Below are 54,399 nucleotides of genomic sequence, written 5' to 3' on the forward strand. Positions count from 1 at the left end.
AAGACTTCCTTCCCCCAAGATTGCTCTTCGGGTGATCGAATTATCGATCAGGAAGCTCGGTAGCAGCCGGTAGAACCGCGCCGCCGCCGTCGGTGGAGCGGCTTCTATGGGCGACCCGGTTTCCGGTCAACAACAAAATTACAATTTTTATACAGGGGCAAATCAAGCCTTATTTTCCGGGGTTTCGGCTTCGCTCTTCGGCGCATGACGATCGAATCACTCTCCCGAATCGGCCCTCGAGCGATTCGGGAAAGATCGTCGGCCGGGCACCTTCCGCAGCGGCAAGCAACGGAAACTGCCCGGTTTTTCTATTCAGGCGGTCTGGATATATTCGCGCATGGCAGCAGCCTCGCTCTCGATCTTCTCGATCCGGGCCTTCACCAGGTCGCCGATCGAGACGAACCCCACGAGGACCCCATCGTCGACCACCGGCAGGTGGCGGATCCGCCGCCGGGTCATCATCCCCAGCGCGTGCAGCGGATCGGTCACGCTGGGGACCGTGATCACCGGCGTGGTCATCACATCGCCCACTCGCCGCTCCAGGAAGGCCGCACCCTCGGCGCGTATTCCGTAGATCATGTCCCGTTCGGACATGATGCCGACGACCTGCTCCTGGCCTATCACCGGCACCGCGCCGATACGGCGGTCCGACAGCAGGGCGAGAACGTCCTTCACCTGCATGTCTGCCGTGGCGTGGATGATGCTGTGGTCGCCGTGCCCCTTCAATATGGACGCAATCGTCATATCGGCCTCCTTCCCCTACGCCCGCGACCGACCCATTCGGTCGGGGCCGCATGTGCGGGGCGCGGGTCTCTTGATCCGGGCGCATCTATCCGGAAGCCGCCGGGTCCCTGCAGGCTTGATGATCACATTTTTCAGGACCAAAGAAAAGCCATGTCAGCCCCCCGCAAAGACCCGACCGCCCCCCTTTCCAACCGCCATGCCTGGGCCCGCTTTCGCTGGATCATGCGCTGGGTGAGCGTGACGGCGATCGCTGCCGTTGGCGCGGCCCTCTTCTACCTCTGGGCCGACGGATCGCCCCTGACCGTCGCGGTGATCATCGCTACCTGCGCGGGCGTGTCCTTGTCGGTGCTGGTCGGCGGCGGGCTGATGGCGCTGATCTTCCTGAGCGCGGGCAGCGGCCACGACGCCGAGGTCGGCAAGATCGATGGGCCGACCGAAGACCCGAGCGCGCGCTGGGATCGCCGGGACCGCTGAGCCGGCGGCTGTAGCCAAAACGAAAAAGGGCGGCCCGAAGACCGCCCTTTCCTGTTCGACACGGAACCGAAAGCTCAGACCGCGGCGGCCTCGCCGCGCGGCTTGCGCGTACGGGTAACCCGCGGCTTCGGCGCATCTTCACCGTCGTCGCTCGAGGCGACCGACTGCGACAGCGACGGCGGCAGACGATCGGCGTCCAGCTGCTCGCTCGGCTGCACCTTGGGCGGACGGCCGCGACGGCGCACGGGGCGCTCCTCGCCTTCCTCGGAGGCAAGCGGCGCAGGCGTGGCCTCGGCAACCGGTGCGGCCTCGACTTCATCCTGGCGGCGGGCCTGCTGCTCGCCGTCATAACGGCGCTCGCCGCGCGGCGGACGGCCACGACGCGGACGCCGCTCCCCACCCTCGCCGGCTTCGCCTTCCTCAGCCGAACGCTGCTGCTGGCGCTCGCCATCCTGGTCGTACCGGTTCTGGTCGTAGCGATTCTGCTCGTATCGCTGGCCACCGTCCCGGCGGCGCTGATCGCCTTGCTCGTCGCCGCGCGGCGCCTGGACCTCGTCGCTGCTGACGCGCTCGCCCTCGTCGCCATAGTCCTCGTCGGACTGCATCGAGAAATCGTCGCGGCGCGGACGCGGCTGCTGATCCTCGAAGCGCGAGCGGCTTTCGCTCAGCACCCGGAAATAATGGTCAGCGAACTGGAGATAATATTCGGTGTTGACCCGGTCGCCCTGCATCTGCGCGTCGCGGGCGAGCGCCTTGTACTTTTCGAGCAGCTGGGCGGCATTGCCCCGCGCCCGATTGTCGATGCGATTACCGCGATCCTGGCCCCCATTGCCACCGTTCGGCCGGGGTGCACCCGAACCACCGCCACGACCGCGACGGCGGCCGTTCTGCCGATTGTTTATCAACTTACCGATGTCCTCGTCACTGGTGGTATAGGTTCACCACTCCCACACCGGGACCATCCCGGATTACGTCAGGGGCCATCGTCCCCAAGCTGCATGATGCACGCCGCCCTACGGCGCGGGCCTTTTGGGCACCGCATCCACCGCACGTCATGGTCGCCTGTTGGGGCGCCCCTGCCATTGGGGGTCGTGGCATCGGGCGGGTGCACGCGAACGGACCCTGCCCTTACCGTGGCTTTCGATGTAGGGGCAGGCGCAGCGGATTCCAAGCGGATAATGTGCGCTCTACGACAAAAGGTCAGTGCCGGACGAGGATAGCCCGGTCGCGCCCGCCCAGATCCTGCCGTACCGACGTGCCGAGCCCCTGTACGGCGAAGAGTCCGCACACCGCTGCCGCCTGCGTCCAGCCGATCTCGACCACCGCCCGCCCTTCGGGCGCCAGCAGGCGAGCAATATCGGGGGCCAGCCGGCGATAATCATCGAGTCCGTCAGGACCCGCGAACAGTGCGTCGGCGGGTTCATGCTCGCGAACCTCGGGGGCGAGCGGGGCATCCGACTCTATATAAGGCGGGTTGCACAGAATCAGGTCGAACGGACCGTCGATCCCCCGCCCCCAGTCACCGACACACAGCACCGCCCGCGACGCCAGACCGAGCCTTTCGGCATTGCTTGCGGCGATCGCGAGCGCCTCGTTCGACCGATCGACTCCCACACCGCTGGCATTGGGCCATTCCGCCAGCGCCGCGAGCAGCAGCGCGCCCGAACCGGTACCCAGATCGAGGATCGTCGCGGGCCCTGCCGATCCGAAATGGTCGACCGCCGCTTCGATCAGCGTCTCGCTATCCGGACGGGGAATCAGGACGCCGGGGCCGACCGCCAGCGTGATCGTCCAGAAATCGCGTTCGCCAAGGATATAGGCGACCGGCTCCTGTCCGCGACGGCGATCGAGCAGGGTCTCGAACGCGTCCGGGGAAGGATCGTCGAGCCGGCCGAGCAGCATCGCATCGCGCGCCACGCCCAGCGCCGCCGCCATCAGCAGTTCGGCATCGAGCCGCGCCGAGGCGCTCCAGCCGGACAGTTCGGCCGCAGCGCGCACGAGCGCCGCACGGACCGTCTCAGCCATCGAGCTGGGCCAGCCGCTCGGCCTCGTCCTCGGCGATCAGCGCGCCGACCAGCTCCTCGAGACCGGGTCCTTCCAATATCTCGTCGAGACGGTGGAGCGTCAGGTTGATGCGGTGATCGGTCACGCGCCCCTGCGGGAAATTATAGGTGCGGATCCGCTCGGACCGATCACCCGACCCCACCATCGACTTGCGCGCGCCCGCACGCTCGCTGGCGAGGCGCTCGCGCTCCATCTCGTAGAGACGGGTCCGCAGCACCTTCAGCGCCTTGGCCTTGTTCTTGTGCTGCGACTTCTCGTCCTGCTGAATCACCACCAGCCCGCTCGGCAGATGGGTGATCCGCACCGCGCTGTCAGTGGTGTTGACCGACTGGCCGCCGGGACCCGACGAGCGATAGACGTCGATCCGCAGATCCTTGTCGTCGATCTGCACGTCGACGTCCTCCGCCTCGGGCAGCACCGCAACGGTTGCCGCCGACGTATGGATGCGCCCACCGGACTCGGTGACGGGCACGCGCTGGACGCGGTGGACGCCGCTCTCGAACTTGAGCCGGGCGAACACGCCTGCCCCGGTCACGCTGGCCACGACTTCCTTATAGCCGCCGAGGTCGGCCGCGCTGGCGGAGATCAGCTCGACCCGCCACCCGCGATTCTCGGCATAGCGCTGGTACATGCGGAACAGGTCGCCCGCGAACAGCGCCGCCTCGTCGCCGCCGGTCCCTGCCCGGATTTCGAGCATCGCCGATCGCTCGTCGGCGGCATCGCGCGGGAGCAGCCTGAGCGCGAGCGCACGTTCCGCCTCGGGCAGCCGGGCGCGGAGATCCTCGACCTCCTCGATCGCCATCGCCTTGAGTTCGGCGTCGCCGCTCTCGTCCTCGGCCATGCCGCGCAGCACCTCGAGCTCGGCGCGCAAGCGCCGCACCTCGCCGGCCGCGACCGCCACCGGTTCGATCTCGGCATAATCCTTCGACAGCTGGACGAACTGGTCCGACGGCAGGTCGCCGCGCGACATGAGCGCCTGGAGCTCGTCGCGCCGGGCCTCGATCTGCGCGATCCGCGCCGAACTGATCGCTCCTGCCATATGCGATCAGCCCTTCAGCGCCGCCACCAGCGCGTCGACCGCGATCGGCCGCTGGCTCTGCGCGCCCATATCCTTGAGCGACACCTCGCCGCGCGCGACCTCGTCCTCGCCGATGATCACGGCATAGCGCGCGCCGGCGGCATCGGCCTTCTGCATCCGCCGCTTCATATTGCCCTTATAGGCCATGTCGGCCGACAGCCCGGCCCGGCGCAGATCGGCGAGCACCTGGCCCGCCAGCGCCTGCGCCGCCTCACCCATCGGCACGACCGCGACGTCGATGCGTTCCGCCGCCGGCTCGTCGATCAGCATCGCCAGCCGCTCGATCCCCGCCGCCCAGCCGACCGCCGGGGTCGGCGAACCGCCCAGAGCCTCGATCAACCCGTCATAGCGCCCGCCGCCGAGCACGGTGCCCTGCGCGCCGAGCCGATCGGTGACGAACTCGAACGCCGTGTGGCGATAATAATCGAGCCCGCGCACGAGCCGCGCATTGCGCGTCCAGGCGACACCCGCCGCCTCGAGACCGCGCGTGACCGCCTCGAAGAAGCTGCCCGCCTCGGCCGACAGATAGGCGTCGATCTCGGGCGCGGCGTCGGCGATCGGGCGGTCGCGCGGATCCTTGCTGTCGAGGATGCGCAGCGGATTCTTGGCCAGCCGGTCGAGGCTGTCCTCGCTCAACTCGCCCCGATGCTTTTCGAAATGGGCGATCAGCGCCGCGCGCCAGGCATCGCGCGTCTCGCCATCGCCCAGCGTGTTGAGCGTCAGCGTGACCCCGTCCGAGACCCCGAGTTCGCGCAGCAGCTGGTCGGCGAGGCAGAGCAGCTCGACATCGGCCTGGGGCTCGCCCGCGCCGATGATCTCGGCGTCGAGCTGGTGGAACTGGCGGTAGCGTCCCTTTTGCGGCCGCTCATAGCGGAACAGCGGACCATGGGTGGCGACCTTGAGCGGTGCATATTGCTGCCAGCCCTCGGTCAGATAGGCGCGACAGATACCGGCGGTGAACTCGGGCCGCAGCGTGACCGAATCGCCGCCACGATCCTCGAAGCTGTACATTTCCTTGGAGACGACGTCGGTTGTTTCGCCGAGCGAGCGGGCGAAGACGGCGGTGGGCTCGAACACCGGCACCTCGACGCGGCCGAAGCCGTAGAGGCGGCGGACCCGGTCGAACGTCTCGACCACATGGCCGAAGCGCCGCGCCTGTTCGCCCAGCATGTCCTGCGTGCCCCGGATCGGGCGCGGTGTTTCGATCCTGCTCATGTCGCGCCCTTATCGCCACATCGCCCGGCGTGAAAGCGCTTTGCGTGAGCGCGCGCGCCCGCCGACAGGCGTCCGGGCTTCGTCGATGCGCCAAAAACCGCGACCGCAGCGGTGAATCGGCTTGGAATCCGATGCGGTGCAGCATAAAGCCGCGCCATGAACATCGACCTCATCCCCGTGGGCGACGATCCGCCCAACAGCCTCAACGTCATCATCGAAGTGCCGGTGGGTGGCGAGCCCGTGAAGTACGAGTTCGACAAGAAGTCGGGCGCGCTCTTCGTGGACCGCATCCTGCACACGCCGATGCGGTATCCCGCCAATTACGGCTTCGTGCCGCACACGCTGTCGCCCGACGGCGATCCGCTCGACGCCCTCGTCGTCGCGCGCTCGCCCTTCGTGCCGGGCTGCGTCGTCCGCGTCCGCCCGATCGCCGTGCTGAAGCTCGAGGATGAGGCCGGCGGCGACGAGAAGCTGCTGACCGTCCCGGTCGACGGCACCTTCCCTTATTATTCGAAGGTCGACGAGCGCGACGATCTGCCCGAGATCGTGATGCAGCAGATCGAGCATTTCTTCACCCACTATAAGGACCTCGAAGCCAAGAAGTGGGTGCGCATCGGCACCTGGGGCGACGCCGACGAGGCACGCCGCATCGTGCTCGAGGCGATCGAGGCCGCGAAGAAGGCCAAGGCCGCCTGACGGTCCAGGCTCCGCGCCGAAACATAGGACGGGCCGGTCGGGTCGGCGTCGAGGAAGCGGGCACAGCGCCCCTCCCGACGCCGGCCCGGCCGGCCTTTTCCTTTCGAGCGAAGCGGATAGGGGTATAGGCGCGCCGACCCCGCACCTCCGGATCGCGCGCGAAAACGACAATCTGAAAAAGTCGCGATTACCCGCTTGCATGGAATCGGACCGCCCCCTATAGGCGCCCCACTTGGCTCAATCCGGTCGGCTCCCGAGGCCTAAAAACGACCGGATCTCCGTCGGGGAGTAGCTCAGCCTGGTAGAGCACTGTCTTCGGGAGGCAGGGGCCGGAGGTTCGAATCCTCTCTCCCCGACCACTTTCGTCATTGACGAAACTGAGGCGATACACGCCGGTACGCCCGCAATGCCCCTAGGGCATACCCCCTCACAGGTTGGCGATCTTCACGCCTTCCGACGTATGAAGCGTGCTTCCAGCAACGCACCAGCAGCCGACCGATCGACAGCCTCGACCTCGACCACCGACCCGATCATGGCATCGCCCGACAGCATGAAGTCGAAGCGCTGCCGATCGGTGAAACCTTCACACACCCTGACCAGCCGCCCTTCGATCTCTACGACCATCGTCGCGAGCACGTCGCCATTGTCCTGGCGGCTGATCAGTTCTCGGATGTAGCCGTCATAGGTCTCCGCTCGCTTGATCCGCTGCCAGTTGGTCGAGCGGCCCGCCTTGTAGGTCGAATTGGCATGCTTGAGGATGACGCCTTCGCCACCGGCTGCAATCACCTCCTGAGCGACGCGGCGCGCGTCCTCCACCGTGTCCACCCAACCCCACGGAATCGGCCGGACCGGGCTGCGCTCCCCCAGCGGCTGGCAGAGCTTCTCCAGCGCCCGCTTGCGGGCCAGCAAGGCATGGCCCACGTCCTGGCCCCGCCATTGACGCATGTCCATGACGTCGAATGCGTGAAGGATGCCGGCGTTGCCCTGGGAGCCCTTCGCCGAGAAATGTCGCCTGGTAGCGCCATAAGAGGCATCGACCTGCCATTCTCCGTCCACAAACAGCGGGCGACAGGCTGCGCGCTCCATGCGACGGATATCGTCCGCGATGTGCTCTGCGCCCAGGATGGGCACGCCCTCGCGGGTGACGAGCTCGCCATCGATCCACAGCATTCGGATGCCGTCGATCTTCGGCTCTTCGACGCAGCCACCAGCCGGGATCTTTCCGTTGAAGTCGGTGACGAGCTGGCAGAGCCCCTGCAGGCGATCGCCACGGGCCAGAGCCGGATGCGCGTTCACTGCTCCCCTCCCCGGCTGGCGCGGTCGCGCTGGAAGGCATCGCGGTCGAACCATCGCAGGATTGACAGCAGCGGCACCTTGACCGGCGTTCCGTTCTTGAGCGCGGCGCGCGTCGTCGACTCGCCGATCCCGAAATCCTCCTGCACCAAGCGCGGCCAGGTCTTCGGATCCGCATCCGGATAGAGCCAGGCCAGTGCGTCGGCATCGAGCTTGGGAAGAGCGAAGGACCGGGGGAGTCCGGTCACCTCGTCCCGACCGTTCTCCCGCAGCCAGTCGCGCGCCTGCTCGATCGCTACGCGCGCCGGCGACGTGTCGGCGAACAGGCGAACAACCTTCTCGAACGAGCCGCCGCTGATCCGCTGCACCTTGTCGACCTGCCCCGGGACCGTGCTCTTCCCGATCAGCTCGGACAGGAAGGGCCGCCGGCGCCACCGTTCATCGGTCAGGAAATAGACCGCGATCTCGGTCCAGTTCGCCTTGCCAGCCTCGTAGGTGGAGAAGAAGCCGATGCGTGCCGCCGGGTTGGTGTCGATGTCGTTCGGATTCATATCGCCTCAGCGTCGCCGACAACTCCGCCACCCTGCCTGACGGAGCATGGCAATCCTCGGACCATAACAGCTAGCCGGAACTGAGCAAGAAGCCCTAAGAATGGACGAGCCCGCAAGGGCCCGCCCGTCCTCGTCTCAGAAACTCTCGCCCACCAGCGCCTCGCTCTTGTCCCAGAGCAGCTTCGCGCGCGCGGCGTCGAGGGCGTAGGGGCGGACGCCGAAGCCCACGCTCTGCGCTTCCACCGTCTCGGCGACGTGGCAGTCCTCGAGATAGCGGCCGCCGATCTCGGCGGGGTCGGCGACGGTCGCGGCCCAGACCGAGGTCGCGGCGCCCTGGGGCACCGACTTGAATGCAAAGCCCTGCCCGCTCGCCTGCATCTGCGTAATCGCTGCGGTCAGCGTCGCCTGCGCTTCCTCGCTCATATAGCGGCCGAGTTCGGTGTTGATGCCGCCCGGATGGACCGAGGCCGCACGGATGCCGCGATCGCGATGGCGCCGGTCGAACTCGACCGCGAACAGCGCGTTCGCCGTCTTGGCCGCGCCATAAGCCTGCCACGGATCATAAGGCGTGGACTCGAAATTGGGATCGTCGAGGTCGATGTCCGAGAAATGATGCGCGCCCGAGGACAGGCTGACGAAGCGGCCGCCATCGACGATCAGCGGCGCGATCCGGTTCACGAACAGGAAATGGCCGAGATGGTTGGTGCCGAACTGAAGCTCGAATCCGTCGGCGGTGCGTCCCTCCGGGGTCGCCATGATGCCGGCATTGGCGATCACCGCGTCGAAGCGGCGGCCGTCGGCCAGCAGCCGATCGGCGGCGGCGCGGACACTGGCAAGCGAGGCGAGGTCGAGTTGGAGCAGGTCGAAGCTGCCGGCGCCTCTATCCGCTGCAGCGCGCACGTCGGCGGTCGCGGCTTCGGCCTTGGCAAGATCACGCGCCGCGCCGACCACGGCTGCGCCATGCGCGACAAGCGCGCGGGCGGTTTCGACCCCGAGCCCGGCCGAAACGCCGGTCACCAGATAGCGCTTGCCGGTGAGGTCGATGCCATCGAGCACCTCGTCCGTGGTCGTCGCCGCGCCAAAACCGTCCGCCATTCTCCATCTCCTCTCATGTCCGTCGGCGGGACTGCCGCCCGCCTGTCGCCGCTATGCCCCGCCAGGAACGCCAGGGAAAGCGCCTTGGGGGCTCAGGCCGCGTCGGGCTGCAAGGAGGGGTGTGCGCGTTGGAAGGCGTCGATCGCCCCGCAGCGGGCATCGATCGTCATCAGCATGTCTAGGCCATCGAGATCGCAGTTGAAGCGCCGGGCGTTGAACAGCTGGGGCACGAGGCAGCAATCGGCCAGGCCCGGCGTATCGCCGCACAGGAAGCGCCCGGCGCGACCGCTGGCGCGGACGAATTCTTCGAGCCGTTCGAGCCCGTCGCGCACCCAATGGCGGTACCAGGCGTCGATCTGCTCCTGATTCTGTCCCAGTTCATTCTTGAGATGGCGCAGGACGCGGAGATTGGCGAGCGGGTGGATGTCGCACGCGATCAGCTGCGCGGCCGCGCGGACATAGGCACGTGCCGCCGGATCGAAGGGCAACAGAGGCGGCTCCGGATGCACCTCCTCCAGATATTCGATGATCGCCAGCGACTGGACGAGCATGCCGTCTTCGTCGGTCACGAGCGCAGGCAGCAAGCCCTGCGGATTGATTTCCGCGCGATAGGTTGGCAGCGCCTCGCTGGCGAGCAGATTGACCGGTGACTGGTCGAACCCAATCTCCTTCAGATTGAGCGCGATCCGCACCCGATAGGCGGCGGACGACCTGAAATACCCGAACAGCCTCACCGACAGCCTCCGTCCCGGATCCCAGCCCCATAGCCGGATCGCAAGCCCTCAACGCCCGTGGTAAGAAGATGCGAAACATTTGCAATCCGGTAGTGTAACGGAATCGGATCAAGCTGGGACAGGATGAGGCTGGCCGAGACGATGTGGCGCGCCCCGTTCGTCCCCGGCGCGGGGAAGGGGACCGTCCGAAGGATGGTGGAGGGGTCGCCGCCCTCCGTTCCAGCGCTGCCCACGCGAATGCGCCACCACCCCTCCACCGGCTGCGCCGGTCCCCCTCCCCGTGCCGGGGAGGATCTTTCGGGTAGGGCTTGCGACATCCCCTCCGAAAATGATCTGGTGACGGGATGCGCCATGTTCTCCCTCTGCTCGCCGCCCTGATGCTCGCCCCGCCCGCCGCTTCGGCCGCCGAGCAGCCCACAGCGATGGCTACCGCCCAGCCGGTGACGGCGATCATCTCGGCCTTTGCGCCGGAAATGGAGCTGCTCGAGGCCCAGCTGGCCGATCCACGCGAAAGGCGGATCGGCGGGGTCCGCTTCGTCGAGGGGCGGCTCGACGGAAAGCCGGTGCTGCTGTTCCTGTCCGGCATGAGCATGGTCAATGCAGCGATGACGACGCAGCTGGCCCTCGACCATTTCGCGGTCCGGCGGATCGTCTTTTCGGGGATCGCGGGCGGGCTCGATCCGGCGCTCGACGTCGGCGACGTCGTCGTTCCCGACGCCTGGGCCAATTATCTGGAGTCGGTGTTCGCCCGCGCCGACGGGCGGGGCGGCTATGCGCTGCCCAAGGACATGGAGGGCCGGGTTCCGCTGGAGAATTGGGCGATGATCTTTCCCCGCGCGGCGCTGCTCCAGACCGCCGGATCGGGCGCGATAGACCCAAAACTCTGGTTCAAGGCCGATTCCGCGCTGCTGGCCCTGGCACGGCGGGCGGCGGAAAAGGTGCGGCTGCAGCGCTGCGTCGAGGCGCTATGCCTGACCGCGCAGCCGCGCATCGTCGTCGGCGGCAAGGGGGTCTCCGCCTCTGTGTTCATGGATAATGCCGAGTTCCGCGCCTATCTGCACCGCGTGTTCGGCGCGCAGGCGACCGACATGGAAAGCGCGGCGGTGGCGCATGTCGCTTATGTCCACGCCATCCCGTTCATCGCCTTCCGCTCATTGTCGGATCTGGCCGGGGCCGATCCCGACCATAATCAGGCCGGCACCTTCTTCCGTCTCGCATCTGCCAATGCCGCGACCGTGGTCCGCGCCTTTGTCGACGAGCTGCCCGACTGAACGATAGAGGCGGCGGATCGCTGGTGGATCCGCCGCCCGCAAGGGATCAGAATTTGTAGCCGACGGTCAGCTGCCAGGTCCGCGGCATGTTGTAGAAGGCGAAGCCCGGCGGGAAGTTGCTCGCGACGAACAGATTGTTGAAGCAGTTCGCGCATTCGATCGAGGCCTTCCACGGCCCGTCCTGCGGCTTGAGCGTCAGGCTCGCGCCGACCAGCCATTCGCCGTCGACATAGTCGAGCGGTACGCCCGCCGTGCCGACCGTGTTGCGCGACTGATAGGAGGCATTGGCCGCCGGGGTCAGGTAGAAGTCGCCGACCGGCATGTCATAGGCGCCACCGAAGGCCGTGGTGAACTTCGGTGTCCGCTGCGGCGGCGCCAGATTGCCGTTCGGATCGACGATGCCCTGGCCGCAGCTGGCGGCGACGCCGGCACGGCACGAGGCCTGCTGGGCGGTGATCGTCGGGTCCGGGTTCAGATATTTGGCGCGCTGCAGGCCGATATTGGCGAACAGCGACAGGCCGCGGACCGGCGCCCAGACCAGTTCGGATTCGAGGCCATAGTTGCGGAAGTCCGACCCGTTCTGCGTGACGAAGTTGATCGCCCCGGTGCTGTCGACGAAGCCCAGCGGAACCTGGAAACCCTTCACATCGGTATAGAAGACAGTGGTGTTGAAGCGCAGCGTGCGGTCGAGCAGCTCGGTGCGGAAGCCGCCTTCATAGGACCAGACCTTTTCCGGACCGAATTGCAGGAAATTCTCCGCCGAGAGCGAGCGGGCGTTCCAGCCGCCCGAGCGGAAGCCGCGCGTCGCCGAAGCGAACAGCATGACATCCTGCATCGGCCGGTATTCGACCGCGAAGCGCGGGGTGAACTGCTTGGTGCGATCGCGCAGCGGAATACCTGCGGCGGCGATGTCGGCCGAGCCATAAGGCACGCCGGCCAGCGCCGGATTGGCATTGGCGACGACACCGACCGTCTTCTTCTCGCTCGTATAGCGCCCGCCCACCGTAAGGGTCAGGTTGTCGACCGGCTTCCAGTCGAACTGGAGATAGGCGGCCGGCGCCGAGGTCTTGTTGTTGAGCACCCGGTCGGCGAGGACCAGCGGCAGGCCGATGGTTCCGAGGTCGAGCGTGAAGACGTCGGCGAAGTCGGTGCTGTTGTCCTCATGGATGTAGAAGAGGCCGGCCGTATATTGCAGGCCCTCGGCGATCTTGCCGTTGATCTTCACTTCCTGCGAGAACTGCTTGAAGCGGCCGGCATTGGCGAGAGCGAAGCCGCCGGTCGAATATTTGCCGTCGAAGATGTCGGACAGATAATCCTGCTTCAGATCGCGATAGCCGGTGATCAGCGCCAGCGTCGCCCCGCCCAGGTCGATCTGCACGTTGGAGGAGAGCGAAAGGCTCTTGGTCACGTTCTTGAGGTGGAAATTGGCCTTGCGACCGGCGACGAGGCCGGCGAGCCCGGCCGACTTCGTGCTGAGCCCCGTATTGCTGAACAGGTCGCCGCCGACCTTGACCGACGGCAGGTTGAGCGTGTTGTCGCGGACATAATCGGCCGACAGGTCCCACGTCACCGTGTCGGTCGGCAGCAGGCGGACCGCGCCGCGCAGGCCGAAGCTCTTGGTGCCGTTGTTCTTCTCGCCGGTCGTCAGATTCTTGACATAGCCATCGGCCTCGGTCGCGAAGCCCGAGATCTTGGTCAGCACCTTGTCGCTGATCGGCGCATCGACCGACCCCCGGACGATCCACTTGTCATAGGCGCCATAGCCCGCCTCGACATAGCCGCCGAAGCTGTCCGCGGGCTTCTTCAGGACGACGTTGATCGCGCCGCCCGTGGTGTTGCGGCCGAACAGCGTGCCCTGCGGGCCGCGCAACACTTCGATCCGGTCGACGTCGAAGAAGGCGAAGTTGTTGGCGTTCTGCCGGCTGACATAGATGTCGTCGACATAGGTGCCGACCGGCGGATCGAAGGTCGCGATCGATTCGGTGTTGCCGAGGCCGCGGATGAAATAGCTGTTGGCCGAACCGATTCCGACATTGGTTGCGCCGACCATGTTGGGCACCAGGCGCGGAATGTCGATCGTGGTGCGGATCTGCTTGGCGGCGAGTTCCTGGCCCGAGAAGGCCGAAACCGCGATCGGCACGTCCTGAAGGCTCTGCTGGCGGCGCTGCGCGGTGACGACGATCTCGCCGAGCGTGCCACTGTCGGCCATATCCTCGGCGGCGCCCGCCTGCTGGGCTATCGAGGGCGAGACCGTCAGGGCCAGCGAAGCGACCGCGACAGAAGCATGCAACCACATTCCCAAACGACGCATGTGCGTTTCCCCTTGGCAGGCGGCTCATGCCGCTTTTGTGGATTACAAGCTGTCAAAGTCTTTTACGGCCGTCCTACACTTTTTTGTTGTTTTGATACCGATCAACGCCATGTGGTCAGGGCCTGATCTCGATCCACTCGCCCGCGCCACCGACAAGGCGTTCGGTCTGACCTGTATCTGCGCCGTGGAAATGCGCGATGGCGATCCCGCTCGGCAGGCCGATCGAAGAGGCCGGACGATCGATCGCGGCGGCCGGAAATTCGTCGATCTCGATCAGGCTCGCCTCGTCGAACGCGACCGTCGCCAGCCGGTGGCGATGTGCGCGGTCGATCCCATGCGCTTCGGACAACACCTCGATTCGCGCCTCGAAGATCGGGCTGAGCGCCCGCCCGCGCTCGACATAGGACTGCGCGGCGGCCTCGATCCCGCGCGAGCCCATCACCAGGATGAAGGGCTGGCCGACGAAGCTCTTTGCTTCGGGCAGGTCGAACCCCGGCACCGGTTCCGCCACCTCGGTCAGATAGAGCACCTCGCCGCCTGGGCCCGAGACCTGCATCGCCTTGATCTTGTCGGTGAAATCGAAGTCCAGGACGGCGGGCGCGCCGATGATCGCGAACGGCGAGCCGGGCCCCGCCAGCCGGACGGCGAGCGCCTCGACGTCCTGGACGATGATCTCGACCGCCGCCCAGCCGAGCGCCGCCATCGGCCGATAGGCGGGATCGGGTGCCGCTTCGACCAGCCGGAGAAAGCGGGCTTCGCCGCTTTCGGGCGTCAGCGTCGACGTCCGGGCGCCCGCCGCCTTCGGCGCATTCCACGCCTGCGCCTCGGCGGCATCGAAGGACGCTACCGGCGAGGGCCGGTAGCCCAACCAGTCGCGATAGGCGGCGATGGCGGCGTCGAGATCGGGCACGACGATGGTGGCACCGGCAAGCGACTTGATCATTGCAGAACCTCATGGAGCGGCCGGACCCGGCCGGGGCGATCAGGGAAAGGCGGGGGTGCCGAGTTCGGCGGGACTGCCATAGGCGCGCTCCGCCTCGAAGGTGATTTCCTCGGTCAGCCGCGCGGCAGCCGGGCTGAGCTTCACGTCGCGCCGCGTGATCAGGCAGGCATGGCGCAATATGGTGGTTTCGGTGAGGTCGAGCGTCACCAGCGCGCCGAACTCGATCAGCGTGCCGACCATGTCGGGCGACACGGTGATGATATAGTCGTCGTCGATGCACAGCCAGGAGCCGATCGTCACCGCATCGCTGCGGATGATGCGCTTCGGCGACGGCAGCTTGGCGCGCATATGCGCCACCTGGATCGCTTCGTAGATGTCGCCGCGAAAGGCCGGCATCATCCAGGTGAAATCCTGCAGGTCGCGCAGCGCCAGTTCGCGCGCGCCGGCCAGCGGGTGGTTCTTGCGCACGGCGAGCACGTCGCGAATCTCGAAGAGGTGCCGGAAGTCCAGCAGGTCGGCATGGGCGGGATCGTGGCTGGGACCACCACAGACGAAATCGACCTCGCCCAGCATGAGCTTCTCGATCATCATCTCGGTGTAACCTTCAACAAGCCGGATTTGTACGTCCGGCTGTTGACGGTGATAGCGGCGAATCGCGGTGGCGACGTGACGACCCGTCATCGTCTCGCCGATGCCGATGGTCACCGATCCGCCGCGCGCATCGCGCAGCAGCTCGATCTCGCTCGCCATGCGCTCGGCCAGCGCCAGCTGCGTCCGGGCGCGGGCCAGCAACAGCCGCCCGAACACCGTCAGGGTCGGGCGACCGCCACGCTTCCGGTCGAGGAAGCGGACCCCGGCCGATTCCTCCATCCGCGCGATCGAACTGCTCAACGCCTGCTGCGTGACGTTCAGCTTCTGCGCAGCGTCAATGAACGTCCCTTCCTCGACCAGCGTGACGAAACGCCGCAGCTGGATGAGCTCGATGTCGTGCATTAGATATCCAACATATTTGTTATTTCGGCTAATTAGCCATTGTTAGTCTGTTTTTGATGTTTCCGGTCGGTCCGTCAAGCCCAGCACGCTGGGCCCATCGCCGCCCACCTTCGAACCGCTCAGGGGAGAGATCGATGGTATTGCAACTCAAGCATGCGATGCGCCCGCAGCAGTCGGCCGAGGACGTCGCTCGTGGGCGTTTCGTCTCGGGCCTGCGCTCCTTCATTCTCAACGACCTCGCCCAGGACATGCGCCAGGCCTATGACGAGCGCGTCGCCCCGGCGTTCGAGAAGGCGCATGGCCGCCCGCCCGAGAGCAGCGCCGAAGTCCACAAAGCGATGCGTACCGACCCGGCCTTCAAGGTGTACAGCGCCTGCCGCGTGCGCGCCCAGTCCATGGTTTGGGACGCGGTGACGCCGGTGGTGCAGCGCGAGCGCGCGAAGCTTGAGGCCGCGGCCAGCGAAAGCGGGGCGGCCGCAGCGGTGACCATCGCGCCCGACATGGAATTGCCGCGCAACGTCACAGGGCTCGACGTCCACCTGATGCCCGGCGGCTATGCGGGCGATGCCGATTTCCGCATGGCGGCCGGCGCCGTCTATGATCAGGGGCTGGCCATCTTCTCCATGGGCCTGATGGGGCAGAATCTCGACGATATCGGCCTGTCGATGGCGACCTATGTCCGCAACGCCTTCCCCGATTTCGCGCCGGCCCGCATCCTCGACGTCGGCTGCACCATCGGCCACAACAGCCTGCCCTGGAAGCAAGCCTATCCCGAAGCCGAGGTTCATGCCGTCGACGTCGCCGCACCGGGCCTTCTCTATGGCGCCACGCGGGCGAAGCTGCAGGGCCTCGATGTCGCCTTCCACCAGATGAATGCCGAGGCGCTCGACTTCCCCGACGAGAGTTTCGACCTTGTCTTCTCGTCGATGTTCCTCCACGAGCTGTCGGCCAAGACCCGTCGCGCCTTCTTCCGCGAGGCCCGCCGCCTGCTGCGCCCCGGCGGGCTGCTGCTCAACATGGAGCTGCCGCCGAACAGCCAGATGGGCGCCTTCGAGGGATTCTATCTCGACTGGGACTGCTATTATAATGAGGAACCCTTCTACAAAGGCTTCCGCGACGAGGACCCGCGCGCGCTGTGTCGCGACGGCGGCTTCGCTGACGAGGATTATGTCCAGTTCGTCACCCCCAGCCTGGGGATCTACGGCGCCGACGCGATCGCGACGGCGGCGGCCAGCGATCCGCTGGCGGTGAACAGCGAGACCACCGGCCGTCTGGCCGAGGGCGTCAACTGGTTCGGCTTCGGAGCATGGAAGCGATAATGAGCGAAGCCCTGCGCCCCGAAGACGCCCCGCCGTCGATCTACGGCCCCGACGGCCGCCCGCAATTTTTCGCCGACCCGGCGATGGACCGCTTCGTGCCCGTCGTCCTGAACCTCGCTTCCGAGCTGTGGGTCCAGGCCGAAACGATCGCCAATCTCCGCGCCCTGCTGGAGGAGAAAGGCATCGCGACGACCGAGCAGATCGACGCCATCGCCGAGGCGAGCGCTTCCGATGCCGATCGCGAGGCGGCGCTGCGCGCCTTCATCGACCGCATCTTCATGCCCTTGCGCGAAGCCCCCGGCGTCGCGGCCTGATCCCCGGAAAGGAAGCATCATGCGCCTGATCGTGCTCGTCACGCTGAAGGACGGCGTCAGCCACGACGATTATCAGGCCTGGGCTAAGAGCACCGACCTGCCCACCGTGCGCGCGCTGCCCTCGATCGCCGGCTTCGACCTGTTCCGCGCCACCGGCCTGCTCGGCGGCGGCACGGCGCCCTGCGACTATATCGAGATCATCGACATAGGCGACATGGAGGCGTTCGGCAGCGATGTCGCCCGGCCCGAGATGCAGGCGATCGCCGCCCAGTTCGCGGCCTTCGCCGATACCGTCTTCATCACCACCGAGCCGGTCGCATGAGCGGTCCGCTGCAGGGCCGCACCGCCGTCGTCACCGGCGCGGGTCGGCTTGGCGGTCTCGGTGCGGCGATCGCCCGCCGGCTCGCGGCAGACGGCGCTGCCGTGGTGATCTCCGACCTCGGTCGGCCGGTGGATGCGGCGACGCCCGGATCGATGATCGGCGCCAGTGACGAGATGGAAGCGGTTGCGGAAGCAATCCGCGCCGATGGCGGCACGGCCTCGACCTGCGTCTGCGACGTCCGCCGCTGGGCCGATGTCGCCGCGCTCGCCGACCATGCGGTGGCGAGCCATGGGTCGCTCGACATCTGGGTCAACAATGCGGGAATCGGCTATATCATGAAGCCGCTGCTGGAGGTCGAACCCGACGACTGGCAGGCGGTGATCGACGTCAACCTGACCGGCAGTTTCTAGGGCATCAAGGCCGCCGCGCAGAAGATGGTCGCAGCCGGCAGGGGCGGGCGAATCGTCAACATCGCCAGCCAGGCCGCCAAATCGGGCTTTCCCTTTGCCCAGGCCTATTGCTCGTCCAAGCACGGGCTGGTCGGCCTCGTCCGGTCCGCAGCGATCGAGCTGGGCAAGCACGGCATCACCGTCAACAATGTCTGCCCCAATCATGTGACGACCGGTCTCGGCGCCTGGCAGAACAGCTATTTCGCCGAAAAGTCGGGCCTGTCGGTCGAGGACTATCTGGCGCAGATGGCCGCCCGCATCCCGATGGGACGCCCCGGTCTGGCTGAAGATACGGCCAATGCGGTCGCCTTCCTAGCCTCGAACCAGGCGCAATATATCACGGCCGAAAGCCTCAATGTCTCGGGCGGCGAAGAACCGCATTGATCGCCGCCCCGGCATCGGCCTCACCGGCCAGCCGGTCGAACAGCGCCGCGAGATCCTCGTGCACAGCCTCCATCCCGGCAAAGGCGAGGCAGCCGCGCGCCTTGGCGAGATGCTGATCGCGGCTGAGCGGCCATCCGGGCGAGCCGAACTGCTGCTCTACGCCGACCGTCAGGACGCGACCATCGCGCAGCCAGGCGGTCGCCGTCGCGGGGGCGAAGGCGGCGGGATCGGGATTGTCGTCGGTCTCGACCGAGATTCGCCTCGCCAATGCCAGCAGCTCCGGATCGCCGAGACGATCGGCGCCGAAATCCTCGAGCTCCACCGTGCCGCGTTCGAGCACCACGGCACCCAGCCAGGCGAAGCAGAGCCGTGCATAGGCCGGGCTCATGCCCTCGACCGGCGGCCGGCCGACCAGCCGGCCGATCAGCGGCGGCGCGCGATAGACGAGGCGGTCGAGCAGGTCGGCGGTGAGGCCCTGCTCGCGCATCAGCGCCTGCGTGGCGACGATCGCGCCATGCGCGGCACGGCCGGTGGGAAAAGGCTTCCAGCTGACCTCGACGATGCGATGCCCCTCGGCAAGCGCGCGATGCAGGCGCGAGACGTCATGCCCCGCTTCGAACAGCGTCAGATAGCCGAACGGCCCCTCGATCGAGTCCATCGGGCCGGGCAGCCCCGCGACGGCGAGATCGATTGCCATGATCGCCGAACGGGCGGCCTGCGCAATCTGCAGCGGCAGGGTAGGCTTGCCCTCGACATGCGCCTGCATCGTGCCGGCGGCGAAGGCCAGCGCATAGCCGATGGCGTTGCGAGTAACCGTCTCATCCTCGCCTCGCAGGCGGGCGAGCGCTGCGACCGATCCGAAGATGCCCGCCGTCGCGGGACGGAAGAAGCGCAGCGGGGTCGTGGCGGCAAGGCCGAGCCCTGCCGCCACGTCGACGCCCGCGACCAGTGCGGTCAGCAATTGCTCGCCGCTGCGGGCCGGCCCCCGGTCGAGTTCGGCGAGAAGCGCGGCGACCATCGTCGCCAGCGGATGGACCACCGCCGGCTCGTGGACGCAGTCATATTCCTGGGCGTGGATCTGGAAGGCGTTGACGAAGGCCGCGTCGGCCGGGGGGAGCGCCTCGCTTCGCCCCAATATGCCGCAGGGGCCCAGCGCACTGCCATTGCCGGCGCGCGCCGCCCGCAAGACCGCATCGGCATAGGGGGCCCGCACGCCCGCCAGCCCGACGCACAGCGTATCGTGGAGAAAGGTTGCCGCTGCGGCCTGCGCGGCGCTATCGATCCCCGACCAGCGGAGCTTCGTTGCGTGATGGGCGATAAGCGACGATGCATCCATGAAAAGCCTCCTGGGTCGAACCGGGACTATCCGTTTCACCCCCGCCGCGCCCAACAGATAAAAATTGCAAAGGACCTGACCGCATGACGTTGCTCGCCGCCGCCCAGGCCGATTTCCCGCTCCATATGCCCGTGATCGTCGCGGGTGGCGGTGCCTGCGGGCTGGTCGCTGCGCTGGCCGCGCATGATGGAGGTGCCGAGGTTGTCGTGATCGAGCGCGACCCGGTCCCCCGCGGCAGCACCAGCATGTCGCTGGGCGCTGTCTGCGCGTCGGGGACCGCCGACCAGCGGCGGCTGGGGGTCGAGGACGATGCCGACCGCTTTGCCGCCGACGTCATGGAGAAGACGCGCGGCACCGCCGATCCCGCGCTCGCCCGCACGGTCGGCCAGTTGTCGGGCGAGGCGATCGACTGGCTGCGCGAGGCGCATGGCGTCGAACTGTCGCTCGATCCCAACTGGCCCCCGGCCTTCGGGCACAGCCGGATGCGGATGCATGTCTCGCCGGGCCGCAGCGGCACCGACCTGATGGACCGGCTGCTCGCCGCCTGTGATCGCGCCGGCATCCCGATCGTCACCAGCGCGACGCTCGAATCGCTGTTCGTCGACGGCAAGCGCGTGACCGGCGTGCGCTATGCGCGGCCCGATGGCAGCCGCGAGGATATCGGCTGCGGGGCCCTGATCCTCGCCACCTGCGGTTTCGGCGGCAACCATGCGATGATCACAAAGCACATCCCGGCGATGCGCGAGGCGCGCTATTTCGGCTGGGAAGGCAATCAGGGCGACGGCATCCTGCTGGGCGAAGCGATGGGCGCGGCGCTTGCCGACATGGACGCCTATCAGGGACTGGGCCTGCTCGCCGAACCCGCCGGGATCGACCTCAACCCGCGCTTCCTGATCGAGGGCGGGGTGCAGGTGAACCGGCTCGGCCAGCGTTTCTCGAACGAACTGGACGACGTGTCGGGTCAGGGGGCACGCGTGATCGCCCAGCCGGGTGGCACCGCCTGGGTGATCTATGACGAGCGCATCCACCGCTCCTGCTTCGACCTGCCCCAATATGTCGCGCTGCGCGAAGTGGGCGGGGTGCAGAGCGCCGACACGCTCGATGCCCTTGCTGCACGCGCCGGCATCGACCCAGCCGGGCTGGCCGAGACGCTCGCTGCTATTCCGCACGGCGGGGCCGATGCCTGGGGCCGCCGCTTCGACACGCCGCCGCTCGCGCCGCCCTTCCACGCGGTCCGCGTCTCGGGCGCGCTGTTCCACACCCAGGGCGGCCTCGCCATCGACACCGACGGCCGCGTCCTGGACGCCGAGGGCAATCCCTTCCCCAACCTGCTCGCGGGCGGCGGGGCGGCGCGCGGAATCAGCGGCCGGGGCCCGTCAGGCTATCTGCCCGGCGCCGGCCTGAGCAGCGCGATCGCCCTCGGCCTCGCCTGCGGCCGCACCGCCGCGACGCTCGCCTGAGCCGATCGCCGCTTGCGACCGGCGGGTCCACCGACTAAGGCGGGGCCCGTCGGGGAGTAGCGCAGTCTGGTAGCGCATCTGCTTTGGGAGCAGAGGGTCGCAGGTTCGAATCCTGTCTCCCCGACCACGTTCGTAAAATCTCTTGAAACCAAATGCTTGTGCGATTTGCAACGTAGCAAAACGTAGCAGTCGCCCTTGTCCTCTCGCCCGAAGATTGATCCGATCAGGATCGATTCGGAAGCGGCTTGTCTTTGCGCCCCAATTCAGAATGAGCAATTTGGGCCTGCCGTAACGCCGCCGCGCCGGATCGTGGAACAGCTGAGCCACAGGTCGGTGATGGAGGCTGATAACTACATTTTTGGCCAAGACACTGGCAGCCTTCGCTTCATCTCGAACCGTTGCAGCCGATCGGGGATTGCCTAAATCGGAGTAGCCAAGCCCTTGATTTGAAACTTCATGCCCGATTTCTCGACGGTAGCTTCCCGATAAGGCTCTTCGATCAGCCCGGTATGATGGTTGAGATACGGCTGGATATGTAGCCCGTGCAGATCAGGAAAATACTGCAACTTGCCCTTGGATTTGTACCATTTATTGGCCTTTCGGCGCGAATAGAACGCGTAAAGGTCGGCTATCTGAATAGCACGACACGCATCTTTCTCTACAAATTCTATGGAGGATGCGGCGCTTATAGTGCCCGCCTGCAACCTTGAATTGATAATAGATTCCAATTCCGGGTTATTTTTATGGCCAGACTCGACCTTATAGGCCACGCCTTCGCCTTTAACTCGCGCGGCTAACGGAGTTTCATTGCCGTTGCAAAGCTCATCCACAATCGTGCTGAAAGTGTAGCCATAGACGCCAGATTGGTGGTCTAGCTGCAACTGGGCTTTTTGAGCCTTGTAGCGGTCCTTAGGCACTGATCGACTGATACCGAAGTGGATGTTTCCAAACATCGCTTGCCGGATACCAATAACGAAACCTGCCTTGCGCGGAACGCTCCACCCTTTAAAGTCGCCTTTGTTGGCGTCGAACTCGCGGCAGTGGAGAACATTGACGCCGTAATTTTGGCAGAGCTGTGCAGCCGCAACTTCAAAACGTGCCCAGCCATCTTCATCGGCAATGTAGCCCGCGATGGTGGACACGGCCCCCGTGTCGGCATCGCTGTCGTCCAGATAGATCGTGAGCAAGCCATACTCCCTTCGAGGGACAGGGTTGCACGTCCAGCGCGACTTCGCCACCACACATGGCTGGAGCGATCAATCCCAAGCCGTGGCTAAAAATAAGTAGCAACTGCGAGAGGGCCATTTTCCGACTCACTTAGCGAGTTAGAACCTTGACCGCTATCGACTTAAAGTTACCCAAACTTTTCAAGTGCTCGGTACACGCTTCCCCGCCCAATGCCCAATTTCCAAGGCGACCGATTCAAGTTCGACGAGGCTGGGGTGAACAGGCGTTCTAGCCGTCGATCCCGGCAACATGGCCCTATCGATTGCGCTCGCCAATCGGCAAGCAGCCCTATCGCCAACCGCTCGGCTTTCCGCCTTTCACAGGCGGGCGCGCACATCATGCCGCTCGCAACAATGTCCAAACTTAAGGATCACCGCTTCTGGCATTGGCGATCGCAGGAACATCGTCCCGCGCTGGCGTGATTCGCTTCATGTGCGCTATAAGCGCATAGACACACAAACATTCCAATGCGTGGGTGGGATATGGGTGAACTTGCTCGCTGGAGCCTGAAAGTCTCGCGCGAGACCGATCTCGCGCTCAGGACATTGCTTGCCACACGGGGCGGCAAGAAGGGCGACCTGTCAAAATTCGTCGAGGAGGCGGTCAACAACGCTGTGCTGCGCGAGACTGTGCGCGACGTGCGCGCCCGAAATGCGGACTGCAGCATCGACGATATTGAGCGGCTGGTAGAGGCTGAACTCGCCGAGCTTGGTGACGCCTTCCGGATGGAGCATCGCCGCTAAGGATGCGGGTCGTTCTCGACACCAACATCTTGCTGAGCGGGTTGATATCTCCCGCCGGCCGCCCAGCGCTGATCATTGACGCCTGGCTGGAGCGACGCTTCACGCTGGTCAGCCATGAGGCTCAGCTTTCTGAATTGCGTGAGGTGAGCCGCCGGGAGAAGATCCGCGCGCTTGTGAAGCCGTCCGAAGTAGGCCGGATGATCAACCAGATCCGGTTGCTTGCCGAATTGCCCGAATCGCTGCCGCCCGTAGAGCGATCTCGCGATCCCAAGGACGATTTTTTGCTCGCATTGTGCGAGGCGGGAGCGGTCGACCTGCTGGTGACGGGTGACAAAAATGACCTGCTCGCGCTCCGATGCCACGGCAGCAGCCGTATCGTGACCGCCGCCGACGTTACTCAGGCGTTGGGGATTGGCGGATAGGCCGAAGCAACGGCGCCATGCTTCTCGTCGACGATCCGAGCCCCCTCACCCCCGCGCCGCCTGCGCAAACAACCGGTCGGCGTTGGTCCAGTCGGTGGCGGCCATGAAGGCGTCGACATAGGCGCCGGCCTTGGCGCCATAGTCGATCGCATAGGCATGTTCGTACATGTCGAGCGCCAGCAGCGGCGTGCCGCCCGCCAGCGTCATGCTGTGGTCGGCGGCCCATTGGTTGACGAGGCGTCCGTCGCGGCTGCTCCATGTCAGCAGCACCCAGCCCGATCCGCCACCCAGGGCCTTGCCCATGGCCGCGAACTCGGCCGACCAGCGCGCATAACTGCCGAAGTCGCGCTCGATCGCGGCGGACAGCGCGGCGCCGGGGCGGTTGCCCCGACCGAGCCCTGCGAAATAGAGTTCGTGGAGGATCATCGAGTTCCACGCGATCAGTTCCTCGCGCTTCAACCCGTTGAGCAGGAAGCCCGGTGCGGTCGCCATGTCGAGCGCGGCAAGATCCTGTCGGATCGCACCGAGCCGCTTCACGGCGCCGACATAATTATTGTCGCGATGGCTGGTCAGCAGCTTGGCCGAGAGCCCGGCGATGGTGCCCGGATCGAAGGGTAAGGGGCGCGGGGCAAAGCCGGGAGCCGGGGCCTCGGCGGCCAGCGGCATCGTTGCAGCGGCACCGGCAACCAGACCGGCGGCCATCAGAGTCCTGCGATCGATCGACATGGCATGTCTCCTCCAGGGGAACAGGCAGAGAATAGCCCGATACGCAGGGCGCACCAGCCGCACGATCGGCCAGCGCGGGGATGACGCCGGACGGCTCGCCGCCGCCGGAGGAACATTCCGGCGGCGGTTCGGAGACGCTGTGGCCTCAGTTGGTCAGCGCCGTCATCCGGTCGATTTCGGCCAGCAGGACCGGACGATCGGCCTCCATCGCAGCCGCAAGATGCTGCTCATGCCGCTCGGCCAGCATCGCGACCTCCTTGGCGATGGCGCGTTTGCCGGTCTGGCACGAACCCGCACGGCTGCCCGACGCTACCGGCTCGGTCGAAAAGCTGCGCGAGGCCATCAGGCCGGACCCGTGCTGGGCCTGGCGATCGACCGACAGGCTGGCGGTCCAGGTGCAGCGCTGGGTTGAGGGGCGCCCGCCGGGGCCGGCCATGCCGATCTCCTTGTGCCGGACCTGGATGTGCCCGCGATAATCGGCGGTGACGGGTCCGGCTGCGTGGTCGACCGTCCGGGTCGCGGCATGGGCCGGGGTGGCGGTGGCGACGGCGAGTGAAAGAGCGAAAAGGGAAAGCATGGTCTGTTCCTCGATGTGTGAACGTCCGGTCCGGCGCCCGCGATCATCTGCGCGGTGCGCCGGTTTCGGCTCTGTTGTAGGGGTACCGGGTGTGTGGGGGTGGCCCGCCTCTAGCGGGGCGCTCCAAAATGGAGCCGGTCTTTCACCCGCAACCGCGCGCGCTTGAGTCGCGCAATTCGGTCATCATCAGGGAAGCGTCGCTTCGTCTCGCGGCGGATATGCTCGTCCAGCAGCCGGTGGTGGTGATGAAGACGGTCGGACATCGTCATTGCCTCTCTCCAATCGAAGATTGAAAGATCGGGCTGCAGCGACGGTAGGAGGTCGAAACCAGGCCTGCATCGAGACAACCCGATGCGGTCCGACATCACGCTTCCGAGGAAGCGCCAGAGGGGCCCGGCCCGCATGACCAACATAGGACGGGCTCGGGGAGCGTCAAGAGGAAGAGCGCCGACGAAGCATCGGCAGCGCAAGCGCGATTGCGGTCGAAAGCGGTTCAGGAGTGAATGTCGCCAACTCCGGTCAAATGCAGAACGCCTTTGCCGGGCAGTTCCACTCGAAGTTCCAGCGTACCGCCAGCTGCCTCGACATATCGCCGCAAGGTCGAGAGATAGAGATCCGTCTGCTTTTCGATCTTGTGCACCGAAGGCTGCTTGATGTTGAGCGTGGCAGCCATTTCTTCCTGACTGAGCGCAGCCAGCTGCCGCAAAGCCTTGAGCCCTTCCACCTCGGCAACCAATTCCGCGGAGCGGGCATCCACCTTGTCACGACGCGCTTCCGGCAAGGCAGCGATCATGTCGTCGAGCGTGCGCGCCATATCTATTTCTCCTTTGCAGCCAGAGCCGCCAGATGGTGTCCAAATCGCAGGTCAGCAGTAGCAATCAGGCGCTTGTAGAAGCGTTGCTGCGCCACCCCAGACTTGTCGCCTGCAACCAGGACGATGGCCCTGCGCTCTGGATCAAATGCAAATGCTACGCGCCAGACCCCACCATAGGCCCGAAACCGCAGTTCCTTCATATTGGCATATCGTGAGCCAGCGAGCGTATCGACATGAGGTCGCCCAAGGCGAGGACCATAGAGCGAGAGCAGCCGCAGGATCGCCAGAAGTTCATCCTGAACGATCTCCGGCAGTGCGTCATATTCCGGATCGAACGCATCATGGGTGATCACCGACCACGACATCGATCCGATATATCCCAAAAGCTATATTATGTCCATAGCCTCTAAGCTATATACATGCAGACCGTGCCGGCCCCCGCTCAAGCCGGATCGGCGATCCCCGGCGTCTCGATCTCGTCGGCCACAACATAAAAACGTGTCGCCGAGCGGTCGAAGATCCGTTCCTCGTCCTCGGCGATCTCCCGGGCTACCGCGTCGCTGGTCAGCCAGGCCATCGCCGCCTCGCAAGCCGCCTTGTCGGCATACCAGACTTCGAGCAGGACATGATGGTCTGCGGCCCCCGCCTCGTCGGGGAGGAAAGGCTCGATATAGCGCCGCTCATAGCGGATCGCCCGCCCCTGCAGCACGCGCCGCCCGAGCAGCGCATGGCGCCCCTCATAGTCGCGCCGGAACTGCTCCAGACTGAGGTCATCGCGCTTTCGCAGCAGGGTCACCATCTTATAGGCCATTGGCCACCTCTCCCGTCCTTTTTGGATCGGGCGATGATGGCGCGAAGCGGACGCGCCGCAACCCGGCTTTGCGCTAGGTCAGCGGATCGGGGGGAGGTCGGCGCTGGGCAATGCGCCACCCATCAGCTTCGCCAGCGTCGGCGCGATCGCACGCATGTCGACCTCGCCAAGATCGCCCTTCCACGGCAACGCCTTGCCCCACAGGATCAGGGTCGAACGCATCTCGGGATAGGCCGGATCATAGCCGTGCATCCCCTTGGTCACCGATGGCGCGGTCAGCGGGGCGGCGGGATCGCGCCCGGTTTCGAAGCCGGGACGGAAGCTGATCCAGAAATCGGCCTCCTGCGCCCCGCCGCGCCGGACGATTTCCGCGCGGTCGAGGATAGCGGCGATGCCGAGGCGGGCGTCCGCCTTTAGTCCGGCCAGCAGCTTCGCCACCTTGTCACGCAACGCCGCATCGTCGCGGTCGGCGAGCACCACGCCCGCGCCGCCACCGGCAAGCCAGGGCATTGCCTGCCAGTCCTTAACCTTGCCGCCTTCGAGCGTGACCAGCCCGGCCTGCAGGAAGGGCGCGAACAGGTTGACGTCGGTCGAGACCGGCAGGAAGCCATGGTCGGAGACGAGCGCGACGATCGTATCGGGGTTGGCCGCGACCGCCGCCGCCGTCAGCCGCGCGATCATCGAGTCGATCCGTTCGAGCGCGGCGCGCGCCTCGGGGCTGTCGGGGCCATGTTCATGTTCGACATGGTCGAGGCCGGCGAGATAGACTGTGGTGAAACCCGGCTTGATCCGTTCGATCAGGCTCGCCGCCGCTTCGCTACGGGCAGCATCGGCATCGACGCTTTCGTCGATTCCCTGGGGGAAAGCCGCAATCGCGCCGGGCGACCCATCGATCAGGCCGGGTGTGGCGAGCGCCCGCAGCAGCTTGCGGTCGTCGTCATGGCCAGTCCGCCAGATCTGCGGGATATTGGCGTCGACCGGCGCCCCGACGCTGACCGGCCAGTGGACGTTCAGCGTCTTGAGACCAGCCTTGTGCGCCGCCTCCCACAGCGTCGGCACATGGATGTCCTCGGCATACCAGTACCAGCCGGTCTGGTTGATGCCCCTGGGGTCGAAGGTCAGGTTGTTGGAGATGCCGTGCCGCGCGGGGCTCGCCCCGGTGATCAGCGTGGTATGGCTGGGATAGGTCAGGCTCGGCAGGACCCCGACAACCCCGCTCGCCCGCGCGCCTTCGGCGGCGAGCTTGCGGAGCGCCGGGATCTTCAGTCCCCGCGCATCGGCCTGGGCGACGTCGCCGGGCCGCAGCCCGTCGACCGAGATCAGGAGAAGCGGGGCGGCCCCTGCCCCGGCGGGCAGGACGGCCGCCGCGATCAGGCCCAGCCAGGGCAGGAACCGCCGCATGATCAGAACAGCTTCTTCACGGTGAAGAAGAAGCTCTGCGGCGCACCGGCCAGCAGCGTCTGATTGTCGCCGGCATCGCCGAAGCCGTTCGAGCCGATCGTGGCGATGTACTTCTTGTCGAGCAGGTTGGTCGCGCTCGCGCGCAGCTCGAGCCCGTCGAGGAAACCGTCGCGGAAGGTGTAGCCGACCGAGGCGTCGAACAGCACCCGGCCGCCGACCGACTGATCGTTGGTGTAGGTGAAGTAGCGGCGGCTCATATAATCGGCACCGATGCGGGCCGAGATGGCGCCGTCGTCATAGACGATCTCGCCCTTCGCCAGATGTTCGGGCGTGTCGACCAGGGTCTTGCCCTTGATCGTCGAGCGGATGGAGCCGTTGGCGTTGAGGACATTATCCTCATAGGTCGAGTGATTGTAGCTGTAGGTCGCGAGCAGGCTGACCGCACCCATCAGGCGATATTGCAGCGCGCTTTCGAAGCCATAGGACTCGACCCCGCCGACATTCTGCAGCGTCGGCGGATTGCCGATGATGCCCGCACCGTTCGAGAAGGACAGCAGGCGGTTGCGGAACTTGGCATAATAGCCACCGGCCGTTCCCGACAGCGCGCCATGACGGAAGCGGACGCCCGCTTCATAGGTGTCGGACGTCTCCGGCTTCACGTCGAGCGAGTCGAAGCCGTCCTGGGTCGTCGCGAACGGACCCGAGGTCGAGGCGCCGGTGAAGGCGCGGGTCACCTGGCTGAACCCGGCATAGAGTTCGGCCTCGCCGATCTTGTAGACCGCACCCGCCGACGGCTGCAGCCAGTCGCGCGACACGATCCGGCCCTGCGCCAATATGCCCGCCTTGATCGGGTTGGCGTCGATCGAGACGCGGAAGCCCTTGGCGCCGGCGGTCAGCGTCAGATCGCCCAGTTCGACCCGGTCCTCGACGAAATATTGATAGGTGTGGGTGACGAAGCGGAAGTCCCAGTCGGTCCGGAACGGGCTGCTCGGGAACTTCAGATGATCGGTCACGTCGGCCGTGGCCGGGTTCACCGCATAAAAGCGCCGCGCCTGATGGAAATGGTTGTTCTCCCACCAGCCGCCGACGGTCAGCGTGTTGGGCCCGCGGGTCCAGCTGAGCTTGCCGAAGAGGCCGCCGCGACGAATGTCATATTCGGTCGTGCGCTGCGAGATCGGGCTGCCGCTCGGGCTTGCCACATAGGGCGTCCACCACAGGCCCATGCCATGGTTGCTGTGGAAATAGGTCGACAGGCTGCCGTTCACCGATTCGCTGAACGGCGCGTCGATCGTCAGACCCGCAAGATAGTCCTGCCGCAGGCCCGCCGCGTCATAATAGACGTCATCCTGGGTCAAATAGGGGGCCGGATAGACGGTGCCGGCGGCGGGGTTGGTCGGCGTAACGGGAGTATCGCCGCGATTGGCGGCGACCTGTGCGATCTGCAGCGCCAGCGGGAAGTTGTTGCCGATATTGTCGTTGCGCAGGCCCAGACGGCGGATCATGGCGAGCGACAGATCCTGATAGTCGGTCTCGCGGCGGTCGGAGAAGCTGAAGGTGCCGCTGATGATCGGGCCGCCCATGTCGGCGACGATCTTGGCGTTGACCATATGCTGGTTCTGCTCGCCGACGCCCTTCCACTTGTTCAGGCCGAGATAGCCATAGCTCAGATAGCCGCGCACCTTGTCGCCGCCGGTGTCGAAGCGGACGAAGCCGCGCTTGGTCTCGTCGCTGCCATAGGTGGCCTCGACGTCGACGGCGGTGTTCTCGGACGGGGCACGCGAGACGAACTCGATCGTGCCGCCGAGATTGTTGGTCGCGTTGGTGCCGAGCGAACCGGCGCCCTGCGTCACGCGAGTCGTGCCGATATTCTCGGGGCTGATCGCGCGGCTGATGTGCAGGCCGTTGACATTGCCATAGCTGAAGTCGCCCAGCGGGATGCCGTCGAGGGTGTAGCCGAGCTGGTTCTGGTTGAAGCCGCGGATCGAGATGCGCTGCGACCATTCATAATTGCCGAACGGATCGGCCGACTGGAAATTGACGCTGGGCAGCTTGGCGATCGCCTTGAGCGGGCTCGAACCCGGCGCCTGGACGCGCAGATCTGCCTGGCTGATCTCCTGAACCTGGCGCGCCTGGCCGCGGCCGAACACGACGATCTCGCCCGGCTCGGCATCGGCATCCGCACCGGCTTCGGCGGGAACGACGTCGGCGGAGGCAGGCGCGGCGTCTGCCGCATAAGCGGTGCCCGAGAGAAGCGCGAAGCTGGCGCTGGCAAGCAGCAGCTGGGTACGAATGGTCATCAGAATCCCCTTTGGCGATCGGCGCGCGGTGCGCGTCCCGTTCGCCGGCCAATTAGGAGCCGCGTGCGACAGCTTCGTGCTGGTGCGATGACGCTATGGTTGCAGATGCGAAACGCATTTGCTGCAGCGCAATGCGGGCGGGCATGAAGCACCGCCGGACCTGTCCTTTGTGACGATTTCGCGGTCCCGGCCACTCGGTCACAGTCTCGTCCTGCCGGCATGCGACCGGCGACCGAGAGGAACAGCCATGGCCACCAATTTCCCGCTCTGCATGGCGTCGGGCATCATGCCCGAGGCAACCCCGCTCCAGCTGGTCGAGGCGGCGGCGCGGGCTGGCTTCGATTATGGCGGCATGTGGATGGAGCCGGCTGACTGGACCGATCGGACCACCGCCGAGGTCAAGCGCGCGCTCGGTGATAGCGGGCTGCGTCTGCTCGATATCGAGGTGGTCTGGATCAAGCCTGGCCCGCCCGATCCCGACCATCTGCGCATCGTCGAGGTGGGGGCCGCGCTGGGCGCGCAAAATGTTCTGTGCGTGAGCAGCGATCCCGATCGGGGGGCGACCCGCGACAAGCTGGCGCTGCTCGCCGAAGCAGGGGGGCGGCACGGCATCCGCATCAATCTGGAATTCGGCCTGTTCACCGAAGTGAAGACCATCCACGAAGCGAGCGCTATCCTGCGCGAGATCGACGACCCGGCCTGTGCGCTGCTGGTCGACAGCCTCCACTGGTCTCGCTCGGGCGGCACGCTGGACGAAATCGCGGCGCTGCCCGCCGCCTGGACCAGCTATATCCAGCTGTGCGACGCGCCTGCGGTGGGCCCGGCCCGCGACGATGCAGAGGGCATATTGGTCGAAGCGCTCGACGGGCGGATGGCGATGGGCACGGGGGGGCTGCCCCTGCGCGAGATCGTGGCGCTGCTGCCCGAAGGACTGCCGATCGCGATCGAGGAGCGGTCCAAGGCGCTGCGCGATGGCTGGCCCGATCTCAACCAGCGCGCGGCGCGGCTCCTGGAAACCTCGCGCGCCTTCTTCGACCGGCTGGCCGCCTGCTGAACCACGGGCTGCAAAAGGAAAGGCCCCCGCTCCGGGGGCGGGGAGCGAGGGCCAACCTGGCGTTCGTCACGCAGGCGGGGCGCGATGGTCTGTCTCGAGCAACAGGGGGGAATCTCGAGAAGGTCGCGTCCGCTGAAAGGCGTTCTAGGACAGCTTAGCTGTCGCCCAAATGAACGAACCCATTAATTGCGTGGCCCCTTCGGCCGTGGGTCGTCCCATTTGAACGTCTTGTCGGAAATCGGCACCCCATAGGCCTGATTCGACAGGCGCACGGTCGAGCGTCCGTTCTGCGCATCGACCACCGTCCAGCCCATCAGCTTGAGCCCGCCGGGCCCATTGCCGCGCGCGAAGGCGATGGTGATCGTGCCGAATTCCGGATGTTTCGGATCGCGCGCCTCGACCAGGGTCGTGCCGGGCGCGGCACCATCGATGACCTTGGCAAAGCGGCTGATATCCTTGCTCGGATCGATCAGCACTGACAGGGGCGAATTGCCGACCGGCCAGCGCGACACCTGCCGCACCGAATAGTCGATCATCGTCAGCGCCTTGCCGTCGCCGACGATCAGCAGCGGCACGCCCTTCTGATAGGCGAAGCGCACCCGGCCCGGCTGGCGCAGACTGAGCGTGCCAGACAGCGCCTTGCCGTTGCGGTCGGTCTGCACGAAATCGGCGGTCATCGTCGTGATTCCGCGCAGATGCGACGACACCTCCGCGAGCGCACCGGACGGCGCCGCCACAGCGGGGGCGGCTGCGACCAGCGCCACCGGCATCAGGGACAGGGCCGAGAATCGGGAAAGCGAACGCATGATTATCCTTCTCGTCATTTCGCCGCCGCTTATGGAGGAGCCGCGCTGAATTGGGAATGAAGCGGGGCAACGTCCCGAAACGCGCTCGGGTTTCCTATATGCGATCCATGACCGCCCGTGCCCTGACCCCGGAAGAACGCCGACTCGTCGGAGAGGTGTTCGGCTCCGCTCTCGATCCCGAACCGGTGCGCATCCACCGGGCGCGCTGGTGGCGCCTGCAGCCGCGCAATGTTCTGATGGCCCCCGACGGCCATCTCTGGTGCCACCCCGAAGGCACGCTCCATCGCGACTGTTATGCATCCGCAACGATCGCCATGCAGGCGCTGTTCGTCCATGAGATGACGCATGTCTGGCAAGCCCAACGCGGCGGCCGCTGGTATCTGCCGCTGATGCGGCATCCCTTTTGCCGATATGTCTATACATTGAAGCCGGGAAAGCCCTTCGCCCGCTATGGCATCGAACAACAGGCTGAGATCGTCGCCGACGCCTTTCTCCTCTCGCGCGGCGTCGCGCGACCCGGCAAGCCGCCGTTCGACGCCTATCGGGCGGTGCTGCCGCCCGCATTTTTCTCTGATATGGCGGCAGGCGGTGGGCGCTAGGCGTTAAAGTCCGGCCTTCCCCTCCACCATCCTCCGGATGGTCCCCCTCCCCGTGCCGGGGAGGACCTTGGGTCGCGCAGGACAGATCCGCCCCGGAACGGGGAGGGGGACCGGCGAAGCCGGTGGAGGGGAAGCGGCGATCTCCGCGCGAGCGACGGTGGAGATGCAGAAGCGCCCTCCCCGTACTGCACGGAATATCCAATATCCCGACTCCGCTGGCGTGATTCGGGACTCGGCGCTAAACGCTCCCGATGATTCCCACCGGCCTGCTCGGCGGCAGCTTCAATCCCGCGCATTACAGCCACCGCCATATCAGCCTGTTCGCCTTGCGCGCGCTGGGGCTGCGCGAGATGTGGTGGCTGGTCTCGCCGGGCAACCCGCTGAAGTCCGGCGCGCGCGACATGGCGCCGCTATCGGCACGGCTGTCGTCGGCGGAACGACTGGCCCGGCGGGCGCCGATCCGGCCCACCGCGATCGAGGCACGGCTCGGCACCCGCTACACCGCCGACACGATCCGTGCGCTGGTGCGCCGCTACCCCAGGCGGCGCTTCGTCTGGGTCATGGGCGCGGATAATCTGGAGCAGTTCGACCGCTGGCGCGACTGGCGCGGCATAGCCCGCAGCGTCACCATTGCCGTGATCGCCCGTCCGGGTTATGATGCCGCTGCCCGCACCTCCAAGGCGATGGGCTGGCTACGGCGCTTCGTCCGGCCCGCGGCCAAGGCGAAAGACTGGACGAGATGGAGAACGCCGGCCCTCGTGCTGCTGCACTATTATCCTGATCGCGGTTCCGCTACGCGGCTCCGGGCCAAGGACCCAGGCTGGCACCTTTCACATGACAAAAAAGGCTTGCGAGACCGCGTGACCCGCCGGCCGCTTCCCAAGGAGGTACATTGACCGCCCCAGATAGCATCGGGCCCGCCGGAACGGCTGGCGCCAAGGATGCAGACCCTTCGGACCGGCTGCATCAGCTGATCCTGAAGTCCCTCGACGACGATCAGGCGATCGAGACCGTCTCGATCCCGCTCGCCGGCAAATCGTCGATCGCCGATTACATGGTGATCGCCTCCGGTCGCTCGACCCGCCAGGTGGCCTCGATGGCCATGAAGCTGGCCGACAAGGTCAAGAGCGAGACCGGCAAGGCGGTCCGCATCGAAGGCCTGCCGACGGCGGACTGGGTGCTGATCGACGCCGGCGACGTGATCGTCCACCTGTTCCGCCCCGAAGTCCGCAGCTTCTACAATCTCGAGCGGATGTGGAATTTCGGAGACGCGCCCGCGCCCGTCGCGGTCCAGGGCTGATCGCGGCGTAACGCGGCCGGGCGGGGAACGAAGGTGCTGCTGCACATCGTCGCGCGCGGACGCATCGGTCGCGGCTCCGAAGCCGACCTCGTCGATCGCTACATGAAGCGCGTCGCCTGGCCGACGAAGATCACCGAATTGCCAGATACCGGCGGCCGCGTGCCGCTGCGCGAACCCGGCACCATGCTGGTCCTGCTCGACGAGAAGGGCCAGCAAATGGGCTCGATGGCCTTTGCCGAGACACTCGGTCGCTGGCGCGACGATGGCCGGCGCGAGGCGCGCTTCATGATCGGCGCGGCGGACGGCTTCGAGGAGGCCGAGCGCCAGGACGCCGACCTGTTGATCGCCTTCGGCAAGGCGACCTGGCCCCACCTCCTCGCCCGCGCGATGCTGGCCGAGCAACTGTGGCGCGCCACCAGCATATTGGCGGGGCACCCTTATCATCGCGAGGGCAGCCGTGGCGCCTGACCGGGCGCGCGGCATTCGCCTGACCCTCTGTGCTGCGGCCCTGCTGGGGATCGCCACGCCCGGCGCAACCCCGGCTGCGCAGCCGGACCCCGCCATCGTCGAACAACGGCGCGCCATGGGCATCGCGCGGGGCGAGGCGCGAGCGGCCGAACGCCGCGCCGCGCAACTCGAACGCGAGGCCCGTGCCATGCGCCGCGCCGCGGACCGGTCTCGCGCCGAACAGGCCGCCGCCGCGGCCGCCATCCAGGCCGCCGAGGCGCGGATCGCCGCCGCGCAGGCGCGCATCCTGCTCATCGACCGGCTCCGCACGCAGCAACGCGCCAGGCTCGCCGAGCGGCAGGGACCGATCGTGCGGCTCACCGCCGCGCTGCAGACGATGGCGCGCCGACCGGCGGCACTGGCTCTGGTTCAGCCCGGCTCGATCGACGACATGATTCACGTCCGTTCGCTGCTCGGCACCGCGCTGCCCGAGATACGTCGCCGTACCGCCGGCCTGCGCGCCGAGGTCGAGCGCGCCGACGCGCTTCGCCGGCAGGCCGATGCGGCGGTGGCCGATCTCCGCCATGAGCAGGAACAGTTGCGCATCGAACAGCGCGCGCTGGCGCGGCTCGAAGCCGACCAGCGCCGCCAGTCGCAGGGGCTGGTGGACGACGCGATGAGCCAGCAGGACCGGATGATCGCGATGGGCGAGAAAGCCCGTGACATCGCCGGGCTGATCGAGGAGCTCGGCGAACAGTCCGACGTTCGCAGCCGGCTCGCCAGTCTCGACGGGCCGCGCCTGCGCCCGGCCCTGCCCGGCCGCGCCGGCCTGCCCGCGCCATCGGCGCTCAGCGACATGCTCCAGGCTGTGCCGAAGCCGCCGCGCTATCGGCTGCCGGTGCTGGGCCGGATCGTCAGCGGCATGGGCGAAGTGTCCGAGTCCGGCGTCCGCGCGCGCGGCATCACCCTTGCCACAGCGCGCAACGCCCAGGTCGTGGCGCCAGCGGCGGGGCGGGTCTCCTATGCCGGTCCCTTCCGCAGCTATGGCGGGATCGTGATCATCGACCATGAGGATGGCTGGGCGACGCTGGTCACCGGCCTCGGTCGCCTGCATGTCCGCACAGGTGCCGAGCTGATCGAAGGCAGCCCGCTCGGCACCGTCGGCGGCGCCGCCCCGCGCGTGACCGTCGAGCTGCGACACCGGGGCGTGCCGGTCGACCTGCTGCCTGTCGTCGGCGGGCGGTAAGCCGCCCTTCGGCCGTCGGGACCCGACGCCTTCCCCTCCACCATCCTGCGGATGGTCCCCCTCCCCGTGCCGGGGAGGAACCAACATGCAGCCCCAACCACCCGCCAAGTTCCTCCCCGGAACGGGGAGGGGGACCGGCGCAGCCGGTGGAGGGGAATCCACCCACCCCACATCACCGCACCCGCGACCAGCACCCACCTCCACCAATCTCCGGATAGTCCGCCTCCCCATAGCGGGGAGGACCCGACCACATCTGCAGCCCGACACATTCGTCACCCGCTGTTCAGCTTCACCTATCCACGTTAGTCTGCTCTCGGCACACACTGATCGACAGGCCTGCGACATGACGAAGCTGAACAGACGTGGCCTGCTTGCGGCCCTGCCCGCCCTCTACCTCGCGACGCGCGCTGGCGCCGCCCGGGCCGGCAAGGCCGGGATCGCGGGACAGGCGGATTTTCAGAAAGAACTGGCCCCCTTCTGGGACCAGCTGGCGATGCTCCCCAGCATCCGACAGCCCGCGACGAAGGCGCCCAGCGACGGGGTTTGCTACATGTTCACCAACAAGGACTGCGCGGTGTGCCAGGTGGTGCACCAGCAATTCCCCAAAGGCTTCCGCTCGCTGGAGATGCGCTACATCGTCTATCCCTGGCCGGGCGAACCATATCGCGAGCTCAACTATCTGTACCGCCCGGAAACGACCCTGGCCGAGTACGAGACCTATATGGCGAAGAAGCTGACCGCGACCTCCCCCTCCGATGGCAGCGCGCAGGTCGATCTCGTCATGGCCGTAGCCGCCGACATGGCCGCAGCGCTGGTCGAAGGCGGCAGCTTCGGTACCCCCTTCTTCTTCCACGGCGTCGAAGGCGACACCCCCGGCCAGATGGTCTTCAGCGCGGGGGATATCGTGGCGATGGGGCCGCTGCTGGATCGGGCGGCCTGAGGTCCGGAACCAGCCGCGCCTACACCCGCGTCATAGGGGTCGCGACCGTTCAGGCGGTCGAGCGAGCGCATGACGGGCGTGACGGTCAGTCCGTGCAGGACGATCGTTGCGCCGATGGCGATGCAGATGATCGGCAATGACAGCGGAAGCCGCTTCAGGGCAAGCGGCAACCAGGCAGCCAGCGCGATGAGCGGCCCCACCCCCGTCGACCAGAGAATTTAGGGCTCCGGGGAAGAGAAGCCGGACATCTCACGCCACAGCCCCGCCCTGAGTTCATGGCCGCCGGCCGGCTGGCCGCGCTACGGCCAATAGGGCGAACGTCAACAGCCTCGCCCTGCACCCCGGTCCGAAGGCGCCAGCGGGCCATTTGCCCTTTCAGGGCGGGGCGGAGGACGTGTTGTGCTGCGCGTCTGGGATTGCGCGGAGAAGCAATGCGTGACACCGGCCGCAACCAAGATGCATGATGATTATTTCCTGTGCGGCTGGCGCGTTCACAGCGCACTGCCCATCCCGGAACTGGTCCGCTGGCCCGCTGGCGACGACCGTCCGCCGGACATATTCGTTGAGGAAGGGGTCGTGCCGGAATGGCTCGGCGGAGCGCAGCGACTTAGCCGCTACGTCATGGTCGATCCTGCGGGCACCATTCTTCTGAACATTGCCGATCGCCAGCGCTTCCTCATCGAGGATGGATCTCGTGTAACGGTTGACCTTATGAAGCGTGAAGAGCCGGGCAGCTGGCACCTGTTCTTCCTCGGCATCGTCCTGGGGTATCTGTGTCATCAGCGAGGCGTGTTCCCGCTGCGCGCCGCAACTTTACGCGTTGGCGGTCAGGCCATCGTCATCGCTGGAGCATCGGGGGCCGGAAAGTCGACCCTCGCCCATGCTCTCAATCAACGCGGGCATCCCGTGCTGTCCGACGAGATAACAGCCATCCGTGACCGGCATCGCCATCTGGAAATCGTGCCGGCGTTCCCTCGTCTCAATCTGTGGCGAAGCGCGCTGGACGCTGCCACGATCAGCATATCAGGGTTGCCGCAGCTACGCGGCCAGATCGAGAAATACGCCGTCGAGCCGCAGGGAGGCTTCGACCTGAGACCGCTGCCACCCGACACCATCGTCATATTGGGGGAAGCCACGCAGGCCAGCTTGACGAAGCTGACGCCAGCCTTCGCCTTCCCCGCAATCCAGGCGTACATCCCCCAACAGAAGGTCGCCGCCGCCCTCGGCCAACATAAGCGGCTTTTCGCAACGACGGCGCGGATCGTGTCAAAGGCGCCCATTTACCGTCTGCTGCACCCCAAGCGCTTCGAAGCATTGCAAGAGGTCGTCTCGCTCGTGGAAAGCGTAGCCGGCTGATGGAGGCGCGCGGCGTTCACTGGCTGGCTTCCTATCCCAAGTCCGGGAACACATGGGTGCGCATCGCGCTTGCCTGCCTGGTAAACGGAGGTCGCCTGCCCGATCTTTCCCGGGCCGCCGGACTGTGCCCGAATTCCGCCGCCCTGGGCTGGATGGAAGATATGCTGGACCTCCCGCTCGGCCACATGACGCCGACGGAACAGTCGCTGATGCGTACGGAGGCCTGCAGACTATATGCCGAGACTACTCCAGGCCCAGCTTTCCTCAAGGTCCATGACGCCTATTCCGCCTCCTTGTTCGCCCCTGTGTCGTGCGCGGGAACGGTCCTGATCGTCCGTGACCCACGCGACGTGGCCCCCTCCTGGGCCGACCATATGGGCGTCGAACTCGATGACGCGATCAAGGCAATGGGCGGCGCCCATTTCGCCATGGGCCTGGCTGGCATGCATCAAAGCAGCCACAGCCTTCAGCGTCTGGAAAGCTGGTCCGCCAATGTCCAATCCTGGCTGGACGCCCCCGGTGCAAAGTTGCTCTTGCGGTATGAAGATATGTTGGCGGAACCAGCTGCCTCCTTGACCGCTCTGGCCCGCTTCACTGGGCTTCCTGTTAATGCCGCCCTGGTGGAAGACGCTGTCACCGCCACATCCTTTCAAAGTCTGCGTGCTGCTGAAGCCCAACAGGGATTCAGAGAACGTGTACGCGACCAGAAGAAGTTCTTTCGCCAAGGGCGGTCGGGTGCTTGGAAGCAGAGCCTCAGCCCGATGCAGATCGATCGTCTTTGGAGCGACCATCATAAAATGATGGCGCGCCTTGGCTATGGCGAGGATGGCACCCTGTCCACACCATCACCGTAGCGCTTCACGCTGAAACAAGGCGCTTTTAAAGGTGTTTTGGCACGCTACCCCACCCACTGCGAGAATGTCGCGCCGCCATCCAAATGCGGGTGACGTCCGTGAATCGGATCGCATCGGACGTACCTTTCCCAAAAAAAGGCTTTTTGCTGGATGTTCGACATGAACCGGCGCAAAGTGCTTTGCCTGGAAGGAGAAACCTGATGGATCACACCAGTGAAACCGAAAACCCCATGAACGAGGCTAAAGTTCGGGAGCCTTGGAATAAGCCGGAAATCAAGGTCTTGCCGGTTGAGCAAACCCATACCGCCTCTTCCACGGGCAACGACGGAAATGGCACATTTACGCAATCCTGATCTTTAAGGTGCACCGACCCGTTCGTGAGTGATTTTGCAGGCCTGTGGCGTTTTGACGATCGGTCGGTGGCGCAATCCGATCTGAAGCGGATGGCAGCCGGCCTTGACGGTCACAATGTGGGACCCTCGCGTTTCTGGCATGATGGAGCGATCGGCCTCGTCCATCGCCAGCATGTCTTCACCCCGGAAGATCTTGCCGAACGCATGCCTCTGGTCGGCCTCTCCGGGAATAGGCTGGTCGCCGATTGCCGGTTGAATAATCGCCGTGAACTTGCCAGGCAATTGGGCTTGGAAAATGGCTCCTCGCCAGATGGCGCCCTGATTCTGGCGGCGTTCGACCGATGGGGCCCGGACTGTGTTTCCCGGCTGCTCGGCGACTTCGCAGCCGCCATCTGGGAACCTGCCGGGCGCAGGCTGGTTCTGCTCCGCGACCATTGCGGTAGCCGCACACTATACCTGCATCGCAATGAGAGATTCGTCGCTTTTTCAACCCGCCTGTGTGCCCTGTTGGCGCTGCCGGATATCCCCCGCGATCTCGACGACGCTGCGATTGCCGATCACCTCATCCTGAATCTCGGGCCGCCGACGCGGACGCTGTATCGGGCGATTACCCGTGTCCCTATTGCACATCTCGCTATAGTGACACGCGAAACTGTGCGACTTTCGCGGCACTGGCAATCGCCGGAACCTGGCAGCCTGACCCGTCCGTCCGACAAGGCCTATGAGGAAGAAGGCCGGTACATCCTCGACCAGGCGGTGGGAGACGCGCTGCGGGCACGAGGGCCGGTCACGCAACTTCTGACCGCCGGACTCGACAGTGCCGCCATCGTGGAAAGCGCAGCCCGCCAACTAGCGCCGGGCCGACATCTGGCGATGACGAAAATCCCCTCTGGCGCCATCGCGGAAGCAACTGCGGATCGGTACCATGACGAATCGCCCCGCGCTCGCCTCTTGGCCGGGCATTTGCCCTCGCTGGACTGGCACGGCGTGGCAAGCGACGAACGAGAGCAAGACGATCTCGATCCGTTCCGCGCATATGTGATGGGCGGAAAGCCAAGCCGCGCCCCTCAGAATGTCGCCTGGTTCTATCCCATCTATCGCCACATGGCCCGCCTCGGCAGCAACGTCAGCCTTGGCGGAGAATTAGGGAATACCTATTTCAGCGAGAACGGTCTGGCGTTTCTGCCGATGATGCTGACCGGCCTGCGCTGGGCGAGTCTGGCCAGAGAAATCCGGGCGTTGTCGCAAGTCGAGGGTCGTTCTGCCTGGCAGGTAACCAAGCGGGCATTGCGTCCGCTGGAACCTCTGGCTTGGCGCATGCGCCGTGTTCAGTCCTCGTCCGAACCCTGGGCCAGCCATTCGGCCATCAACCCGCAATTTGCGGCGGATTTGCGTTTGGGAGAAGCGCTCGACGTCGGACGCTATCGGATGCGCACGGGCGGCGGCCACCGCTCCATCACAGCGCTCCGCGCCTGGGTCTGGGAGGATGAGGTTGCTCGGGACGATGAGACGATCCGACGCGCCGTAACCGGGATCGACCACCGCCTACCGCTGGCCGACCGCCGTGTGGTGGACTTCTTCGGAGCGCTGCCGCCGGACCAGTTTCTGAGAAATGGAGAAACGCGGTCGATTGCCCGTCGCCTGCTTCGAGGCCGGCTCCCTCCTGAAATCGTCGAAAGCAGGGCTCGGGGCGTGCAGAACGGCGACTGGTTCCGTATCCTGAAGGCGCATCGACCGGCCATGCTGGCGGACCTCGCCCAGCTTCGCACCAAGCCGCTGGCAAGTCGGGTAGTGGATCTGGATCGGCTACAGTCTTTGCTGGAAACCTGGCCGAGCGATCTGGTGTCGGCGCAGAGGCAACGGGCCCAGTATCTTCAGATGTTGACGCGCGGCCTGGAGATGGCGCGGTTCCTCGCTTGGCATGAGGGCGGGAATAGCTGACCCTCGGTTAGTTGCTCATCAGAAGGCGATCTGTTTCGGAGCCTCGTCGAGAAAGCCCCGGAGGCAATGCGAGACTATAATGGCCGACATTCGGGTGGCCCAGAACATCGATGCAACCTCGAACGGGGTGCGCCATCCTGCAATGTCCTCCTTTAACGCTCCCCTCACCCCACTGCCGGCAGTGCCCAGTCGATCGGCGGCATCCCATGCGCCTCCAGAAAGGCGTTGGCCTTCGAGAAATGCCGGCAGCCGAAGAAGCCATTATAGGCCGATAGCGGCGAGGGGTGCGGCGCCTTAAGGACGAGGTGGCGACCGCCCTTGTCGGTGCTGTCGACGAAGGCCGCCTTTTTCTGCGCATAGCTGCCCCACAGCAGGAAGACGACCGGATCGCTCTTCGCGTTGACCAGGCGGATCACCGCGTCGGTGAACGTCTCCCAGCCGCGGTCGCGGTGGGAGGCGGCCTGGGCCATTTCGACGGTCAGCACCGAGTTGAGCAGCAGCACCCCCTGTTGCGCCCAATGTTCGAGGAATCCGTGCGCCGGGCGTTCCAGCCCCAGGTCGCTGTGCAGTTCCTTGTAGATGTTGACGAGACTGGGCGGCGGCGGGACGCCGGGGCGGACGCTGAAGCAGAGGCCGTGGGCCTGGCCGGGGCCATGATAGGGGTCCTGCCCCAGGATCACGACGCGCACCTTGTCGAGCGGGGTGAGGTCGAGCGCGCGAAACCATTCGCTCGCCGCCGGGAAGACACGCCGCCCCTCGGCACGCTGCTCGATCAGAAACTGGCGCAGCGCCGCCATATAGGGGGCCTCGAATTCGGGGGAGAGCGGTCCCTTCCAGCTCTCGTGCAGCTTGATGTCGGCCATGGCCGCTGTGTGGCGCAGCTTGAGCGGAGGAACAAGAGCGGCGGGCAGCGCGACGCGCGGCCGGGCCGCGCGGGCGGGATCAGACCAGCAGGCGTTCGATCGCCTGGGCCAGCGCGACATAGAGCTTGCCCATGTCGGACGACAGCATCGTCACCGCCAGCGCCCCGCCGTCGCGGCTGGCGAGGACGCGGCGCAGCAGCGCCTCAAAATCGTGGATATAGCGGTTCACATGGCCACGGAAATCGACGTCGGCGTCATAAAGCGCCGCGATCCGCCGCGCCTCCTCGGTCCGCAGCAGGCGGACGGCGGCGCGGGTGAAGGCGCCGTGGTCACCGTGAAGATAGGCTTTCCACGCGCCGTCGGGCACGTCGTGCGACAATAGCTTGGTGACGTCGATCGCCGCCGAATTGAGATGCTCGACGAGGACGGCGACCTCGCGGCTGATCGCTTCCTGGTCGGTCTTTTCCTGGGTCGCGCCCGCCTCGGCGACGCGCTTTTCCATCGTCGCGGCAGCCTCGGTGATCGACAGCATCTGCTGCATCAGCCGTTCGCTCGCCTGATTGGCGGCAGCGACCGCCGCCTCGGCGGTGTCGGAGATCAGGTGGATGCGCTGGGTGATCTGGTCGCCGAAGGTGCGCTCGATCGCCTCGGCGCCGCTGCGCGCCAGCGTCTCGCTGGCGTCGGGGATGATCGATTCGAGTGCCTCGCGCGCGCCACGCGCCGCCTCGCTCGCGGTTTCGCGGACCTTGAGGATCGCGTCGACCAGCTTGCTGCCCGACAATTCGGACAGAGCGCGCATATTGCCCTCGCTCTCCGCGATCAGGCGGGCGAGTTCGTTCGAATGGTCGCGCAGCGCCTCGAGCCGGGCATTGGCCTCTTCGGCGAAGGCGTCGGAGAGTTCACGCTGCCGCTCGAGCAGAGCGTCGCCATCGGCGGCGATGCCGGCCATACGGCGGGCAGCAAGATCGCCCAGCCCCGCAATCGCCTCACGCTGGCGGTCGATCAGCAGGTCGGCCGAGCCGAGCCGGTCGGTCGCACGCTCGACCGTCTGGGTCAGCTGTTCGGCCTGCGCGGTGATCGCGCGCATGACGCCGTCTCCGCGCGCGGCCTCCGCTTCGACCCGGTGCATCACCTGCGGCAGGTCGCGCTCGACATTGGCGATGATCGAATCGAACGCGATGCGCAGTGCATTGGCGCGATCGGTGAGGGTGCGGGCGCCGGCCATGCTGTTGGTCACCGCCTGGCCCAGATTGTCGACATGGTCGCTGAGGGTGACGACCAGTTCGGCGAGGTCGGCGGTCTGTTCGGTGCCGGTGGCGCCCAGCGCCTCGAACCGGCTTTCGATCGCCGACAGCGCATGTTCGAGATTGGCGACCAGCCGGCGGGCATCCTCGTCCTGGCGGGTCAGCTGGCGCGACAGGTCGCTCGCCATCGCGCCCATTTCGGTCAGGCGCTGCGCGATCGAGGCGGCGGCGGCCGTACCGGCCTCGTCCAGCGCGGCGCGGCCATGGTCGATCATCGCCGCCATCGCCTCACGCTGGGCATCGATGCCCGATCCGACCTGGTCGATCGCGGAAATCGCCTTGTCGAGCGTGCCGTCGATCGTCTGGCCGAGCGAGGCGGCCGCTTCCTCGATCGTGCGGGTGGTGCGTTCGGCGCGAGTCTCGATCCGGCCGATCTGGGTCGCGAGGCGGCCCGAAGCGGTACCGATCATCTCGTCAGCCTCATGGCTGCGCGCGACGATCGCCGACAGCGCCTCCGACAGCCCGTCGGCATGATCCTTGGCGGTGCCGCCGATCGACCCGATCAGTTCGGCCACTTCCTTCACCATGTCGAGCGAACGCGGCAGATCGAGCATCAGCCCGCTCATGTCCGAGCGGGCGCCGCCGGCGGCATTCTGCAACAATTCGGTCTGGCGCGCGAGCAGATCGGTCTCGTCGCGCATGTCCATGCTGATCTGCTGGAGCTTTTCGGCCGCGCGGTTGCCTTCGTCGAGCAGCGCGCTGGTATGGCCGGCGAGATCGGTGCGGCGGTTGTCGAGCACGGCGGTGATCCGGCCCACCGCCTCTTCCAGCCGGCGGGCCTCGACCCGCAGCGACAGGGCGGTGTCGCCGAAGCGCTTCGCCTCGCGGAGCGAGCCGCGCTGAAGCAGGATGTAGAGGATGCCGAGCAAGGCGAGCGGCCCGCTGAGCAGGGCCACGCCATTGGCGATTGCAGCAAGGTCGACCGACGTGGGCGCGGCGCCGCCGACCCACAGCGCGACCCAGCCGGTCGCGAGCGCACCGAACAGCACGCCGATGGCGATGTCGGCACCGCGACGGCGCGGCATGTACGAAACCGGATCGAGATGCGCCGGAGCATCCTCGCGCGCGCCTTCGCCCAGGATCAGTTCGCCGCTGTCGGCCGGGATTTCGGAAGTTGCGGCGGCGGCCGCCTCCTCTCCATTGGGCAGCGTCGCAGCGGAACGAACGGCATCGGCCTCGGCCGCGTTGGCGGCGCGCCAGCGATCCAGCGGATGCGGTGCCTTCCCCATGGGCCTATCCCCTACAGGAATCGCGAGTCGCGGCATAGCCCGCAGTAACGAAATCTTTACGCCTGCGGGCGTTGATGGCGTCATGACCATCGACCCAGGAACGCTCGACCGCCTTCTCGCCGACGCCGTCGGCCCCGACAGCACGGTTGCGGCCGATCTGCGGGCGCTGTTCCTCGCCTCGGCCACCCAGCATCTCGCCGCCATGTCGCAGCCACCCTCCCCCGCCGCCTGGCGCGACGAGGCACTGCGCCTGCAGGGGCTTGCCGCAAGCTTCGGTCTGGTCGAACTGGCGGAGCAGGCCGCCCAGGCTGCGGCGTCCGCTCCCGATGCGGAGCTGCTCGACCGGCTCGCCTGCAGCCTGGCCGACTGCCGCCGCTGAGGCACCGCTCACCAGTCTCCCAACCGGCCGCCGCCTTGCCGTCTCGACCCGGCCCGAAAGGGGACGGGACGAGCCATGATCGGCTTTGCAGAATCCTCCTTTTCCCCCTATGGCGACCGGCTTGCCGAGGGGGACGAGTCCATTGCCGCTCGCCGCGCTGATTGCCGCGCAGGATCAGGTCGACAGGGGTGACGGGCTGCGCGCGGTCCTGCCGCTGGCCGGTCGCACGCTGATCGAACATCAGGCCGGGCTCGCGCGCCGGGCCGGCGCCGCGCATGTCGTGGTGCTCGTCGAACGCGTGCCTGCCGCGCTGGCGCAGGCGATCGACCGGCTGCGGCGCGACGGCCTGCGCATCGAGATCGCCCGCAGCGTGGGCGACGCTGTCGACCGCTTTCATCCCGACGAACGCGTACTTCTGGTCGCCGATGGCGTGGTCGCGGCGCAGGCGGCGGTCGACGCGCTGGTCGAAACATCCGGCCCCGCGCTCCTCGCGCTTCCGGACATGCCCGAACATGCGGCGTTCGAGCGGATCGACGCCGAGGACCGCTGGGCCGGCTATGCCGTGACCGACAAGGCGATGCTGGTCGCCACCGCCAACATGCTGGGCGACTGGGATTTCGGCTCTACCCTGCTGCGGCGAATGGTGCAGGGCGACGCGCAGCGCATTCCCGCGCTGGCCCCCGACGGCCCCCCGGCCGAAGGAGGCGCGCCGCTCCCGCCCCCGGTGATCGCGACCGGCCTGTCTGGTACGGCGGCAATCGAGCATATGCTGTTCAGGCGGGCGGAGCGGGTCGACGGCAACTGGGCCGAGCGTCACCTCCACCGACTGATCGCCGCGCCGCTGCTGCCGCAAGCGATGGTCCGGCGCATCGACGAGCGGCAGGTCGCCTGGGGATCGGTGGCGGTCGCCTCGCTCGCGGTGCTGCTGGCGGGATTCGGCTATTTCTGGGGGGCAGTGCTGCTGCTGCCGATCGCGGCCGCCGGGGGGGCGCTCGCGCGGCGCATGGGGCTGGTGTGGAGCGAGGCACCGGCCGAGTTCCTGCCCGGCCTGGCGCGGATGCTGGCGGGTGCCACGGTGCTTGGCCTCGTCGCCCGGCAGGAGGCAGCGACGGGGGGCTGGGGCTGGTGGACGATCGCGCTGCTGGTGCCCGCCGCACTGGGCGGCATGACGGCGCTCCGCCCCGTGGTCCGCGCGCTTGGCGCTTCGCCGACGCCGCTCTGGACCGCCAGCGGGGATGCGCTACTGTGGCTTGCGCCTGCCCTGGCTGTGCTGGGCGGGTGGCGCTGGGCGATCGCGGCGCTTGCGGCCTATGCCATGGCATCCTTCCTCGAACGCTTCCGGGCGGTGTGGAAGAGCGCAAGTGCTTGCGAGGATTGATCGTTTAGCTTCGATTTAACGACATTTCGATACGAACGACGCATGATGGGGTTGGACGACGAGTGGCGGCCGGAGGGGCAGCCCGCGGCAACGCGGTGGCTGCATGACGCTGCGCGCGCGCTCGACAGCGTCGAAAGCCGCGTCGGCCGCGCCGCCAGCGACCTGTTCCACGACAGCGCCATAACTCTGTCCGACCAGCATCGCGCGCAGATCGCGCAACTGATCCGCGCGCTGATCGGCGCGATCGAGGACGAGCTGCGCGTCCGCCTGATCGGTGCGCTAGAGAGCGGTTATCTCCCTAATAATACTGGATTTTCATCTGGATCGGATGGGGCCGCGGCACGCGGGCCGCACGACGCGCGCCGCGCCCCGCCACAGGCCACGCCCGACGCCGTGCTGATCGCGCAGCTCGGCTCCGCCACCACCCCGATCGCCCTGCCGCTTCTCGAACCAACCCCGCTGCTGCGCGAGCCCGACCTGGTCGCCGCGATGCTCCGTCGGGTCGACGAACATCGCCTGGCGCTGATGCTGGGGCGCGATTCGCCCTATCATGTCGCGGACCTCGCCCAGCGGCTGCTCGACAAGGGCGACGCCGTGCTGGCGGAGGCGACGATGGCGCTGCTGGTGGCAGAGAGCCGCCGCTATGACGCCTTCGGCGATCCGGCGCTCGCCCGCACCGATCTGCAGCCCGGCCCGCATCGCAAGCTGCTCTGGGCCGTGGCGGCGGCGCTGCGCCATTATCTGGTCGACCGGCAGGGCATGGCCGAACCCCGCGCCGACCTTCTGATGGCGGGCGCGGTGCGCGGGCTGCTCGCCGAACATGACGATGCCGACACGCTGGAGGCGCGCGCCGACATTCTGGCGAAACTGCTGTACGACCGCGACATGATCGACGACCGGCTGCTGGTCGACGCGCTGGAGGAGGGATGGCTGACGCTGTTCACCGCTGCGATCGCCCAGCGCGCAGGGATGGATTCGACCGGCGTCTGGTCGATGGTGACCGATCCGCACGGGCTGATGCTGGGCACGATCCTGCGCGCGATCGACTGCGACCGGGCGGCCGCTGTGACGATGCTTTACCGCCTCGGATCGGCCGAGGGCGTGGCCGAGGACGAGATCGTCGCCCGCGCCGAGGCGTTCGACCGGATGAGCCAGCGTCAGGCAGCCGAAGCCGTGCTGATCTGGCGGCTCGACCCCAATTATCGCCGCGCGGTTATCGAGATCGGCGAAGGCGGCCGCCGCAGATGAACGCTCCGCAGGGCGTACGGCCCGTGTTCGGCAAGGTCGACGCGCAGGGGCGCCTGGTGGAAGCCGATCCTCCGCTGCTGCGGCTGCACCAGCAGGCGGGCGGCGTCGCCGGCGGGACGATCGCCGTGCCCCAGCTGGGACAGATTGCGCGGCTGTCGCGTCGGCTGGGCATTCCGATCGCGCGGCAGGTTATCGCCGCGAGCGGCGAGCAGGATGTCGCTTTGTGGGTGTCGGTGCGCCCCGCAGAGGATAGCGACGGCGTCATCCTTGCCATCACCGGCTGGCAGGAGAATGTCGCATCGCAGCCCGCCCCCGCGATCGAAGCGATGCGCTGGCGCGATTTCGGCCGCGCTGCCGCCGACTGGATCGTCGAGACCGACGCCACGCTGCACATCGCGCAGAGCCCGCCCAACCTGCCCGCGACGATCGGCGCACCGGTGGAAACGCTCCTGTCCTTCGGCCGCGATGCCGAGGGGCTGTCCTCGATCGTGGCGGCGGCAATGCGCGCCGACCGGTTCGAGGATGGCGAGGCCCATTTCCTGCTCGGCCCCGGCGTGGCGGTGCGCGTCGCGGGCGTCCCCAGCTTCGGCACGAACGGGGGCTTTGCCGGCTATCAGCTGCTGATCAGCCGCCGCGACGCCCCGCGCCCGCTTAACGCCATCGGCGCCGGTGGCCGCACCGATCCGCCGCCGCTCGACGCGGCCTTCGGCACGGCTTTAGGCCGGGCGATGCGCGACCCGCTCGACCGGATCATCGCCCATGCCGACAGCATCTCCGATCGCGGCGATGGTCCCGTCCGGCGCGATTATGCAAGCTATGCCGAGGATATCGCGGGGGCCGGCCGCCACCTGCTCGCGCTGGTCGAGGATCTGGTCGATTTGCAGACGATCGAGCGCCCCGATTTCCGACCGGAAACCGAGGCGGTCGACCTGATCGACGCCGCCGCCCGCGCCGCCGGCCTGCTCGCTGTGCGCGCCGACCTGGCGCAGGTGCGCGTGATCGGCCCCGCCTGGCAGCGTGGGCCTGCGCTGGCCCCGGCGCTCGTCGCGGCAACCCTGTCGGCGGGTGCGGCGCAGCCCCCTGCGGCAGCGCCGATCGCCTGCCCGTCTCCCGACCAGACAGCGGCACCGGCGGCCATGGCAGGCGATCCTGCAGCCCAGAACGACGGCACTCCGCGCCCCGCCCCGCACCGAGGCGTGTCCGGGCCGATGGCGGCACAGTGGCGGCCGATTCCCGACCCGTCCGCATCGCCGACCGTCTCGCCCAGCGTCGCGCACGGCGATTTCCGCCGGATTCTTCAGATCCTGATCAACCTGCTGAGCAACGCGATCCGCCACACGACGCCCGGAGGTACGGTGCGCATCGACTGCGCCCGCGAAGGCGACATCGCCGCCGTGATCGTCGCCGACGAGGGCGAGGGCATCGCCCCCGAGGACCAGGAGCGGATCTTCGAACGGTTCGAGCGGCTGGGCCTGCACGACGGCACCGGCAGCGGCCTCGGCCTCTACATCTCCCGCCGCCTCGCCCGCGCGATGGGCGGCGAACTCGGCGTCGACAGCGCCCCCGGCGCAGGGGCGAGGTTCGTGCTGACGCTGCCGGTGGCCGAATGAAGGACGCGCGGCGCCTGCCGCCCGGTCAGCTCTCGCTGAGTTCCACGATCTCGAACTGAAAGGACTGCCAGCCTCTGGCCCTCGCGGCTTCCGCTGCCGCTACCTTCTTGCCAGCCGCATCCTTGGCCGATTTGCTATGGCCCCAGAAGACCTCGGTCTTTCCGTTTTCGAGAAGAGCGACGATGCGCCAGAAATGGGTGAAAGGTGCCGCGGTCGGGCCGATCGTCTTCACATAGCCGTCGGCCATGGTCGCGGTCAGGGTGCGCTTCTTTTTCGCCATGGGAGGTTGTTAATGGCCGATCGCTCACCCGTCACGGCATCTCATCGTCTCATCCCGCAGCCTCCAGCCTCCCGATCTGCCGATCATGCGCCGCGCTCAACCCCGCCAGCGCCGCTGCCGCGCCGATCAGGCACATCAGCATGTCCCACTGCGTATCCCAGACATCCCCCTGCGTGCCGAGAAATTCGTCGGCGCCCTGGCCGAGGAGCATCGCGGCGGCGAACTCGATCAGTTCGTAGGTGGCGCTGACCGCGAGACAGCAGGCCAGGACGAGCGCGGTCAGGAGCTTGCCGGACGCAATCCGGCCCAGCCGGATCAGCAGTTCGCGCAGCACGATCGCCGGGACGAAGCCCTGCATGAAATGGCCGAGGCGATCGTAAGGATTGCGCGCCAGATCGAGCCAGTCCTGCACCACGAAGCCGACCGGCACGCGCGCATAGCTATAGGCGCCGCCGACGATCAGGACGAGGCCGTGAACCGCAATCAGCCCGAGGGCGAGGCCGGTCAGCGGGAAGCGCGCGGCGGACAGCCAGAGGACCGGGAGCGCGATCATCACCGGCGCGACCTCCATCCACCAGGTCGCGCGGTCGAAAGGATGCCGGCCCGACCAGGCGAACGCCACCAGCCAGACTATCGTCACCGCCAGAAGCGGCTTTCGCTGATCGATCAGATGCATCACTCCCCTCTCCCGGCGTCGTCACCAAGGCCATGGCCGCGCGCAGGTGAGCACCACAAATGAAAAGAGGCCCGGCGGTGCCGAGCCTCTTTCCTTATCGGACGCGGTCCGCCACCCTCACTCCGCCGCGGGAAGGTAGATCTCGCCGCCTTTCTCGCGGAACACGTCGCTCATCGCGCGCATGCCGGCTTCGGCGTCGCCCGCCGCGATGAACTGGTCGGCGGGGGCGTTCTTCGTCGCGGCGAAGTCGCGCACTTCCTGCGTGATCTTCATCGAGCAGAATTTCGGCCCGCACATCGAGCAGAAATGCGCGGTCTTGGCGCCTTCGGCCGGCAGCGTCTGGTCATGATATTGCTCGGCCGTGTCGGGATCGAGCGACAGGTTGAACTGGTCGCGCCAGCGGAACTCGAAGCGGGCGCGGCTGAGCGCGTCGTCGCGCAGCTTGGCGGCGGGATGCCCCTTGGCCAGGTCGGCGGCGTGGGCGGCCAGCTTGTAGGTGACCACGCCGACCTTCACGTCGTCGCGGTCGGGCAGACCCAGATGCTCCTTCGGGGTAACGTAGCAGAGCATCGCCGTGCCGAACCAGCCGATCATCGCCGCGCCGATGGCGGATGTGATGTGGTCGTAGCCCGGCGCGATGTCGGTGGTCAGCGGCCCGAGCGTGTAGAAGGGCGCCTCGCCGCACGCCTCGAGTTGCTTGTCCATATTGGCCTTGATCTTGTGCATCGGCACATGGCCGGGGCCTTCGATCATCACCTGACAATCATGCTTCCAGGCTATCTGGGTCAGTTCGCCCAGCGTCTTGAGCTCGCTGAACTGGGCTTCGTCATTGGCGTCGGCGATCGAGCCGGGGCGCAGGCCGTCGCCCAGCGAGAAGGCCACATCATAGGCCTTCATGATCTCGCAGATTTCCTCGAAACGCTCGTAGAGGAAGCTCTCGCGGTGGTGCGCCAGGCACCATTTCGCCATGATCGATCCGCCGCGGCTGACGATGCCGGTCACGCGCTTGGCGGTCATCGGGATGAAGGGCAGGCGGACGCCGGCGTGGATGGTGAAATAATCGACGCCCTGTTCGGCCTGTTCGATCAGAGTGTCGCGGAAGATTTCCCAGGTCAGGTCCTCGGCGATGCCGCCCACCTTCTCCAGCGCCTGATAGATCGGCACGGTGCCGATCGGCACGGGCGAGTTGCGCAATATCCATTCGCGGGTGTCGTGGATGTTGCGGCCGGTCGACAGGTCCATCACCGTGTCGGCGCCCCAGCGGATCGACCAGACCATCTTGTCGACTTCGGAGGCGACGTCGGAGGCGACCGCCGAATTGCCGATATTGGCGTTGATCTTCACCAGGAAGTTGCGGCCGATCGCCATCGGCTCGGATTCGGGATGGTTGATGTTCGACGGGATGATCGCGCGGCCGCGCGCCACTTCGTCCCGGACGAATTCGGGGGTGACGAAATCGGGGATCGACGCGCCGAAATCCTCGCCGTCGCGCAGCAGCTTTTCCTTGAGCGCGGCGCGGCCGACATTCTCGCGGATCGCGACATATTCCATTTCGGGGGTGATGATGCCGCGCCGGGCATAGTGCATCTGGGTGACGTTCATCCCCGCCTTGGCGCGCAGCGGACGCTCGACGACGTTCGGGAAGGGGGCGACGCCGCCTGCGCGGTCCGGACCCTTGAGACCATTGTCCTCGGGCTTCACCGCACGGCCCTGATACTCCTCCACGTCGCCGCGGCCGAGGATCCAGTCGCGGCGCAGCGCGGGCAGGCCGGCCATGATGTCGATGTCGGCATTGGAATTGGTATAGGGGCCCGAACAGTCATAGACGCGCACCGGCGGCTCGTTGGCCGACGGCTCCAGCGCGATCTCGCGCATCGCCACGCGCACGCCCTGCGGCCCCTCGACATGGATCTTGCGCGACCCGCGGATCGGGCCGGTGGTGACCGCCATCGCCGGGCGCGCGCCGCCGGCTGACAGGTTCGTCGGATCTGCGTCGGCCATTTCGTCTCTCTCCTCCAAATGCGCGTCCGGCAGGAAAAGGGGAGACCGCGTGCGGCTTTCCCTCCCTACGCCGGTACGAGCCGGATCAGGTTCAGCGGGTCGTGGGCGTTGCAGCGCCACCTCTCAGCCCTTGTGTCCATCGGCCGCGAACCGGCCGGCGGGGGCTCCCCGGGGATGGCCAATGGTAACCAATGTCTCGCCCCGGCGAAAGAGCGGACTGCAAGGCTGGCTAAAGAGACAGCGCCGTCTATATGCTGGGCAGGATGAGCGGCCCCAATTGCGACCTTGCGATCATCGGCGGCGGCCTGTCGGGCGGCCTGCTTGCGCTCGCCGCGCGGCGGGCACGGCCCGATCGGCGCGTGATCCTGATCGAGGCGGCCCCGGCGCTGGGTGGCGCGCATCTTTGGTCCTTCGTCGACAGCGATGTCGAGCCCGAGGACAAGGCGCTGCTCGAACCGCTGATCAACTATGGCTGGCGCGAATTCTCGGTCGTCTTCCCGCTCTACAAGCGCGCTCTGCCCTTCCCCTTCTACAGCATAAGGTCCGACCGGTTCGACGCGGCGCTGCGCGAGGCGATGCCGGCCGAAAGCATTTTGACCGGACGGCGCGCGGTGGCGGTGAGCCCCACCGAGGTGCGGCTGGAGGACGGGACGATGATCCGCGCCCAGGGCGTAGTCGACGCGCGCGGGCCGGGGGATCTGTCGCTGCTCGATCTGCACTGGCGCAAATTCGTCGGTTATGAGCTGACTCTCGACGGGCCGCACAGCGTGCGCCGCGCGACGATCATCGACGCCGCCGCCGATCCGGCCGAGGGCTTCCAGTTCATGACGATGCTGCCGATCGAGACCGACCGGCTGTTCATCGAGGACATACGCTACGAAGCCTGGCCCGACCTCGACATGAACGACCATGGCGCGCGCATCGTGAACCATGCCGCACGCTTCGGCTGGCGGATCCGCAGTTCGGCACGCGGCCAGGCGGGGATTTTGCCGATCGTGCTCGGCGGCGATTTCGAAAGCTATTGGCGGTCGAGCGGCGAGGGCGTGGCAAAGGTCGGCCTGCGATCGGGGCTGTTTCACCCGATCCTGGGCAATTCGCTGGGCGACGCGGCGCGAACGGCACAGCTGGTGGCGGCGGCCGACGACTGGTCCGGTCCCGCACTTCATGGGCTGCTTCACGCCCATGCGACGAAGAGCTGGGCACGGCGCGACTATTATCGCCGCTTCGCACGACAGATGCTGCGCGAGACGCCGGTGACGGAGAGCTACAAGATGCTCGAGGCGCTCTACGCGATGGACGCCGACCTGATCGCGCGCTTCCACGCGATGAAGCTGGGCTTCACCGACCGGATGGCGCTCAGCCTGGGCGAAGGGCCGATGCCGGTCACCGCCTTCCTCAAGCGATGATATCCACCAATGACGGACCCTGCAGCCATGGCGATTTCCACCCTCTGCGTCTTCTGCGGCTCCAGCCCCGGCCATGATCCGGTGCATGGCGAGGCCGCGCGCACGCTGGGCGGAGCACTGACCGCTGCGGGGATCGACCTGGTCTATGGTGGTGGCCATGTCGGCCTGATGGGCATGGTCGCCGACGCGGTGCTGGCCGGCGGCGGGCGCGTAACCGGGGTGATCCCGCAGGCGCTGCACGATCTGGAGGTCGCGCATCACGGGCTCACCACGCTGCACGTCGTCGGGTCGATGCACGAGCGCAAGGCGATGATGGCGGACCTGTCCGACGGCTTCATCGCCATGCCGGGCGGCATCGGGACTTTCGAGGAACTGTTCGAAATGTGGACCTGGGGGCAGCTCGGCTATCACCGCAAGCCGGTGGGGCTGCTCAATGTCGGCGGCTTCTACGACCGGCTGGTGGGCTTCATCGACGATGTCGTCGAGGCCGGCTTCCTGCGTGCCGCGCACCGCTCGATGCTGATGGTCGACGATGATCCCGCCGCGCTTGTCGCACGGATGCAGGCCTATGTACCGCCGGTCATCGAGAAATGGATCGGGCGCGAGCAGAGGTGAGCGCGTCCGCTCCATTCAGCCCGGCGAAAGCCCGCGCGGCCCATCGTGACGCCATGAAAGCCCTGCTCCCCCTCGCGCTGCTGCTGACGCCCGTCCTGGGCGCCGCGCCGGCCGCCGCCGCCGATCGCAAGCCGATCGACGCGAGCCCGCCGCCCCGCGTCGCCACGCTGGTCGTCTATGGCGACGATCCCTGCCCGCGCAGCTCCGACGAAGAGATCGTCGTCTGCGCCCGCCAACCGGAGAGCGAGCGCTATCGCATCCCCAAGGAGCTGCGCAACAAGCGCAAGACCGACATCCCCTCGCAGAGCTGGGCCTCGCGCGTCCGCACGCTCGACATGGTCAGCAAGCGCGGTCTGCCCAACAGCTGCTCGCCCGAGGGCACCGGCGGCCAGACCGGCTGCATGCGCCAGTTCCTGGAAGCGGCCCGCGCCGAGCGCGAGGCCGCCAAGG

The 54,399-nt window shown here is 66.8% G+C and carries 56 protein-coding genes, 2 tRNA genes and 1 pseudogene (1 of these 59 only partly in view); 31 read left to right on the top strand and 28 right to left on the bottom strand.

Annotation, left to right across the window (positions count from 1 at the left end; translation table 11 throughout):
- Positions 1-312 precede the first annotated feature (312 nt).
- On the bottom strand, positions 313-744 hold the full coding sequence (locus ACNI3R_RS09170; RefSeq protein WP_426182332.1) for a CBS domain-containing protein: 432 nt from the start codon (positions 742-744) through the stop codon (positions 313-315).
- Positions 745-894: 150 nt separating this feature from the next.
- Here ACNI3R_RS09170 and ACNI3R_RS09175 point away from each other — a divergent pair, with 150 nt between their 5' ends.
- Entirely contained in the window at positions 895-1,218 is a 324-nt protein-coding gene (locus tag ACNI3R_RS09175; protein WP_426182333.1) for a hypothetical protein, read from the top strand.
- Between the two features lie 74 nt (positions 1,219-1,292).
- On the opposite strand, the gene ACNI3R_RS09180 is transcribed toward ACNI3R_RS09175, so the two are convergent.
- From ACNI3R_RS09180 to hisS, 4 genes are all read right to left on the bottom strand, one after another.
- Positions 1,293-2,123 (bottom strand): DUF4167 domain-containing protein, encoded by an 831-nt coding sequence (locus tag ACNI3R_RS09180; protein WP_426182336.1) that lies wholly within the window; start codon positions 2,121-2,123, stop codon positions 1,293-1,295.
- A 295-nt stretch (positions 2,124-2,418) separates the two neighbouring features.
- The gene (gene prmC, locus ACNI3R_RS09185; RefSeq protein WP_426182339.1) at positions 2,419-3,243 is read right to left on the bottom strand and encodes a peptide chain release factor N(5)-glutamine methyltransferase; all 825 of its coding nucleotides are present in this window, start codon (positions 3,241-3,243) and stop codon (positions 2,419-2,421) included.
- A complete protein-coding gene (gene prfA / locus ACNI3R_RS09190) occupies positions 3,236-4,321 on the bottom strand; it encodes a peptide chain release factor 1 (RefSeq protein WP_426182342.1) in 1,086 nt (361 codons plus the stop codon). The genes prmC and prfA overlap by 8 nt, the downstream gene beginning before the upstream one ends.
- A 6-nt stretch (positions 4,322-4,327) precedes the next feature.
- Positions 4,328-5,575 (bottom strand): histidine--tRNA ligase, encoded by a 1,248-nt coding sequence (hisS, locus tag ACNI3R_RS09195; protein WP_426182345.1) that lies wholly within the window; start codon positions 5,573-5,575, stop codon positions 4,328-4,330.
- A 156-nt stretch (positions 5,576-5,731) separates the two neighbouring features.
- On the opposite strand from hisS, the gene ppa reads away from it, so the two are divergent.
- Positions 5,732-6,271, top strand: coding sequence for an inorganic diphosphatase (gene ppa, locus ACNI3R_RS09200; RefSeq protein ID WP_426182347.1), 540 nt, complete (start codon positions 5,732-5,734; stop codon positions 6,269-6,271).
- 282 nt (positions 6,272-6,553) lie between these two features.
- Positions 6,554-6,630: transfer RNA gene (locus ACNI3R_RS09205), tRNA-Pro, on the top strand.
- A gap of 85 nt (positions 6,631-6,715) precedes the next feature.
- Here ACNI3R_RS09205 and ACNI3R_RS09210 read toward each other — a convergent pair.
- The 4 genes from ACNI3R_RS09210 to maiA all read right to left on the bottom strand — a co-directional run bounded on the left by ACNI3R_RS09210 (position 6,716) and on the right by maiA (position 9,944).
- Complete coding sequence (locus tag ACNI3R_RS09210) at positions 6,716-7,567, bottom strand: ATP-dependent DNA ligase (protein WP_426182350.1); 852 nt, start codon at positions 7,565-7,567, stop codon at positions 6,716-6,718.
- Positions 7,564-8,115 carry a hypothetical protein gene (locus ACNI3R_RS09215; RefSeq protein WP_426182353.1) on the bottom strand — a complete coding sequence of 184 codons (552 nt, stop codon included), beginning with the start codon at positions 8,113-8,115 and terminating at the stop codon, positions 7,564-7,566. Before ACNI3R_RS09215 ends, ACNI3R_RS09210 begins: the two co-directional genes overlap by 4 nt.
- 135 nt (positions 8,116-8,250) lie before the next feature.
- Positions 8,251-9,210 carry an SDR family NAD(P)-dependent oxidoreductase gene (locus tag ACNI3R_RS09220; RefSeq protein WP_426182356.1) on the bottom strand — a complete coding sequence of 320 codons (960 nt, stop codon included), beginning with the start codon at positions 9,208-9,210 and terminating at the stop codon, positions 8,251-8,253.
- 92 nt (positions 9,211-9,302) lie between these two features.
- Positions 9,303-9,944, bottom strand: coding sequence for a maleylacetoacetate isomerase (gene maiA / locus ACNI3R_RS09225; RefSeq protein ID WP_426182359.1), 642 nt, complete (start codon positions 9,942-9,944; stop codon positions 9,303-9,305).
- A 344-nt stretch (positions 9,945-10,288) separates the two neighbouring features.
- Between maiA and ACNI3R_RS09230 the strand changes: the two genes are divergently transcribed.
- The gene (locus tag ACNI3R_RS09230; protein ID WP_426182362.1) at positions 10,289-11,215 is read left to right on the top strand and encodes a 5'-methylthioadenosine/S-adenosylhomocysteine nucleosidase; all 927 of its coding nucleotides are present in this window, start codon (positions 10,289-10,291) and stop codon (positions 11,213-11,215) included.
- A gap of 46 nt (positions 11,216-11,261) precedes the next feature.
- Here ACNI3R_RS09230 and ACNI3R_RS09235 read toward each other — a convergent pair whose 3' ends face one another.
- From ACNI3R_RS09235 to ACNI3R_RS09245, 3 genes are all read right to left on the bottom strand, one after another.
- Positions 11,262-13,526 (bottom strand): TonB-dependent receptor, encoded by a 2,265-nt coding sequence (locus ACNI3R_RS09235; RefSeq protein ID WP_426182365.1) that lies wholly within the window; start codon positions 13,524-13,526, stop codon positions 11,262-11,264.
- Positions 13,527-13,641: 115 nt separating this feature from the next.
- Positions 13,642-14,469 (bottom strand): hypothetical protein, encoded by an 828-nt coding sequence (locus tag ACNI3R_RS09240; protein ID WP_426182368.1) that lies wholly within the window; start codon positions 14,467-14,469, stop codon positions 13,642-13,644.
- A 39-nt stretch (positions 14,470-14,508) separates the two neighbouring features.
- The gene (locus tag ACNI3R_RS09245) at positions 14,509-15,462 is read right to left on the bottom strand and encodes a LysR family transcriptional regulator (protein ID WP_426182370.1); all 954 of its coding nucleotides are present in this window, start codon (positions 15,460-15,462) and stop codon (positions 14,509-14,511) included.
- A gap of 134 nt (positions 15,463-15,596) precedes the next feature.
- On the opposite strand from ACNI3R_RS09245, the gene ACNI3R_RS09250 reads away from it, so the two are divergent.
- From ACNI3R_RS09250 to ACNI3R_RS09265, 4 genes and pseudogenes are all read left to right on the top strand, one after another.
- Complete coding sequence (locus ACNI3R_RS09250; RefSeq protein WP_426182373.1) at positions 15,597-16,781, top strand: class I SAM-dependent methyltransferase; 1,185 nt, start codon at positions 15,597-15,599, stop codon at positions 16,779-16,781.
- Positions 16,781-17,095, top strand: coding sequence for a hypothetical protein (locus ACNI3R_RS09255; protein ID WP_426182376.1), 315 nt, complete (start codon positions 16,781-16,783; stop codon positions 17,093-17,095). Before ACNI3R_RS09250 ends, ACNI3R_RS09255 begins: the two co-directional genes overlap by 1 nt.
- A gap of 19 nt (positions 17,096-17,114) precedes the next feature.
- A complete protein-coding gene (locus tag ACNI3R_RS09260; protein WP_426182379.1) occupies positions 17,115-17,417 on the top strand; it encodes an REDY-like protein HapK in 303 nt (100 codons plus the stop codon).
- Positions 17,414-18,250 (top strand): annotated as a pseudogene (locus ACNI3R_RS09265) (SDR family NAD(P)-dependent oxidoreductase). Before ACNI3R_RS09260 ends, ACNI3R_RS09265 begins: the two are co-directional and overlap by 4 nt.
- On the opposite strand, the gene ACNI3R_RS09270 reads toward ACNI3R_RS09265, so the two are convergent.
- Entirely contained in the window at positions 18,219-19,586 is a 1,368-nt protein-coding gene (locus tag ACNI3R_RS09270) for an MmgE/PrpD family protein (RefSeq protein ID WP_426182382.1), read from the bottom strand. The pseudogene ACNI3R_RS09265 and the gene ACNI3R_RS09270 sit on opposite strands and share 32 nt — an antisense overlap.
- Positions 19,587-19,669: 83 nt before the next feature.
- On the opposite strand from ACNI3R_RS09270, the gene ACNI3R_RS09275 reads away from it, so the two are divergent.
- On the top strand, positions 19,670-21,046 hold the full coding sequence (locus tag ACNI3R_RS09275) for an FAD-dependent oxidoreductase (protein ID WP_426182384.1): 1,377 nt from the start codon (positions 19,670-19,672) through the stop codon (positions 21,044-21,046).
- 50 nt (positions 21,047-21,096) lie between these two features.
- Positions 21,097-21,173: transfer RNA gene (locus ACNI3R_RS09280), tRNA-Pro, on the top strand.
- A gap of 292 nt (positions 21,174-21,465) precedes the next feature.
- On the opposite strand, the gene ACNI3R_RS09285 is transcribed toward ACNI3R_RS09280, so the two are convergent.
- Positions 21,466-22,233: a DUF3800 domain-containing protein gene (locus tag ACNI3R_RS09285; RefSeq protein WP_426182387.1), complete on the bottom strand. Its 768-nt coding sequence runs from the start codon at positions 22,231-22,233 to the stop codon at positions 21,466-21,468.
- Between the two features lie 522 nt (positions 22,234-22,755).
- Here ACNI3R_RS09285 and ACNI3R_RS09290 point away from each other — a divergent pair.
- Together ACNI3R_RS09290 and ACNI3R_RS09295 are read left to right on the top strand one after the other, a co-directional pair.
- Positions 22,756-23,016: a ribbon-helix-helix domain-containing protein gene (locus ACNI3R_RS09290; RefSeq protein ID WP_426182390.1), complete on the top strand. Its 261-nt coding sequence runs from the start codon at positions 22,756-22,758 to the stop codon at positions 23,014-23,016.
- Positions 23,017-23,018: 2 nt separating this feature from the next.
- Positions 23,019-23,438 carry a putative toxin-antitoxin system toxin component, PIN family gene (locus ACNI3R_RS09295; protein ID WP_426182393.1) on the top strand — a complete coding sequence of 140 codons (420 nt, stop codon included), beginning with the start codon at positions 23,019-23,021 and terminating at the stop codon, positions 23,436-23,438.
- A 45-nt stretch (positions 23,439-23,483) separates the two neighbouring features.
- Here ACNI3R_RS09295 and ACNI3R_RS09300 read toward each other — a convergent pair whose 3' ends face one another.
- The 8 genes from ACNI3R_RS09300 to ACNI3R_RS09335 form a co-directional block, all read right to left on the bottom strand.
- The gene (locus tag ACNI3R_RS09300; protein ID WP_426182397.1) at positions 23,484-24,164 is read right to left on the bottom strand and encodes a superoxide dismutase; all 681 of its coding nucleotides are present in this window, start codon (positions 24,162-24,164) and stop codon (positions 23,484-23,486) included.
- Between the two features lie 145 nt (positions 24,165-24,309).
- Positions 24,310-24,741, bottom strand: coding sequence for a hypothetical protein (locus ACNI3R_RS09305; RefSeq protein WP_426182399.1), 432 nt, complete (start codon positions 24,739-24,741; stop codon positions 24,310-24,312).
- Positions 24,742-24,851: 110 nt separating this feature from the next.
- Entirely contained in the window at positions 24,852-25,154 is a 303-nt protein-coding gene (locus ACNI3R_RS09310; protein WP_426182402.1) for a YdcH family protein, read from the bottom strand.
- A gap of 80 nt (positions 25,155-25,234) precedes the next feature.
- Positions 25,235-25,555, bottom strand: a complete 321-nt coding sequence (locus ACNI3R_RS09315; protein ID WP_426182405.1) for an XRE family transcriptional regulator — start codon at positions 25,553-25,555, stop codon at positions 25,235-25,237.
- 2 nt (positions 25,556-25,557) lie between these two features.
- Entirely contained in the window at positions 25,558-25,920 is a 363-nt protein-coding gene (locus ACNI3R_RS09320) for a type II toxin-antitoxin system RelE/ParE family toxin (protein ID WP_426182408.1), read from the bottom strand.
- 77 nt (positions 25,921-25,997) lie between these two features.
- A complete protein-coding gene (locus ACNI3R_RS09325) occupies positions 25,998-26,366 on the bottom strand; it encodes an EthD domain-containing protein (protein ID WP_426182411.1) in 369 nt (122 codons plus the stop codon).
- Positions 26,367-26,444: 78 nt separating this feature from the next.
- Positions 26,445-27,767, bottom strand: a complete 1,323-nt coding sequence (locus tag ACNI3R_RS09330) for an alkaline phosphatase family protein (RefSeq protein WP_426182414.1) — start codon at positions 27,765-27,767, stop codon at positions 26,445-26,447.
- 2 nt (positions 27,768-27,769) lie between these two features.
- The gene (locus ACNI3R_RS09335; RefSeq protein WP_426182417.1) at positions 27,770-30,064 is read right to left on the bottom strand and encodes a TonB-dependent receptor; all 2,295 of its coding nucleotides are present in this window, start codon (positions 30,062-30,064) and stop codon (positions 27,770-27,772) included.
- Positions 30,065-30,311: 247 nt separating this feature from the next.
- On the opposite strand from ACNI3R_RS09335, the gene ACNI3R_RS09340 reads away from it, so the two are divergent.
- Complete coding sequence (locus ACNI3R_RS09340) at positions 30,312-31,118, top strand: sugar phosphate isomerase/epimerase family protein (RefSeq protein WP_426182420.1); 807 nt, start codon at positions 30,312-30,314, stop codon at positions 31,116-31,118.
- Positions 31,119-31,300: 182 nt separating this feature from the next.
- Here ACNI3R_RS09340 and ACNI3R_RS09345 read toward each other — a convergent pair whose 3' ends face one another.
- The gene (locus tag ACNI3R_RS09345) at positions 31,301-31,924 is read right to left on the bottom strand and encodes a LolA family protein (RefSeq protein WP_426182422.1); all 624 of its coding nucleotides are present in this window, start codon (positions 31,922-31,924) and stop codon (positions 31,301-31,303) included.
- A gap of 107 nt (positions 31,925-32,031) precedes the next feature.
- Here ACNI3R_RS09345 and ACNI3R_RS09350 point away from each other — a divergent pair, with 107 nt between their 5' ends.
- The 11 genes from ACNI3R_RS09350 (at position 32,032) to ACNI3R_RS09400 (ending at position 40,960) form a co-directional block, all read left to right on the top strand.
- Positions 32,032-32,523 carry a vgr related protein gene (locus ACNI3R_RS09350; protein ID WP_426182424.1) on the top strand — a complete coding sequence of 164 codons (492 nt, stop codon included), beginning with the start codon at positions 32,032-32,034 and terminating at the stop codon, positions 32,521-32,523.
- Positions 32,524-32,774: 251 nt separating this feature from the next.
- Complete coding sequence (locus ACNI3R_RS09355; RefSeq protein ID WP_426182426.1) at positions 32,775-33,419, top strand: nicotinate-nucleotide adenylyltransferase; 645 nt, start codon at positions 32,775-32,777, stop codon at positions 33,417-33,419.
- 14 nt (positions 33,420-33,433) lie between these two features.
- A complete protein-coding gene (gene rsfS, locus ACNI3R_RS09360) occupies positions 33,434-33,823 on the top strand; it encodes a ribosome silencing factor (RefSeq protein ID WP_426183130.1) in 390 nt (129 codons plus the stop codon).
- 33 nt (positions 33,824-33,856) lie between these two features.
- A complete protein-coding gene (locus ACNI3R_RS09365; protein WP_426182429.1) occupies positions 33,857-34,291 on the top strand; it encodes a 23S rRNA (pseudouridine(1915)-N(3))-methyltransferase RlmH in 435 nt (144 codons plus the stop codon).
- A complete protein-coding gene (locus tag ACNI3R_RS09370; protein ID WP_426182431.1) occupies positions 34,281-35,516 on the top strand; it encodes a murein hydrolase activator EnvC family protein in 1,236 nt (411 codons plus the stop codon). Before ACNI3R_RS09365 ends, ACNI3R_RS09370 begins: the two co-directional genes overlap by 11 nt.
- A 343-nt stretch (positions 35,517-35,859) precedes the next feature.
- Positions 35,860-36,456, top strand: a complete 597-nt coding sequence (locus ACNI3R_RS09375) for a permease (protein ID WP_426182433.1) — start codon at positions 35,860-35,862, stop codon at positions 36,454-36,456.
- Positions 36,457-36,525: 69 nt separating this feature from the next.
- The gene (locus ACNI3R_RS09380) at positions 36,526-36,678 is read left to right on the top strand and encodes a hypothetical protein (RefSeq protein ID WP_426182435.1); all 153 of its coding nucleotides are present in this window, start codon (positions 36,526-36,528) and stop codon (positions 36,676-36,678) included.
- Positions 36,679-36,855: 177 nt separating this feature from the next.
- Positions 36,856-37,812 (top strand): hypothetical protein, encoded by a 957-nt coding sequence (locus ACNI3R_RS09385; protein WP_426182437.1) that lies wholly within the window; start codon positions 36,856-36,858, stop codon positions 37,810-37,812.
- On the top strand, positions 37,812-38,666 hold the full coding sequence (locus ACNI3R_RS09390; protein ID WP_426182438.1) for a sulfotransferase domain-containing protein: 855 nt from the start codon (positions 37,812-37,814) through the stop codon (positions 38,664-38,666). Before ACNI3R_RS09385 ends, ACNI3R_RS09390 begins: the two co-directional genes overlap by 1 nt.
- Positions 38,667-38,866: 200 nt before the next feature.
- Entirely contained in the window at positions 38,867-39,019 is a 153-nt protein-coding gene (locus ACNI3R_RS09395; RefSeq protein ID WP_426182441.1) for a hypothetical protein, read from the top strand.
- A gap of 24 nt (positions 39,020-39,043) precedes the next feature.
- On the top strand, positions 39,044-40,960 hold the full coding sequence (locus ACNI3R_RS09400; RefSeq protein ID WP_426182444.1) for an asparagine synthase-related protein: 1,917 nt from the start codon (positions 39,044-39,046) through the stop codon (positions 40,958-40,960).
- A gap of 164 nt (positions 40,961-41,124) precedes the next feature.
- Here ACNI3R_RS09400 and ung read toward each other — a convergent pair whose 3' ends face one another.
- Positions 41,125-41,823, bottom strand: coding sequence for a uracil-DNA glycosylase (gene ung / locus ACNI3R_RS09405; RefSeq protein ID WP_426183132.1), 699 nt, complete (start codon positions 41,821-41,823; stop codon positions 41,125-41,127).
- A gap of 79 nt (positions 41,824-41,902) precedes the next feature.
- Positions 41,903-44,356 (bottom strand): coiled-coil domain-containing protein, encoded by a 2,454-nt coding sequence (locus ACNI3R_RS09410; protein ID WP_426182446.1) that lies wholly within the window; start codon positions 44,354-44,356, stop codon positions 41,903-41,905.
- Positions 44,357-44,438: 82 nt separating this feature from the next.
- Between ACNI3R_RS09410 and ACNI3R_RS09415 the strand changes: the two genes are divergently transcribed.
- The 4 genes from ACNI3R_RS09415 (at position 44,439) to ACNI3R_RS09430 (ending at position 48,971) form a co-directional block, all read left to right on the top strand.
- Positions 44,439-44,735, top strand: a complete 297-nt coding sequence (locus tag ACNI3R_RS09415; protein WP_426182448.1) for a hypothetical protein — start codon at positions 44,439-44,441, stop codon at positions 44,733-44,735.
- Between the two features lie 121 nt (positions 44,736-44,856).
- On the top strand, positions 44,857-46,113 hold the full coding sequence (locus ACNI3R_RS09420) for a hypothetical protein (protein ID WP_426182450.1): 1,257 nt from the start codon (positions 44,857-44,859) through the stop codon (positions 46,111-46,113).
- Between the two features lie 42 nt (positions 46,114-46,155).
- Positions 46,156-47,361: a DUF2336 domain-containing protein gene (locus ACNI3R_RS09425; protein ID WP_426182452.1), complete on the top strand. Its 1,206-nt coding sequence runs from the start codon at positions 46,156-46,158 to the stop codon at positions 47,359-47,361.
- Positions 47,358-48,971 (top strand): sensor histidine kinase, encoded by a 1,614-nt coding sequence (locus ACNI3R_RS09430; protein WP_426182454.1) that lies wholly within the window; start codon positions 47,358-47,360, stop codon positions 48,969-48,971. Before ACNI3R_RS09425 ends, ACNI3R_RS09430 begins: the two co-directional genes overlap by 4 nt.
- 25 nt (positions 48,972-48,996) lie before the next feature.
- On the opposite strand, the gene ACNI3R_RS09435 is transcribed toward ACNI3R_RS09430, so the two are convergent.
- From ACNI3R_RS09435 to thiC, 3 genes are all read right to left on the bottom strand, one after another.
- The gene (locus tag ACNI3R_RS09435; protein ID WP_426182457.1) at positions 48,997-49,251 is read right to left on the bottom strand and encodes a hypothetical protein; all 255 of its coding nucleotides are present in this window, start codon (positions 49,249-49,251) and stop codon (positions 48,997-48,999) included.
- Positions 49,252-49,300: 49 nt separating this feature from the next.
- A complete protein-coding gene (locus ACNI3R_RS09440) occupies positions 49,301-49,927 on the bottom strand; it encodes a DUF2238 domain-containing protein (RefSeq protein WP_426183134.1) in 627 nt (208 codons plus the stop codon).
- Positions 49,928-50,044: 117 nt separating this feature from the next.
- Positions 50,045-51,928 (bottom strand): phosphomethylpyrimidine synthase ThiC, encoded by a 1,884-nt coding sequence (thiC, locus tag ACNI3R_RS09445; protein ID WP_426182459.1) that lies wholly within the window; start codon positions 51,926-51,928, stop codon positions 50,045-50,047.
- Between the two features lie 263 nt (positions 51,929-52,191).
- Between thiC and crtY the strand changes: the two genes are divergently transcribed.
- The 3 genes in view from crtY to ACNI3R_RS09460 are tightly spaced (at most 53 nt apart) and all read left to right on the top strand, a layout consistent with a single transcriptional unit that may run on beyond the window.
- A complete protein-coding gene (crtY, locus tag ACNI3R_RS09450; RefSeq protein ID WP_426182462.1) occupies positions 52,192-53,334 on the top strand; it encodes a lycopene beta-cyclase CrtY in 1,143 nt (380 codons plus the stop codon).
- Between the two features lie 27 nt (positions 53,335-53,361).
- Complete coding sequence (locus tag ACNI3R_RS09455; RefSeq protein WP_426182465.1) at positions 53,362-53,949, top strand: LOG family protein; 588 nt, start codon at positions 53,362-53,364, stop codon at positions 53,947-53,949.
- 53 nt (positions 53,950-54,002) lie between these two features.
- Positions 54,003-54,399, top strand: the 5' portion of a protein-coding gene (locus tag ACNI3R_RS09460; RefSeq protein WP_426182467.1) for a hypothetical protein. The gene runs 17 nt beyond the window's last position; the window shows 397 of its 414 coding nt (coding positions 1-397); it begins with the start codon at positions 54,003-54,005; its stop codon lies off the right edge, out of view.

Origin of the sequence: Rhizorhabdus antheiae (assembly GCF_049889055.1) — a bacterium.
Classification (GTDB): Bacteria; Pseudomonadota; Alphaproteobacteria; order Sphingomonadales; family Sphingomonadaceae; genus Rhizorhabdus.

Coding starts and splice junctions, on each gene's coding strand:
- ACNI3R_RS09295 (WP_426182393.1), top strand. CDS start 23,019: ATGCGGGTCGTTCTCGACACCAACATCTTGCTGAGCGGGTTGATATCT.
- ACNI3R_RS09305 (WP_426182399.1), bottom strand. CDS start 24,741: ATGCTTTCCCTTTTCGCTCTTTCACTCGCCGTCGCCACCGCCACCCCG.
- ACNI3R_RS09290 (WP_426182390.1), top strand. CDS start 22,756: ATGGGTGAACTTGCTCGCTGGAGCCTGAAAGTCTCGCGCGAGACCGAT.
- prmC (WP_426182339.1), bottom strand. CDS start 3,243: ATGGCTGAGACGGTCCGTGCGGCGCTCGTGCGCGCTGCGGCCGAACTG.
- ACNI3R_RS09270 (WP_426182382.1), bottom strand. CDS start 19,586: ATGGATGCATCGTCGCTTATCGCCCATCACGCAACGAAGCTCCGCTGG.
- ACNI3R_RS09315 (WP_426182405.1), bottom strand. CDS start 25,555: ATGGCGCGCACGCTCGACGACATGATCGCTGCCTTGCCGGAAGCGCGT.
- ACNI3R_RS09430 (WP_426182454.1), top strand. CDS start 47,358: ATGAACGCTCCGCAGGGCGTACGGCCCGTGTTCGGCAAGGTCGACGCG.
- ACNI3R_RS09355 (WP_426182426.1), top strand. CDS start 32,775: ATGATTCCCACCGGCCTGCTCGGCGGCAGCTTCAATCCCGCGCATTAC.
- ACNI3R_RS09245 (WP_426182370.1), bottom strand. CDS start 15,462: ATGCACGACATCGAGCTCATCCAGCTGCGGCGTTTCGTCACGCTGGTC.
- ACNI3R_RS09240 (WP_426182368.1), bottom strand. CDS start 14,469: ATGATCAAGTCGCTTGCCGGTGCCACCATCGTCGTGCCCGATCTCGAC.
- ppa (WP_426182347.1), top strand. CDS start 5,732: ATGAACATCGACCTCATCCCCGTGGGCGACGATCCGCCCAACAGCCTC.
- ACNI3R_RS09220 (WP_426182356.1), bottom strand. CDS start 9,210: ATGGCGGACGGTTTTGGCGCGGCGACGACCACGGACGAGGTGCTCGAT.
- ACNI3R_RS09235 (WP_426182365.1), bottom strand. CDS start 13,526: ATGCGTCGTTTGGGAATGTGGTTGCATGCTTCTGTCGCGGTCGCTTCG.
- ACNI3R_RS09175 (WP_426182333.1), top strand. CDS start 895: ATGTCAGCCCCCCGCAAAGACCCGACCGCCCCCCTTTCCAACCGCCAT.
- ung (WP_426183132.1), bottom strand. CDS start 41,823: ATGGCCGACATCAAGCTGCACGAGAGCTGGAAGGGACCGCTCTCCCCC.
- ACNI3R_RS09415 (WP_426182448.1), top strand. CDS start 44,439: ATGACCATCGACCCAGGAACGCTCGACCGCCTTCTCGCCGACGCCGTC.
- ACNI3R_RS09215 (WP_426182353.1), bottom strand. CDS start 8,115: ATGAATCCGAACGACATCGACACCAACCCGGCGGCACGCATCGGCTTC.
- ACNI3R_RS09440 (WP_426183134.1), bottom strand. CDS start 49,927: ATGCATCTGATCGATCAGCGAAAGCCGCTTCTGGCGGTGACGATAGTC.
- ACNI3R_RS09230 (WP_426182362.1), top strand. CDS start 10,289: ATGCGCCATGTTCTCCCTCTGCTCGCCGCCCTGATGCTCGCCCCGCCC.
- ACNI3R_RS09390 (WP_426182438.1), top strand. CDS start 37,812: ATGGAGGCGCGCGGCGTTCACTGGCTGGCTTCCTATCCCAAGTCCGGG.
- ACNI3R_RS09320 (WP_426182408.1), bottom strand. CDS start 25,920: ATGTCGTGGTCGGTGATCACCCATGATGCGTTCGATCCGGAATATGAC.
- ACNI3R_RS09380 (WP_426182435.1), top strand. CDS start 36,526: ATGACGGGCGTGACGGTCAGTCCGTGCAGGACGATCGTTGCGCCGATG.
- ACNI3R_RS09335 (WP_426182417.1), bottom strand. CDS start 30,064: ATGACCATTCGTACCCAGCTGCTGCTTGCCAGCGCCAGCTTCGCGCTT.
- ACNI3R_RS09250 (WP_426182373.1), top strand. CDS start 15,597: ATGGTATTGCAACTCAAGCATGCGATGCGCCCGCAGCAGTCGGCCGAG.
- ACNI3R_RS09395 (WP_426182441.1), top strand. CDS start 38,867: ATGGATCACACCAGTGAAACCGAAAACCCCATGAACGAGGCTAAAGTT.
- ACNI3R_RS09330 (WP_426182414.1), bottom strand. CDS start 27,767: ATGCGGCGGTTCCTGCCCTGGCTGGGCCTGATCGCGGCGGCCGTCCTG.
- ACNI3R_RS09255 (WP_426182376.1), top strand. CDS start 16,781: ATGAGCGAAGCCCTGCGCCCCGAAGACGCCCCGCCGTCGATCTACGGC.
- ACNI3R_RS09340 (WP_426182420.1), top strand. CDS start 30,312: ATGGCCACCAATTTCCCGCTCTGCATGGCGTCGGGCATCATGCCCGAG.
- prfA (WP_426182342.1), bottom strand. CDS start 4,321: ATGGCAGGAGCGATCAGTTCGGCGCGGATCGCGCAGATCGAGGCCCGG.
- ACNI3R_RS09425 (WP_426182452.1), top strand. CDS start 46,156: ATGATGGGGTTGGACGACGAGTGGCGGCCGGAGGGGCAGCCCGCGGCA.
- ACNI3R_RS09375 (WP_426182433.1), top strand. CDS start 35,860: ATGACGAAGCTGAACAGACGTGGCCTGCTTGCGGCCCTGCCCGCCCTC.
- ACNI3R_RS09260 (WP_426182379.1), top strand. CDS start 17,115: ATGCGCCTGATCGTGCTCGTCACGCTGAAGGACGGCGTCAGCCACGAC.
- ACNI3R_RS09455 (WP_426182465.1), top strand. CDS start 53,362: ATGGCGATTTCCACCCTCTGCGTCTTCTGCGGCTCCAGCCCCGGCCAT.
- crtY (WP_426182462.1), top strand. CDS start 52,192: ATGAGCGGCCCCAATTGCGACCTTGCGATCATCGGCGGCGGCCTGTCG.
- ACNI3R_RS09275 (WP_426182384.1), top strand. CDS start 19,670: ATGACGTTGCTCGCCGCCGCCCAGGCCGATTTCCCGCTCCATATGCCC.
- ACNI3R_RS09325 (WP_426182411.1), bottom strand. CDS start 26,366: ATGGCCTATAAGATGGTGACCCTGCTGCGAAAGCGCGATGACCTCAGT.
- ACNI3R_RS09300 (WP_426182397.1), bottom strand. CDS start 24,164: ATGTCGATCGATCGCAGGACTCTGATGGCCGCCGGTCTGGTTGCCGGT.
- ACNI3R_RS09345 (WP_426182422.1), bottom strand. CDS start 31,924: ATGCGTTCGCTTTCCCGATTCTCGGCCCTGTCCCTGATGCCGGTGGCG.
- ACNI3R_RS09170 (WP_426182332.1), bottom strand. CDS start 744: ATGACGATTGCGTCCATATTGAAGGGGCACGGCGACCACAGCATCATC.
- ACNI3R_RS09350 (WP_426182424.1), top strand. CDS start 32,032: ATGACCGCCCGTGCCCTGACCCCGGAAGAACGCCGACTCGTCGGAGAG.
- ACNI3R_RS09435 (WP_426182457.1), bottom strand. CDS start 49,251: ATGGCGAAAAAGAAGCGCACCCTGACCGCGACCATGGCCGACGGCTAT.
- hisS (WP_426182345.1), bottom strand. CDS start 5,575: ATGAGCAGGATCGAAACACCGCGCCCGATCCGGGGCACGCAGGACATG.
- thiC (WP_426182459.1), bottom strand. CDS start 51,928: ATGGCCGACGCAGATCCGACGAACCTGTCAGCCGGCGGCGCGCGCCCG.
- ACNI3R_RS09410 (WP_426182446.1), bottom strand. CDS start 44,356: ATGGGGAAGGCACCGCATCCGCTGGATCGCTGGCGCGCCGCCAACGCG.
- ACNI3R_RS09310 (WP_426182402.1), bottom strand. CDS start 25,154: ATGTTGGTCATGCGGGCCGGGCCCCTCTGGCGCTTCCTCGGAAGCGTG.